Annotated in this window: 55 protein-coding genes and 2 pseudogenes (2 of these 57 only partly in view); 36 read left to right on the top strand and 21 right to left on the bottom strand. The window is 61.0% G+C overall.

The annotated features are described in order from the left end of the window. From GH665_RS34890 to GH665_RS34880, 3 genes are all read right to left on the bottom strand, one after another. Positions 1-41 carry the beginning of a hypothetical protein gene (locus tag GH665_RS34890; RefSeq protein ID WP_153141613.1) on the bottom strand. It extends 466 nt beyond the left edge of the window, so 41 of the gene's 507 nt are visible here — the first part of the coding sequence; it begins with the start codon at positions 39-41; the stop codon falls past the left edge of the window. A gap of 104 nt (positions 42-145) precedes the next feature. Then, positions 146-1,309: an NAD(P)/FAD-dependent oxidoreductase gene (locus GH665_RS34885; RefSeq protein WP_153141612.1), complete on the bottom strand. Its 1,164-nt coding sequence runs from the start codon at positions 1,307-1,309 to the stop codon at positions 146-148. Between the two features lie 170 nt (positions 1,310-1,479). After that, positions 1,480-2,472, bottom strand: a complete 993-nt coding sequence (locus GH665_RS34880; protein WP_246216465.1) for a LysR substrate-binding domain-containing protein — start codon at positions 2,470-2,472, stop codon at positions 1,480-1,482. Positions 2,473-2,573: 101 nt separating this feature from the next. Here GH665_RS34880 and metC point away from each other — a divergent pair, with 101 nt between their 5' ends. Genes metC through GH665_RS34860 form a run of 4 tightly spaced genes read left to right on the top strand, consistent with a single transcriptional unit; the run spans position 2,574 to position 6,036 of the window. Further along, a complete protein-coding gene (gene metC, locus GH665_RS34875; protein ID WP_153142455.1) occupies positions 2,574-3,737 on the top strand; it encodes a cystathionine beta-lyase in 1,164 nt (387 codons plus the stop codon). 39 nt (positions 3,738-3,776) lie between these two features. Beyond that, positions 3,777-4,616, top strand: a complete 840-nt coding sequence (locus GH665_RS34870; RefSeq protein ID WP_153141611.1) for an ABC transporter substrate-binding protein — start codon at positions 3,777-3,779, stop codon at positions 4,614-4,616. 2 nt (positions 4,617-4,618) lie between these two features. Further along, entirely contained in the window at positions 4,619-5,269 is a 651-nt protein-coding gene (locus GH665_RS34865) for an amino acid ABC transporter permease (RefSeq protein WP_153141610.1), read from the top strand. Continuing rightward, positions 5,266-6,036 (top strand): amino acid ABC transporter ATP-binding protein, encoded by a 771-nt coding sequence (locus GH665_RS34860; protein ID WP_153141609.1) that lies wholly within the window; start codon positions 5,266-5,268, stop codon positions 6,034-6,036. Before GH665_RS34865 ends, GH665_RS34860 begins: the two co-directional genes overlap by 4 nt. A gap of 86 nt (positions 6,037-6,122) precedes the next feature. Here the strand turns inward: GH665_RS34860 and GH665_RS34855 are convergent, their stop codons facing one another. Next, positions 6,123-7,094 carry a helix-turn-helix domain-containing protein gene (locus tag GH665_RS34855; protein WP_153141608.1) on the bottom strand — a complete coding sequence of 324 codons (972 nt, stop codon included), beginning with the start codon at positions 7,092-7,094 and terminating at the stop codon, positions 6,123-6,125. A gap of 93 nt (positions 7,095-7,187) precedes the next feature. Between GH665_RS34855 and GH665_RS34850 the strand changes: the two genes are divergently transcribed. Next, positions 7,188-8,432 carry a DUF1479 domain-containing protein gene (locus tag GH665_RS34850; protein ID WP_153141607.1) on the top strand — a complete coding sequence of 415 codons (1,245 nt, stop codon included), beginning with the start codon at positions 7,188-7,190 and terminating at the stop codon, positions 8,430-8,432. A 344-nt stretch (positions 8,433-8,776) separates the two neighbouring features. Beyond that, entirely contained in the window at positions 8,777-9,616 is an 840-nt protein-coding gene (locus tag GH665_RS34845) for an FkbM family methyltransferase (RefSeq protein WP_246216464.1), read from the top strand. Positions 9,617-9,656: 40 nt separating this feature from the next. Here the strand turns inward: GH665_RS34845 and GH665_RS34840 are convergent, their stop codons facing one another. Continuing rightward, on the bottom strand, positions 9,657-10,658 hold the full coding sequence (locus GH665_RS34840; RefSeq protein ID WP_153141606.1) for an AraC family transcriptional regulator: 1,002 nt from the start codon (positions 10,656-10,658) through the stop codon (positions 9,657-9,659). A gap of 246 nt (positions 10,659-10,904) precedes the next feature. Between GH665_RS34840 and GH665_RS34835 the strand changes: the two genes are divergently transcribed. The 9 genes from GH665_RS34835 (at position 10,905) to GH665_RS34795 (ending at position 19,642) form a co-directional block, all read left to right on the top strand. Then, positions 10,905-11,960 (top strand): beta-keto acid cleavage family enzyme, encoded by a 1,056-nt coding sequence (locus GH665_RS34835; protein WP_153141605.1) that lies wholly within the window; start codon positions 10,905-10,907, stop codon positions 11,958-11,960. A 153-nt stretch (positions 11,961-12,113) separates the two neighbouring features. Continuing rightward, positions 12,114-13,433 (top strand): MFS transporter, encoded by a 1,320-nt coding sequence (locus tag GH665_RS34830; protein WP_153141604.1) that lies wholly within the window; start codon positions 12,114-12,116, stop codon positions 13,431-13,433. A gap of 113 nt (positions 13,434-13,546) precedes the next feature. Continuing rightward, positions 13,547-14,527: a quinone oxidoreductase family protein gene (locus GH665_RS34825; RefSeq protein WP_153141603.1), complete on the top strand. Its 981-nt coding sequence runs from the start codon at positions 13,547-13,549 to the stop codon at positions 14,525-14,527. Positions 14,528-14,537: 10 nt separating this feature from the next. Then, complete coding sequence (locus tag GH665_RS34820) at positions 14,538-15,386, top strand: TauD/TfdA dioxygenase family protein (RefSeq protein ID WP_153141602.1); 849 nt, start codon at positions 14,538-14,540, stop codon at positions 15,384-15,386. A 19-nt stretch (positions 15,387-15,405) separates the two neighbouring features. Further along, positions 15,406-15,966: an RBBP9/YdeN family alpha/beta hydrolase gene (locus tag GH665_RS34815; RefSeq protein ID WP_153141601.1), complete on the top strand. Its 561-nt coding sequence runs from the start codon at positions 15,406-15,408 to the stop codon at positions 15,964-15,966. After that, on the top strand, positions 15,953-16,315 hold the full coding sequence (locus tag GH665_RS34810; RefSeq protein ID WP_153141600.1) for a Rieske (2Fe-2S) protein: 363 nt from the start codon (positions 15,953-15,955) through the stop codon (positions 16,313-16,315). Before GH665_RS34815 ends, GH665_RS34810 begins: the two co-directional genes overlap by 14 nt. Before the next feature lie 40 nt (positions 16,316-16,355). Further along, positions 16,356-17,984 carry a 3-(methylthio)propionyl-CoA ligase gene (locus GH665_RS34805; protein WP_153141599.1) on the top strand — a complete coding sequence of 543 codons (1,629 nt, stop codon included), beginning with the start codon at positions 16,356-16,358 and terminating at the stop codon, positions 17,982-17,984. Between the two features lie 92 nt (positions 17,985-18,076). Beyond that, on the top strand, positions 18,077-19,222 hold the full coding sequence (locus tag GH665_RS34800; protein ID WP_153141598.1) for a porin: 1,146 nt from the start codon (positions 18,077-18,079) through the stop codon (positions 19,220-19,222). A 30-nt stretch (positions 19,223-19,252) separates the two neighbouring features. Next, positions 19,253-19,642, top strand: coding sequence for a BON domain-containing protein (locus tag GH665_RS34795; protein WP_153141597.1), 390 nt, complete (start codon positions 19,253-19,255; stop codon positions 19,640-19,642). Between the two features lie 44 nt (positions 19,643-19,686). Here the strand turns inward: GH665_RS34795 and GH665_RS34790 are convergent, their stop codons facing one another. Then, complete coding sequence (locus GH665_RS34790) at positions 19,687-20,211, bottom strand: thioesterase family protein (RefSeq protein WP_153141596.1); 525 nt, start codon at positions 20,209-20,211, stop codon at positions 19,687-19,689. A gap of 362 nt (positions 20,212-20,573) precedes the next feature. On the opposite strand from GH665_RS34790, the gene GH665_RS34785 reads away from it, so the two are divergent. The 8 genes and pseudogenes from GH665_RS34785 to GH665_RS34750 all read left to right on the top strand — a co-directional run bounded on the left by GH665_RS34785 (position 20,574) and on the right by GH665_RS34750 (position 28,483). Beyond that, positions 20,574-21,293, top strand: a complete 720-nt coding sequence (locus tag GH665_RS34785; RefSeq protein WP_246216463.1) for an ABC transporter substrate-binding protein — start codon at positions 20,574-20,576, stop codon at positions 21,291-21,293. A 250-nt stretch (positions 21,294-21,543) separates the two neighbouring features. Then, the gene (locus tag GH665_RS34780; protein WP_153141595.1) at positions 21,544-21,819 is read left to right on the top strand and encodes a metal/formaldehyde-sensitive transcriptional repressor; all 276 of its coding nucleotides are present in this window, start codon (positions 21,544-21,546) and stop codon (positions 21,817-21,819) included. 8 nt (positions 21,820-21,827) lie between these two features. Further along, positions 21,828-23,108, top strand: a complete 1,281-nt coding sequence (gene dmeF, locus GH665_RS34775) for a CDF family Co(II)/Ni(II) efflux transporter DmeF (protein ID WP_153141594.1) — start codon at positions 21,828-21,830, stop codon at positions 23,106-23,108. A gap of 393 nt (positions 23,109-23,501) precedes the next feature. Next, the gene (locus GH665_RS34770; protein WP_153141593.1) at positions 23,502-24,299 is read left to right on the top strand and encodes an alpha/beta fold hydrolase; all 798 of its coding nucleotides are present in this window, start codon (positions 23,502-23,504) and stop codon (positions 24,297-24,299) included. A gap of 431 nt (positions 24,300-24,730) precedes the next feature. Next, entirely contained in the window at positions 24,731-25,918 is a 1,188-nt protein-coding gene (locus GH665_RS34765) for a hypothetical protein (protein WP_153141592.1), read from the top strand. Positions 25,919-26,098: 180 nt separating this feature from the next. Next, positions 26,099-27,778 (top strand): ABC-F family ATP-binding cassette domain-containing protein, encoded by a 1,680-nt coding sequence (locus GH665_RS34760; RefSeq protein ID WP_153141591.1) that lies wholly within the window; start codon positions 26,099-26,101, stop codon positions 27,776-27,778. A gap of 84 nt (positions 27,779-27,862) precedes the next feature. Beyond that, a pseudogene (locus GH665_RS34755) lies at positions 27,863-28,024 on the top strand (transposase domain-containing protein); the annotation flags it as partial. 165 nt (positions 28,025-28,189) lie between these two features. After that, complete coding sequence (locus tag GH665_RS34750; protein WP_153141590.1) at positions 28,190-28,483, top strand: hypothetical protein; 294 nt, start codon at positions 28,190-28,192, stop codon at positions 28,481-28,483. 89 nt (positions 28,484-28,572) lie between these two features. On the opposite strand, the gene GH665_RS34745 is transcribed toward GH665_RS34750, so the two are convergent. Both GH665_RS34745 and GH665_RS34740 read right to left on the bottom strand, forming a co-directional pair. After that, positions 28,573-29,262 carry a hypothetical protein gene (locus tag GH665_RS34745; protein ID WP_153141589.1) on the bottom strand — a complete coding sequence of 230 codons (690 nt, stop codon included), beginning with the start codon at positions 29,260-29,262 and terminating at the stop codon, positions 28,573-28,575. 291 nt (positions 29,263-29,553) lie between these two features. Then, positions 29,554-30,477 (bottom strand): LysR family transcriptional regulator, encoded by a 924-nt coding sequence (locus GH665_RS34740; protein ID WP_153141588.1) that lies wholly within the window; start codon positions 30,475-30,477, stop codon positions 29,554-29,556. Between the two features lie 126 nt (positions 30,478-30,603). Between GH665_RS34740 and GH665_RS34735 the strand changes: the two genes are divergently transcribed. Further along, complete coding sequence (locus GH665_RS34735) at positions 30,604-31,011, top strand: carboxymuconolactone decarboxylase family protein (protein WP_217361929.1); 408 nt, start codon at positions 30,604-30,606, stop codon at positions 31,009-31,011. 39 nt (positions 31,012-31,050) lie between these two features. Here the strand turns inward: GH665_RS34735 and GH665_RS34730 are convergent, their stop codons facing one another. After that, on the bottom strand, positions 31,051-31,962 hold the full coding sequence (locus GH665_RS34730; protein WP_153141587.1) for a LysR family transcriptional regulator: 912 nt from the start codon (positions 31,960-31,962) through the stop codon (positions 31,051-31,053). A 95-nt stretch (positions 31,963-32,057) separates the two neighbouring features. Between GH665_RS34730 and GH665_RS34725 the strand changes: the two genes are divergently transcribed. Then, positions 32,058-33,350, top strand: coding sequence for an MFS transporter (locus GH665_RS34725; protein ID WP_153141586.1), 1,293 nt, complete (start codon positions 32,058-32,060; stop codon positions 33,348-33,350). 30 nt (positions 33,351-33,380) lie between these two features. Here GH665_RS34725 and mug read toward each other — a convergent pair whose 3' ends face one another. Continuing rightward, on the bottom strand, positions 33,381-33,959 hold the full coding sequence (mug, locus tag GH665_RS34720; RefSeq protein WP_153142451.1) for a G/U mismatch-specific DNA glycosylase: 579 nt from the start codon (positions 33,957-33,959) through the stop codon (positions 33,381-33,383). A gap of 162 nt (positions 33,960-34,121) precedes the next feature. Between mug and GH665_RS34715 the strand changes: the two genes are divergently transcribed. Both GH665_RS34715 and GH665_RS34710 read left to right on the top strand, forming a co-directional pair. Beyond that, positions 34,122-35,048, top strand: coding sequence for a LysR family transcriptional regulator (locus GH665_RS34715; RefSeq protein WP_153141585.1), 927 nt, complete (start codon positions 34,122-34,124; stop codon positions 35,046-35,048). Between the two features lie 119 nt (positions 35,049-35,167). Beyond that, the gene (locus GH665_RS34710; protein WP_153141584.1) at positions 35,168-36,424 is read left to right on the top strand and encodes an MFS transporter; all 1,257 of its coding nucleotides are present in this window, start codon (positions 35,168-35,170) and stop codon (positions 36,422-36,424) included. 74 nt (positions 36,425-36,498) lie between these two features. Here the strand turns inward: GH665_RS34710 and GH665_RS34705 are convergent, their stop codons facing one another. The 3 genes from GH665_RS34705 to GH665_RS34695 form a co-directional block, all read right to left on the bottom strand. After that, positions 36,499-37,410, bottom strand: coding sequence for a LysR family transcriptional regulator (locus tag GH665_RS34705; protein ID WP_153141583.1), 912 nt, complete (start codon positions 37,408-37,410; stop codon positions 36,499-36,501). 191 nt (positions 37,411-37,601) lie between these two features. Next, entirely contained in the window at positions 37,602-37,838 is a 237-nt protein-coding gene (locus GH665_RS34700; RefSeq protein WP_153141582.1) for a tautomerase family protein, read from the bottom strand. Positions 37,839-37,912: 74 nt separating this feature from the next. Beyond that, positions 37,913-38,623, bottom strand: a complete 711-nt coding sequence (locus tag GH665_RS34695; RefSeq protein WP_153141581.1) for an SDR family NAD(P)-dependent oxidoreductase — start codon at positions 38,621-38,623, stop codon at positions 37,913-37,915. 339 nt (positions 38,624-38,962) lie between these two features. Between GH665_RS34695 and GH665_RS34690 the strand changes: the two genes are divergently transcribed. The 4 genes from GH665_RS34690 (at position 38,963) to GH665_RS34675 (ending at position 42,573) form a co-directional block, all read left to right on the top strand. Further along, on the top strand, positions 38,963-40,003 hold the full coding sequence (locus GH665_RS34690) for an isopenicillin N synthase family dioxygenase (RefSeq protein ID WP_153141580.1): 1,041 nt from the start codon (positions 38,963-38,965) through the stop codon (positions 40,001-40,003). An 85-nt stretch (positions 40,004-40,088) separates the two neighbouring features. Then, positions 40,089-40,925: a MetQ/NlpA family ABC transporter substrate-binding protein gene (locus tag GH665_RS34685; protein WP_153141579.1), complete on the top strand. Its 837-nt coding sequence runs from the start codon at positions 40,089-40,091 to the stop codon at positions 40,923-40,925. Further along, positions 40,922-41,908, top strand: coding sequence for a methionine ABC transporter ATP-binding protein (locus GH665_RS34680; RefSeq protein WP_153141578.1), 987 nt, complete (start codon positions 40,922-40,924; stop codon positions 41,906-41,908). Before GH665_RS34685 ends, GH665_RS34680 begins: the two co-directional genes overlap by 4 nt. Continuing rightward, positions 41,905-42,573 (top strand): methionine ABC transporter permease, encoded by a 669-nt coding sequence (locus GH665_RS34675; RefSeq protein ID WP_153141577.1) that lies wholly within the window; start codon positions 41,905-41,907, stop codon positions 42,571-42,573. The genes GH665_RS34680 and GH665_RS34675 overlap by 4 nt, the downstream gene beginning before the upstream one ends. A 153-nt stretch (positions 42,574-42,726) precedes the next feature. On the opposite strand, the gene GH665_RS34670 is transcribed toward GH665_RS34675, so the two are convergent. Continuing rightward, a complete protein-coding gene (locus GH665_RS34670) occupies positions 42,727-43,317 on the bottom strand; it encodes a TetR/AcrR family transcriptional regulator (RefSeq protein ID WP_153141576.1) in 591 nt (196 codons plus the stop codon). Positions 43,318-43,453: 136 nt separating this feature from the next. Then, positions 43,454-44,215, bottom strand: coding sequence for a CerR family C-terminal domain-containing protein (locus GH665_RS34665; protein WP_153141575.1), 762 nt, complete (start codon positions 44,213-44,215; stop codon positions 43,454-43,456). A 191-nt stretch (positions 44,216-44,406) separates the two neighbouring features. Between GH665_RS34665 and GH665_RS34660 the strand changes: the two genes are divergently transcribed. The 3 genes from GH665_RS34660 to GH665_RS34650 are packed head-to-tail and all read left to right on the top strand — an operon-like array spanning position 44,407 to position 48,624. Continuing rightward, entirely contained in the window at positions 44,407-45,549 is a 1,143-nt protein-coding gene (locus tag GH665_RS34660; RefSeq protein ID WP_153141574.1) for an HlyD family secretion protein, read from the top strand. Continuing rightward, complete coding sequence (locus GH665_RS34655; RefSeq protein WP_153141573.1) at positions 45,527-47,137, top strand: MDR family MFS transporter; 1,611 nt, start codon at positions 45,527-45,529, stop codon at positions 47,135-47,137. The genes GH665_RS34660 and GH665_RS34655 overlap by 23 nt, the downstream gene beginning before the upstream one ends. 17 nt (positions 47,138-47,154) lie before the next feature. After that, complete coding sequence (locus tag GH665_RS34650; RefSeq protein ID WP_153142450.1) at positions 47,155-48,624, top strand: efflux transporter outer membrane subunit; 1,470 nt, start codon at positions 47,155-47,157, stop codon at positions 48,622-48,624. A 21-nt stretch (positions 48,625-48,645) separates the two neighbouring features. Here GH665_RS34650 and GH665_RS34645 read toward each other — a convergent pair whose 3' ends face one another. The 4 genes from GH665_RS34645 to GH665_RS34630 all read right to left on the bottom strand — a co-directional run bounded on the left by GH665_RS34645 (position 48,646) and on the right by GH665_RS34630 (position 52,353). Beyond that, positions 48,646-50,370: a methyl-accepting chemotaxis protein gene (locus GH665_RS34645; protein WP_153142449.1), complete on the bottom strand. Its 1,725-nt coding sequence runs from the start codon at positions 50,368-50,370 to the stop codon at positions 48,646-48,648. Between the two features lie 328 nt (positions 50,371-50,698). Further along, the gene (bamE, locus tag GH665_RS34640) at positions 50,699-51,085 is read right to left on the bottom strand and encodes an outer membrane protein assembly factor BamE domain-containing protein (RefSeq protein ID WP_153141572.1); all 387 of its coding nucleotides are present in this window, start codon (positions 51,083-51,085) and stop codon (positions 50,699-50,701) included. Between the two features lie 139 nt (positions 51,086-51,224). Further along, on the bottom strand, positions 51,225-51,668 hold the full coding sequence (locus GH665_RS34635) for a DUF1269 domain-containing protein (protein WP_246216462.1): 444 nt from the start codon (positions 51,666-51,668) through the stop codon (positions 51,225-51,227). Between the two features lie 166 nt (positions 51,669-51,834). Further along, entirely contained in the window at positions 51,835-52,353 is a 519-nt protein-coding gene (locus GH665_RS34630; protein ID WP_153141570.1) for a YhbY family RNA-binding protein, read from the bottom strand. Between the two features lie 793 nt (positions 52,354-53,146). Between GH665_RS34630 and GH665_RS34625 the strand changes: the two are divergent. Then, a pseudogene (locus GH665_RS34625) lies at positions 53,147-54,187 on the top strand (S16 family serine protease); the annotation flags it as partial. 39 nt (positions 54,188-54,226) lie between these two features. Here GH665_RS34625 and GH665_RS34620 read toward each other — a convergent pair. Both GH665_RS34620 and GH665_RS34615 read right to left on the bottom strand, forming a co-directional pair. Continuing rightward, on the bottom strand, positions 54,227-54,781 hold the full coding sequence (locus tag GH665_RS34620) for a phosphoglycerate mutase family protein (protein ID WP_153141569.1): 555 nt from the start codon (positions 54,779-54,781) through the stop codon (positions 54,227-54,229). A gap of 70 nt (positions 54,782-54,851) precedes the next feature. Then, positions 54,852-55,823, bottom strand: coding sequence for a Dyp-type peroxidase (locus GH665_RS34615; protein ID WP_217361928.1), 972 nt, complete (start codon positions 55,821-55,823; stop codon positions 54,852-54,854). A 36-nt stretch (positions 55,824-55,859) separates the two neighbouring features. Here GH665_RS34615 and GH665_RS34610 point away from each other — a divergent pair, with 36 nt between their 5' ends. Beyond that, positions 55,860-56,707: the 5' portion of a hypothetical protein gene (locus GH665_RS34610; protein ID WP_343038780.1), read on the top strand. 157 nt of this gene lie beyond the right edge of the window; only the first 848 of its 1,005 coding nucleotides appear in the window; its start codon is at positions 55,860-55,862; its stop codon lies beyond the right edge, outside the window.

Here is a 56,707-nt window from a genome sequence, read left to right as displayed (position 1 = left end):
AGGAGCAGGAGAAGACTCCGGATACGAATGCTTTTAGACATAGTTTCAATGCTCTCGAAACGGGTAGGGTAGTGCGCGATGCCGTGGTGGAAATGCTCCGGGCGCAGAACGGCTCGACATACGAACGAGCCGACGTGAGTGGAAGCTAGGAGTAAAAACGTAGCGGGCGGAATTCCTGCAACTGGGTAGTCTCAACGCCGTCGAGAACCTCAATCGACAGCAATTGCCCTATCGCCGGTGCAGATGTCATACCGCTGTGCATGGCTGCAACGTGTACGTTCTTGTACTTCCGGCCGCGCCCCATGATCGGATACTCATCCCGCGGCATGACTCGATATCCCAGCGTCATGTAGTCGAGCTCAATGCCTCGAGTGCTCGGGAGGACCTTCGTTACGTATTCCAGCAGTTTGGCTCCGAGTTCCGGCGTCGGCACGAGCGACCCGGTGTCGCCAAAATTCGAACCGGTTACGATTCGACCGTCCGGGTTCTGCTTGATATCGGCGCCTGAGGGCATCAGTACGTGATTGACCAGTGGCGGCATAGGTTTGCTATGAGCCAGAATTCCCTTCGATGTCCGCAATGGCACGGGGATCTCCGCTTGTGCACCCAGACGGGTGCAGTCGTTACCGGCTGCGATCACGATATGGTCCGCCGGGAAATCGCCCCGATCCGTTGTCACGCCAGTCGCTTTTTCATTCTTGAAGTTCAGGTTGGACACGTTTGCTTTCACCAACTTGACGCCTGCTTTTACGCCGGCCTCAACCAAGGCGAGCGTGGCCGCGACGGGATCCAGCGTGCCGTCAATCGTCGAATGCCAACCGGCGCCAAAATCTCCGGTGACCACGCCGGGCACCAGCTTCAACAGATCGTCGTGAGTAATGTTCTCAATGGGATAGCCCCACGGTTGATGAACGGCGGTCGTGTAGTTAAGGTTATCGATCCGCTTCTGATCGAGCTCGCACCAGGCGATGCCGCCACCCCATTGGATTTGCAGCGACGGGCCGATCTCCAGTTGCAAGCGGCGCCACCCGAGGATTCCTTCGTAGTTCAGCGCGTAGTAAGAGAACGGTGTTTTGTTGTTGGCGTTGATCCACGCGAATGAATTACGCGTTGTGCCGGACGCCGGCGCATCTTTCTCCAGAAGCGTCACGTCGGCGCCGCGCTTTGCGAGGTGGTAAGCAATCGATGCGCCCATGACGCCGCTGCCAATGACGATAACCTTGTCATCGGTTCGGGCGGCCATGCTTATCGTAGGCAGTGCGCCTACGAGAGGGGCTGCGAGAAACGGGAAAAATTCTCGGCGGTTCATATGTCATCTCCTCTTCGCTTTTTAAATGAGAGCTGTGCTGACGGCCCTTCAAACATTGCGTGCCTCACACGCAATAAAGCTTAAGGTTTCTATGACGCGAACCCAGTCTGTCCAAAATTAACTCTATAACTGCAGGTTATCTCCTGCCCTGCTGAAAGGGATCAATCGTACTACCGGCTTCTGGCGGTACGCCCACCAGTCGGGCTGCGGCCGCGCTTGCGCGCGGCGGTTTCGTCTTTCTCATGCGCCGCCACGCCTAGCGCGGGCTTGAGCGCTTTCTGGTCACGCTCGAGTTGCATTCTCATGTGCCGCATGAACTGCCGCGCGGTTTCCGTGAGTGGCGTGCCGGGGCGAAACACCAGTAGGCCGGTGAACATGACCTCGACGTCGATCGGCTTCACGACGAGACCTCGCTCCGCGAAGTCCAGCGTCACGATCGGATGAGCGATGCCTATGCCCACGCCCGCGAGTGCCAGTTCGCATACCGTGTGCGAATACGGTGTCTCGACGACCGGCTTGAGGCGGATTTCGCGTGCCGTGAGTTGCGTGTCGAGGCGTAGCCTCGTGCTGTCTTCGGGATTCAGCGCGATGAAGGGAAATTCAGGCAGGTCGGCGACAGCGATGAAAGGACGTGCGGCCAAAGGATGATGCCGGTTCATCACGGCGACCCCCGGCATACGCACGAATTCCGAGTGTTCGAGGCCGGCCATCGACATCTCGTCGGACATCAGGCCGAAATCCACCTGGCCTGCCGAGACCTTCTCATGCACTTCGCGCGAGCTCATGACCTGTAGCGATATTTGCACGTTTCTCGACGGCGCATCGAACGCCGCGATGACGCGAGGCAGAAAGCCTGTGCCTAGTGCCGGCAGACAGGCGATTGCCAGTCGCCCCAGGCCGTAAGACCGCAAACTGCGGATTCGATGTTCGATGACCTCGAATCCGCGGAAATACTGGTCCACCTCTCGCATCAGGGCGACGGCTTCCTGGGTTGGAACGAGCCGGCTGCGCACGCGCTCGAACAACCTGAAGTCCGCCATGGTTTCCAGACGCCTGATGGCCTGGCTCACAGCCGGTTGCGAAATGCCGAGCAGGGCCGCCGCTTTGCTCGTGCTTCCCGCGTTCATGACCGCCCTGAATACCTCGATATCGCGGATTCTCATAACCTGAACTTATTGACCTAATTATTTCCGATGTTGATGGAATCTCGGGCGAAAGTAAACTGCGCTCATCGATTCACCACCAGGCAATCACAGAGAGCATGATGACAAGCCCTACCCAGAAAGCGCCGCAGCCATTCCGCAGCCTCTCGCCCGCCGTCATGCGGGCATCCACGGTCGTATTCGATTCTCTAGCCGAATTTACGCGCCGCAAGGAGCGGCAACCGGACGGTTATAGCTATGGCATCACGGGGACGCCGACGGCTCGCCAACTGGAGCATCGCATCGCCGAACTCGAAGGGGGCGCGCATTGCGTGGTGACGCCTTCCGGTCAGTCCGCGTTGATGACGACTGTCATGAGCTTCGTGCGCGGCGGCGATCACCTGCTCGTGTCCGCTGCCTGCTACGGCGCGCTAAAGACGTTTGCATGTAACTGGCTTGCGCATTTCAACGTCGAAGTCGAACTGTATTCGCCGGCGATCGGAGCCGGGATCGAGAAGTGCATCAAGGCTAATACCCGCATGATCTGCCTGGAGTCGCCAGGCACGGTGACGATGGAGATGCCCGACATCCCGGCAATTGTCGAAGTCGCGAAACGTCATGGCGTGATGACGATGATGGACAACACATGGGGAAGTCCGCTCGCGTTTAAACCGCTCGAACACGGTGTGGACTTCAGCATCGAAGCCGCGACGAAATTCTTCGGCGGCCATTCGGATCTGCTGGTGGGTTGCATCAGCGTGAACGACGCGGCTTACTACGCGGCTGTGCGCGAGACGCAGAGCATTCTCGGTCAGCAGACGAGCCCGGACGACTGCTTCCTGGTGATGCGTGGTCTGGAAACGCTGAAGGTTAGGTTTGCCGCCCAGAGTGCCGCGACGCTGCAGATCGCGAGCGAACTCGAACATCACCCGGAAGTGAGCAAGGTGCTGTTCCCGGCGCTCCAGTCCGACCCCGGCTACGCGATCTGGAAGCGGGACTTTTCGAGCAGCGGCTGTCTGTTTTCCCTGATTCTGCAGCCCGCGCCGGAAGCCGCGTTCAACGCATTCTTCGACGCACTCCAGCATTTCGCCATCGGTGCGAGCTGGGGGGGCGTGCATAGCCTCGCTGCCTACTATCCGGCACCGTTGCAGGCCGAGCGCGCGTTCCCGCTTACCGACCAGCCCATCGTGCGCCTCTCGATCGGCCTGGAAGATCCGGCGATGCTACTTGCAGACCTGAATGCCGCTCTCGACGCGTTCAAACGAATGCGGGCAGTCGCTACGTAATATTTTTCCATTCAACTTACCCGGATTAGTGAGGATGACATGAGAACAATCAATGGATGGAGACGCGCTATCACGCTAGTGAGTTTCGTGGCGCTTTGCGTGGCATTCAGTTCGCCCGTTACGGTGCACGCAGCAGACTTGCTCGCGCAGGCGCGAGCAAACGGCACACTGCGTGTGGCCAATACCCAGAGCAGTCCTCCGTGGAGCATGCTGGACGAAAACAATAAACCGGTTGGCTATGACGTCGCGATTGCAAAAGAAGTCGGCAAGCGCATTGGCGTGCCGAACGTCGTGTTTATCGCCGATTCATTCAAGAACTTCGTGGAAGGGTTGAAGACCGGCAAGTACGACCTCGTGATGAACGATCTCACACCGACGCCTGAACGCGAGCAGCAGGTTGATTTTGGCGATCCGTACGGCGTGGAGGATTTCCGCATTTTCGTACCTGCCGGCAACACGGATATCAAGGGCAAGGATTCGCTCAAGGGCAAGCGGGTTGGCGTGGCCACTGGCTCCAGCAACGAATCGTGGGCCCGGGCGCACTTGAAGGACTCCGATATCCGTTCATACGACAACGGGGGACTCATCTTCAACGATCTCGGCAGCGGGCGTATCGACGCGGTGATTATTTCTCACTTCGGTGGCATGAAGTACGCTAACGTCAACCACTTGCCCGTTAAGGAAGTGGGTGAGCCGCTGATCTATCAGCTATCGGCACCGGCTATGGTGAAAGGCCAACCGGCTCTGCGCGCGGCGGTCAACAAGGCGATCGCGGACATGATGGCCGACGGGACGATTCAGGCCATTGCGAAGAAATGGGTTGGGCGCGACTACGATATGGCCGGCATGATTGCTAAAGCCAAGGCGCAAAAGGAATAGCCATGATCGAACTTTTCATCCGCTCGCTGCCGCTGTTGAAGAGCGCGGTGCTGATGACACTCTTCCTCGGCTTATCGTCGTTCGTGCTGGGTTCGACACTGGGGTTGCTCGTCGCGCTGGCCCGTATCTCGAGCATCGGCGTATTGCGCGCGTTGGCGTTCGCATATGTATCGATCTTTCGTGGTACGCCGCTACTTGTGCAGATACTGCTCATCTATTTCGGATTGCCCCGTTACGGTGTGACACTTGATCCGGTTCCTGCCGCGCTGCTCGCACTGACGTTGTTCTCGGCCGCGTATCTGAGCGAGAACTTCCGTTCCGGTATCAACGCAGTGGACAAGGGCCAGTGGGAAGCCGCGATGTCGCTGGGCATGGGTTACTGGAAAGCCATGTCACGGGTGATCCTTCCCCAGGGGCTGCGTATCGCGATTCCACCCGTCGGCAGCCGCATGATTGCGCTGATCAAGGACACGTCGCTCGCCTCGACCATCACGGTGGTGGAGTTGACCCGCGTGGCCGATCAGGTGGGCGCATCTACCTTTCGCTACATGGAGATGTTCCTGATGGTCGGTATCATCTACTGGGGCATCAATCAGATTCTCACGATAGTCCAGACGGTCCTCGAGAATCGCTTGTCGAGGCGTTATATATGAACACGGATATCAGGACGATTGAAGTCCGGGGACTGTCGAAGACTTTCGGCAATAACCCGGTGTTGCGTGGCGTCGATTTCAGCGTATCGAAAGGCGAAGTTGTCGTTGTGATGGGGCCGTCGGGGTCGGGTAAGACCACGCTGCTGCGCTCACTGAATTTCCTCGAGATGCCCGATGCCGGCACAGTAACTGTGTGCGATATCGATGTCGAATGCACCGGTTTATCGAAACCGTCGCGTGACCAGTTGAAGAAGATTCGCGCGATCCGTCAGCGCACGGCGATGGTGTTCCAGTCGTTCAATCTCTTTCCGCACAGGACAGCACTGGAAAACGTGATGGAAGGTCCGGTCAGCGTCAAGGGTGTCGCTCGTGCGCAAGCATCTGAGCGTGCAATGCACCTGCTGACGCAGGTTGGGCTCGCCGCGAAAGCCAACGAGTATCCCGGACGGCTGTCCGGCGGTCAGAAGCAGCGCGTGGCGATCGCACGGGCGCTTGCGATGGATCCGGAAGTCATATTCTTCGACGAGCCCACATCCGCTCTCGATCCAGCGCTGCGAGAAGATGTGCTGACCGTCATGCGCGACGTTGCAAAGCAGGGTATGACCATGCTGATTGTCACGCATGAAGTGCGGTTCGCGCGAGATGTTGCGGATCGGGTGGTCTTCATGGACGGCGGCGTGGTTGCTGAAGACACGACACCGGATGTATTCTTTGGTGAGGGCGGCAGTCCGCGCGTGAGGCAGTTCCTCCATCTGATCGAGACCTGAGCATGAGTACGCCGGGGTAATTCGTCCTGGCGTACTGCCGGTCCGCCAGCGCTGCGAATTCCAGGAGCACGCAGCACGCAGCACGGTTAGCCGGTCTCTCCGTCGTCTCGCTGACCCGCTAATGTCCGATGCCTTTGAAGCGATGGCGGCCGCTCTTTCAGGTGAGCGTCTACTACCTGATCCGCCGCGCCTGCAGATGTGAACAGCCGTCGATATTCAGCCGGCGTGGTTTGCTTGGCGGCCCTGAACTGCCGATTGAAATTGGCGATGTTCGCGAAGCCCGAACGGGTCGCGATGACGGCGACCGGCAGAGCGGTATCAGACAGCATCCGGCATGCATGCCCGATGCGAACCCGGGCGATATAACGGCCAACGCTTTCACCGATATGCTGAACGAAGTAACGCGTGAGTGTGCGTTCCGACAGGCTCGCAGCCGCGCAGAGTTCCGAGAGTCGCAGCGGTTCGGCAAAGCGCGCATCAATCATCGAAAGAACCCGATTGATCCGTTCGGGTTCGTGGCCGGACGGCCCCGTGGCAGGATGATTGAAAGCACTGGGCGAGGCGAGCGGTTGGCCCGGTGCGTCGGCGAGCATGCACAACATATCGAGGGCGGCGCTCAGGCGCTCGCGTGCCTCGTTCGAGAGCAATTGCGTCAGACGCTCGCGCATCGATTCGCCAGCAGGCGGCTCGAACGCCAACCCACACGCGGCCCTGCGTAGCAGCTTGCGCAGCGGTTCGTATTCGGGGCAGCAATCCGCCATACGCCGCGCCCAATCGCCGTCGAACCAGATAACGATGGCGACCTGCGGCGAAGATGGGTCGATCGAACGATTCGACGCCCAGGTGTGGGGAAGATCCGGCGGCACGAGGACGAGATCCTCAGCTTCATATTCGTTGACCGAGTCGCCGATGTAGCGCTTGCCATGGCTGTTCATTGTCAGCGTGAGCTCGTACTCGGGATGGTGATGCCACTCGAACGGAATACGCGGAAGCCGCCGATGGTAAACCCGGAGCGAACAGTTCTGGCCGAACTCGACGTGTTCATAGGCTGGTTTCATGGCCGGAAACGCAAATTAATTGCCTGAATAGTATCACCAGGGAATGCGTTCACATCATATCCTCGCCCATATCAAATCGATAGGGAGACAGTCATGGCGTTGAAAATCGAGGACCTGCCGAGCGCGATCCGGCAAGCGAAAAGAACGTTGCGCGCAGCGTTGCCGAACTACCGGGAGGTCTTCGCCGAAGTCGAAGAATCGATCGGCGCCGAGGCGCAGCGAATCGCCGCGCAACGCGATCGAGGTGAGGATGTCATTCCCGAGATTCAGTTTTCCGACATCACCGAACAACGCGTCACCGCGGACCAGGTTGCGCTCGTCAAGGCGCGCGGTGCATGCGTGATCCGGAAGGTATTCCCTCGTGCACTGGTGCAGGGCTGGGACGAGGATATTGCCCACTATGTCGATCGCAATAACCTCGACAAGCACCTGGAAAACCGCGCCGAAGACAAGTACTTTGGACAACTGGCGTCCAGCAAGCCGCAGATCTATGGCGTGTACTGGTCGAAGCCGCAAGTGCTGGCCCGTCAGTCGGCTGCATTGACCGAGGCACGTGTATTCCTGAACCGGTTGTGGCGCAATGAGAGCGAGGGCCGCGTGCACTTCGATCCGGAGCGCGTGCCGGCCTATGCCGATCGACTGCGCCGGAGGCCGCCGGGTTCCGCGTCGCTCGGCCTGTCGGCGCATTGCGATGGCGGCTCAGTCGAGCGCTGGATCGAAAGCAATTTCCGCCAGGTGTATCGCCATGTGTTCGCGGGCAACTGGCGAGACTACGACCCGTTCGACGCGGCGTTCCGACCTGACGTGGAAGAGATCGCGTCGCCGGCCGTATGTTCGATGTTTCGCACGTTCCAGGGCTGGACAGCCTTGACGCCGCAAGGTCCGGGCGACGGCACGCTACAACTCGTACCGATTGCCAATTCGATGGCGTACATCCTGCTGCGCGCGCTTCAGGACGATGTTGCCGAGGACGACCTATGCGGTGCGATGCCTGGGCGGGCGCTGTCGATCAAGCCGGAATTTCATGCGCCGTTGTTCGAGGCGCTGTCGTCGATTCCCAAAATGGAAGCGGGCGACACGGTGTTCTGGCACAGCGACGTTATCCACGCGGTCGAAGACGAACATAAGGGCACGGGTTACAGCAATGTGATGTACATCGCCTCGGCGCCCGCATGCGCCAAGAACGACGCTTATCTGAAGCGTCAATTGCCGAGCTTTCTCAAAGGTGAAAGCCCGCCTGATTTCCCGGCCGATCATTTCGAAGTGGATTTCACCGGACGCGCGACGGTTGACGATCTGACACCGCTTGGCAACGCGCAACTCGGGTTTGACCTGTAGATCGGAAAAGACGCCTCACTCGCATCGAAACGAGCACGCATGCGTGCTCGTCCTGGCCGATTGGGAGTGTTTGATTCCTCAGAGGGAATCTCGTCAATTTACAAGGATGTACGCTCTTTGCGGACTACTCGCTGTCACGCTTTCTGGCTGCTATTCTGTTGAGCATCATTGTCGGAGCCCACGCCACGAACCGCCTTTTTCTCCATTGAAGAACCCGGATCGCCTTGATCCTTGCAGCCCGTATATGGACCGGCAGCAATAGTATTTCCACAAGTCTCGCTACACGTGGCCGCAGATGCAACAGGATTCCGACCGCACTCAACGCGCGAACAGGAGGAGTTGTCATGTCCATGCTTCAACGAGTTGTTCGATTGCCAAAGAAGTCCTTCGATCTGGTCAAGAATGCCACCGTGATTGACAAGCGAAAGCTCTATGCGACTTGGGAGCATATTCAACTGACAAAACTACTGGCCTACCTCGATGTCGATTGCGTTTTCGATATCGGGGCCAGCCAGGGCGAATACGCCGAGATGCTGAGAAAGAAAGCGGCTTATAAAGGCTACATTTTTTCGTTCGAACCCAATCCGCACGATGCCCGTATTGCTCGGGAACGTGCCGAAGGTGACGACAAGTGGATCGTGATTGAGCTAGCCATTTCGGAGTCGGACGGCGAGGCACAGTTCAATGTGATGCGAGCAAGTCAGTTCAGCTCGCTGAGCGCACCGAAGAATGACGATGTCGAGCTGTTTCGCCATGTGAATTCGGTCGCGGAGACCATTACGGTGAAGACAGAGCGCCTGGAAACCACGCTACGGCGCTTGCGTGCCGAGTACGGATTCGAACGGCCATTTTTGAAAATGGATACGCAAGGTTTTGATGTCAAGATCGTGCAGGCCTCAGCGGGCATCATGCGAGATTTCGTTGGGATGCAAAGCGAGCTGGCGATCGCGAAGCTTTACGAGACCTCGGTCGACTTTCGCGAGGCCATCACGGAATACGAACGTTGCGGATTTTCGCTTAGTGCTTTCGTTCCGAACAATTCGGGACACTTTCCCTGTCTTCTGGAGATCGATTGCGTGATGATTCGCTCCGATCTCGCGCCAAGTTGGCTCGCTCTCGGTAACGCACCCGAAAGTTCGACCTTCCCTGTGTTCGATCCGAACCACGTATGGTGGACGTCCTGAAAGGGCACGTTCGCATTGCGAGGTGTTTCGCGCAACGCGATCATTTCAAATGACTGTTGCGCCAGTCACGCGGCGTCACGCCAAAGCGTGAATTAAACCAGTTCGTGAAGGAACCCTGCTGCGAATAGCCTAGCAGTGCGGAAACCCGTCCGATGGGATAGCGTGGGTTGCTCATGTAGCGCACGGCGAGTTCGCCTCTTACTTCCTCGACCAGACGCGAGAAGCTGGTGTGCGCCAGTTCAAGTTGGCGTTGCATGGTGCGAACGCTCAGACGTAAATGGCGGGCAACCCGTTCGACGGTGGCCTGCTCGATGGGCAGCAATAAGTAGATCGCCTTGCGTACTTCCAGCGCGGTCGAATCGACACCCGTCACGTTGAGTGAATCCGCGAGGCTCTCGGCATATCGCACCAGTTCCGGGTCAGCGGCGGGATTCGGGTAGTCGAGATCGGCGGCCGCACACACGAAGCCATTGAAATCGCTACCGAACTCCAACGGACAGCCGAAGAACCGGCGATGAAACGTCAGGTCTTTCGGTCCCTGATGAACAAAATGGACCGCGCGTGGCTTCCAGTGATCGCCAAGCAGGGCACTGGAGTGGCGCCAGAGAACACCGACCGCGAGTTCGATCGCCTGATTCGTTGGGATACCCGGTTCGACGACCAGTTCTTCGCGGATGGTGACCGTTTCGCCCACGTCCTCGACGTACACAGCCAGCGCTTCGTTCAACAGATGCCGGTACTCGGCCGTGGCCAGCAATACCTCGCGCAGCGTGCGCTTGTGCGCGAGCAGGACATTGACCACCCCGGTACCGAACTTCTGCCGGGTCTCGGCCATCTGCAGCGCGAAAGTCGGGCATGACGCCTTTTCGGCCGTCAGTTCCAGTAGTCGGCACGCGGCGGCTGCCGGAATGCGATCGTCCGGATTCGCAAGCGCCGCGGTATCGATGCCGACCTGCTGTGCAAGCTCGACCGGGTTCAGTCCGGCCCGCCGCGTCACATCGAAATAGCCGCTCATGGCCACCGAACGCAACATCGTTTCCATTGCTGTGTCTCCGCGCCCATCTCGCAGGCGGCGCCGTTGTGTCTGGTCATGAAATGCCTGCCGCGCGCCCATACTGGTGTTAACACGCAGTGGCATGAAATCCTAAAAGGATGGCGCCCAATCACAAAAGTGTAACGCAGGATTGCCGTATCGTGCGATCTCAACGGTTCATCATGTTCCGACCAGTTTTGATGCGGCCAGCCGTGTCGCGAGCGTCGGAACGCCGTCCCCTTATTGGAGAACACGATGCAATTCCTCGACGATTCGCTGCACCCCGAGAACCAGGACAAGGTTGTCATCACGACCGCTCCCTACGGCCCGGAATGGATGCCCGAAGATTTTCCGGAAGACATCCCGGTGACGATGGAGGAGCAGATCCAGAAGGCCGTCGATTGCTACAACGCCGGCGCGACCGTCCTGCACCTGCACGTGCGTGAACTGGATGGAAAGGGCTCCAAGCGCCTGTCGAAATTCAACGAACTCATCGCGGGCGTGCGCGCGGCCGTGCCGGACATGATCATCCAGGTCGGCGGTTCGATCTCGTTCGCGCCGGAAGACGACGGCCAGGCTGCGAAGTGGCTGTCCGACGATACGCGTCACATGCTGGCCGATCTCGATCCGAGGCCGGATCAGGTGACGGTGGCGATCAACACCACGCAGATGAACATCATGGAGTTGCTCTATCCGGCGTACCTGGAAGGCACCTCCTTGTCCAACCCCGCGCTCATGGCCGCTTATAGCGAAATGACGGTTCCGGCCGGTCCGGCATGGGTCGAGGAGCACTTGCGCCGCCTGCAGGCCTCGGGCATCCAGCCGCACTTCCAGCTCACGGGCATCCATGCGCTCGAGACACTCGATCGTCTCGTGCGCAAAGGCGCCTACAAGGGGCCGCTCAATCTGACGTGGATCGGGATCGGCGGGGGCTTCGACGGCCCGAACCCGTTCAACTTTTTCAACTTCGTGCACCGCGCGCCGGACGGCTGTACGCTCACGGCCGAGTCGCTGCTCAAGAACGTATTGCCGTTCAACATGATGGCGTTGTCCATGGGCCTGCATCCTCGCTGCGGCATCGAAGACACGATCATCGACCAGCACGGCAACCGGATGACTTCGGTGCAGCAGATCGAGCAGTGCGTGCGCGTGGCGCGCGAACTGGGCCGCGAGATTGCTTCCGGCAAGGAGGCGCGCGACATCTACCGCATCGGTGCGCAGTACGAAACGGTCGGCGAGACGCTCGCGGCCAACGGCATGGCGCCGAATCGCGAAGTTGGCGTGAAGAACCTGCCGTTGCGCGCGGCGTGAGAGGTTGGAATGTCGCTGACGCTTTGCGGATGTCGAGTTTCAAAGTAGGGCTCCCCGGTATGCCGGGGAGGGTTGCACGGTATCCATAAAGACCGCCTTTGCCCAACTGGTCAAAGGCGGTCGCCAACGAGCTGGACACGAAGGAGACGACTCATGTTCACGCATGCCGAGCCCACGACGGCCGATGTTTCGACGACGCAAAAAGACGTGCGCGCGTATGCGTGGGTGGTATTTGCCCTGACGGTCGGGTTGCTGCTTTCTGACTACATGTCGCGGCAGGTGTTGAATGCGGTGTTTCCGATGCTCAAGGCCACATGGAACCTTTCCGACACCCGGCTCGGTTCGCTGAGCAGTGTGGTGGCACTGATGGTCGGCGTGCTCACCTTTCCGCTGTCGGTGCTTGCCGACCGCTGGGGCCGCGTGAAGAGCATCGTCCTGATGGCGGCAATGTGGAGTCTCGCGACGCTCGGCTGCGCGCTCGCGACGAACTATGGCGAGATGCTGCTCGCGCGTGCCTTCGTCGGTATCGGTGAAGCCGCCTATGGCAGCGTCGGCATCGCCGTCGTCCTCAGCATCTTTCCGGCGCGGCTGCGCTCCACGCTCACGGCCGCGTTCATGGCTGGCGGGGCGTTTGGTTCAGTGCTGGGCATGGCGCTAGGCGGTGCAGTCGCCGCTCACCTGGGCTGGCGCGCGGCGTTCGGCGCAATGGCGGCCCTGGGGATCGTGCTGCTGGTTCTCTACCGGTTTGCCGTCACCGAAAAACAGCTGGCGCGGCTGCAGCCCGCAAGTGTGAGCCGGCAAGCGCAGGGCCACGGTGTATGCGTGAGCTTCCGCGCGCTGATGAAAGGACTCTTTTCGACGAAGTCGGTCGTGTGCGCCTATGTCGGCAGCGGCATCCATCTGCTGGTCCCGGCAGCCGTATGGGCGTGGATGCCCAGCTTCCTGAATCGCTACTACGGCATGTCCACCGGCAAGGCCGCCATGAGCGCGGCAATGTTCGTACTGGCAACCGCTTTCGGCATGGTGGTGTGCGGGATTCTGACCGACCGGCTCAGCAAGCATGGACGGGAAAGGAAGTGGAGCACGGCCATCGCCTTCTGTCTGATCTGTTTCGTGCTGCTCACGATCGGTTTCCAGATGCCGGCGGGTCCGGCACAGCTCGTCGTGATTGGCGCCGGCATGTTCTTCAGCGCAGGCGCGACCGGCCCCTCGGGTGCAATGGTGGCGAACCTCACCCCGCCGTCGATCCATGCGTCGGCATTTGCCACCCTGACGCTCGCGAACAACCTGCTGGGGCTGGCCCCCGCTGCCATCCTGACGGGTATCGTCGCTGACCGGGTTGGGCTGCTCGGCGCGCTGCAATTCGTGCCGTTTGCACCGCTCGTCGCCGCGGCCGCCTTCTTCATCGGCAAGCGGAATTATGGCGTCGACCTCGATCGCATGAGTGCCCTGCGTGAACAGGCCGGCTGCTGACCCAACCGTCACTCGCGACGTTTGGACCTGACAAGTGCGCCTGAGAGCGGGACGGGCAGGCCCGTCACCGGTCAAATAAATTCGCAGTTCAAGTAAAGGATAGGAGAATCGATATGGCAAAAGCAGTGCGTTTCCATGAAACCGGCGGTCCCGAAGTATTGCGCTATGAAAACGTTGAAGTGGGCAATCCCGGTCCCGGACAGGTTCGCTTGCGCCACGAGGCAGTGGGCCTGAATTTCGCCGACACCTACTTCCGCACCGGCCTGTACCCCGTGCCGCTGCCCGCAGGCATGGGTGTCGAGGCGGCAGGCGTGGTCGAGGCAATCGGCTCCGAGGTGACCAACGTCGCGGTCGGCGACCGCGTGACCTACACCGGCTTTCTCAACACACTCGGCGCCTACAGCACGGAACGCCTGGTCCCGGCGGCGGCGCTCATCAAGCTGCCGGCTGCGATCTCCTGCGAAACGGCTGCCGGTATGACGATGCGAGGCCTGACCTCGTCATACCTGATGCGCCGCATTCATGATTTCAAGGCGGGCGACACCATCCTGCTGCATGCGGCCGCCGGCGGTGTCGGCCTGATTGTGTCGCAATGGGCGAAGCTGCTGGGTCTCACCGTAATAGGCACGGTTTCGAACGAGGCCAAGGGCGAGGTGGCCCGTGCGCATGGCTGCGACCACATCGTCTACTACAGCCGGGAGGACGTTGCGAAGCGCGTGCGCGAACTGACCAACGGCGTCGGCGTGGATGTCGTGTTCGACAGTGTCGGCAAGGATACTTTCGAGTCATCGCTCGATTCGCTCCGGCGCCGTGGCCTGATGGTCTGCGTCGGCACAGCGTCCGGGCCGATCCCGCCGTTCAATCCACAGATTCTGGCAATGAAGGGCTCGCTCTACCTGACGCGCCCCGCGCTGGCGGACTATATCGCCGACCCCGCCGAGAAAGACGAACTCGCCGGTGAACTCTTCGGACATGTCGCCGGGGGCCGCATCAAGATCGAACTCAATCAGCGTTACGCGCTGGAGGACGCGGCGCAGGCCCACCGCGACCTTGAATCGCGCAAGACGACCGGCTCGTCCGTCTTCGTCATCTGAGGAGAACAGCATGCGAGTCGAACAATTGACGTGCGCGATCGGCGCCGAACTGGTGGGCGTGAATCTTGCCGATGCCATCGACGATGACGGCCTGTTTGCGGAAATCCGCGCGGCGCTGCTCAAACACCGGGTGTTGTTCCTGCGCGACCAGGACATCTCGCGCGCCGGGCACGTTGCGTTCGCGCGCCGTTTCGGCGAACTGGAGGACCATCCCGTCGCCGGTAGCGACCCGGAATATCCGGGCCTCGTGCGCATCTACAAGAATCCGGATCAGCCCAACGACCGGTATGAAAACGCGTGGCACTCCGATGCCACCTGGCGCGAGGCGCCGCAGTTCGGCGCTGTCCTGCGCTGTGTGGAGTGCCCGCCCGTCGGCGGCGACACGATGTGGGCAAACATGGTCCTCGCCTACGAGAACCTGCCGGACCACATCAAGGTCCAGATCGCGGACCTGCGTGCCCGCCACAGCATCGAGGCGAGCTTCGGGGCTGCAATGCCGATCGAAAAACGTCTCACTCTCAAGGCGCAATTTCCTGACGCGGAACATCCGGTTGTGCGCACGCACCCGGAGACCGATGAGCATGTGTTGTTCGTGAACGCCTTTACCACCCATTTCACCAACTACCACACGCCGGGGCGTGTGCGCTTCGGGCAGGATGCCAATCCGGGCGCGAGTGATCTGCTGCGTTATCTCGTCAGCCAGGCCTATATCCCCGAGTACCAGGTCCGCTGGCGCTGGAAACCCAACAGCATCGCGATCTGGGACAACCGCAGCACGCAGCACTATGCAGTGATGGACTACCCGCCGTGCCCCCGCAAGATGGAGCGCGCCGGAATTATCGGTGACAAGCCGTACTGATGGGCCAGGAGGCCGCTTCATGACTCTCGATACAACACCGACCATCCTGCTGGTGCCGGGCTTACGCGACCACGTCGCGGAGCATTGGCAAACGCTGCTGGAGCAAAAGTTGCCCAAAGCGGTCTCGGTGCCGCCGCTCGAGCACGACAAACTCAATTGCGCGGCACGCGTCGCGGCGCTCGATGCCGCACTCGCGAAAATCGATGGTCCCGTGATTCTGGTTGCGCACAGCGCTGGCGTGATGATCACGGTGCATTGGGCCCAACAGCATAGCCGCAAGATTCACGGTGCGCTGCTCGCCGCTCCGGCCGACCTCGAGACGCCGCTGCCGGCAGGCTATCCAGCCTTCGACGCGCTCGCTCAGAACGGTTGGCTGCCGATTCCACGCGAACCGCTGCCGTTTCCGAGCATCGTCGGTGCGAGCCGCAACGATCCGCTCGCGCAGTTCGAGCGTGCGGCGGCGATGGCGAACGACTGGGGCAGCCGGCTCGTCGACCTTGGCGAAGTCGGTCACCTGAATCCGGTCGCGGGGTTTGGTGAATGGCCGATGGCGGAGACGCTGATCCATGAACTCGTCTGATCAGATACCGGTTGGCACGGTCGATGAAATCGGACCCGGCCAGCGAAAACGGGCCTTCATCAATGGCCGTGGCATTGTCCTTTTTAACATCGACGGCACGATCCACGCGATTGACGACTCGTGTCCCCACCAGGGCGCTTCGGTCGCAAACGGTCATCTCGACGGGTGCGTGCTGAGCTGCCCGGCGCATGGTCTGCGCTTCGACCTTCGCACCGGTTGCATGCCGGGCGCCAGTGGCTTGAGCCTGACGACATTCCCAGTCCGGGCCATTGACGGAAGGTTGTTCGTGAGTCTCGAGGATCCAGTCGCCAGTCCCGCGCCGGCACCGGCGTGCAATGCGGCGTCGTGATCCGTGCCGCGGGAACACACCGCCATTCAGGGGAACAAGGATGCAAGGTTTGATGATGCAGCAACCGCTGCTGATCGCTTCGCTGCTCACGCATGCCGAACGCCATCACGGCGGCCAGGAAATCGTGTCGCGACGGGTCGAGGGTGACATCCACCGGTATCGGTACCGGGATCTTGCGCAACGCGCGCGCCGCATGGCCAATGCGCTCGCAAGCCTCGGTATCCAGCCGGGCGAGCGGGTAGGCACGCTGGCGTGGAATGGCTACCGGCATATGGAGCTGTACTTCGCCGTGTCCGGGGCCGGGTCCGTATTGCATACGCTCAACCCGCGTCTGCATGTCGATCAGCTCGCGTACATCATCGAGCATGCGCAAGATCGCGTCGTGTTCTTTGACCTGACGTTTCTGCCGCTGATCGAGAGCGTCGCGCCGCGCGTCAAAAGCCCGAAAATCTTCGTCGCCATGACAGATCGCGCGCACATGCCTCAAGACCTTGATCTGGCCACGACGCTGTTGTGCTACGAGGACCTCGTCGACGGTCACAGCGATGCTTTCGACTGGCCGCTGCTGGACGAAAATAGCGCGTCATCGCTGTGCTACACGTCCGGGACGACCGGCAATCCGAAGGGGGTGTTATACAGCCACCGCTCGACCTTGCTGCACACCTACGCGGCGGCGCTGCCGGATTCGCTGAACTGTTCGGCGCGCGATGTGATCTTCCCGGTCGTGCCGATGTTCCATGTGAACGCGTGGGGATTGCCTTATATCGCCTGCATGGTGGGGGCGAAGCTGGTGTTTCCGGGGCCGGCGCTGGATGGCAAGTCGCTTCATGAACTGATCGAGGACGAACAGGTCACGCTGTCGGCCGGTGTGCCGACCGTCTGGCAAGGACTGCTTGCGCATGTCGACGCAATTGCGGGTTCGTTTTCGTCGATGCAGCGCACGATTATCGGCGGGGCTCCCTGCCCGACGGCAATGACGACAGTGTTCCAGGAGCGTCATCGCGTCGACGTCGTGCACGCGTGGGGCATGACGGAATTGAGCCCGGTTGGCACCGTCTGCAGTTTCAAGGCGCATCAGGTGTCTCTGCCCGTGGAAGAGCGCTACGCGCTTCAGGCGAAGCAGGGGCGCCCGGTGTTCGGCATCGACATGAAGATCGTCGACCTGGACGGCAAGGCATTGCCGTGGGACGGCGCCGCAACTGGCGACCTTCTCGTGCGCGGTCATTGGGTCACGCGGGAATATTTCGGCGGTGACGACACGCCGCCGCTGCGCGACGGCTGGTTCCCGACCGGCGACGTGGCCAGGATCGATCCCGACGGTTTCATGCAGATTACCGATCGCAGCAAGGACGTCATCAAATCCGGCGGCGAATGGATCAGCTCGACCGACATCGAAAACGTCGCGTACCTGCACCCGGAAGTCGCGACAGCGGTATGCATCGCCGCGCGGCATCCGAAGTGGGACGAGCGGCCGCTGCTGCTGATTGTGAAGAAGCCAGGTAGCGCGCTCGCCGCCGAGGAACTGCTTACCTTCTTTGACGACCGGGTTGCCAGGTGGTGGAAGCCGGACGCCGTGGTGTTCGTCGACTCGGTTCCGCTCGGTGCAACGGGCAAGATACTCAAGAACCAGTTACGGGACCAGTTCGGCGATCACTACCTGTCGGCCTGAGACACCGGCATCGCAGCAACACAGTTTCATCAGAGCAGCAAGCTATAAGCCACCGGGTCCGCCCGGCGAGCATAAAACCTGGAGGAGACAAAATGAAATTGAAATCAAGCTGCTTGGTAGTGCTGATAGTTTTTTCGGCGTCAGCCCATGCCCAGTCATCCGTTACGCTCTACGGCGTGGTGGACAATGGACTCCTGTATCAAAGCACGTCGGCGGCGACATTCCTGCCGACCGCGCGTAACCAGGGGCATGTCTACCAACTGAAGGACGGTGGTATCTATTCCAGCTACTGGGGCCTGAAGGGAATCGAAGACATCGGCGGTGGCTACAAGATTACGTTCAAATTGCAAGGCTCGTTCAACACCACGAACGGCAAGTTCGGGCTCTCCGACACGCCGGGCACGACCGCGCTTTTCAACCAGTATGCGACGGTCGGCGCCACCGGGCCGTTTGGCACGTTCGACGCCGGCCGGCAGATCATCCCGATGATCTACGCGATGGCGGAAACCGATGTACGCGGCGCGCAGTATTTCGGCAGCATCCTGACTGCGTGGCTCGGCATCAACCAGGCGGCGGGCTGGGCCGGCACCAGCACGAATGCTCCAATCGGCGCGCTCTATGACAGCAACGCACTGGTCTACAGTTCGCCGAAATTCTATGGTGCCTCGCTTGCGCTGGAGTACGCGCCGGGTGGCGTCGCGGGACAGTTTCAGGGCGGCACGCGTGAGTCGGCCGTGCTCAAGTACTCGAATTACGGTCTGAACCTGTCCGCTGTGTACTACAACGGACATGACACCAATCCGTATCCGCTGACCTATCCGGCGGCTCCCGCTACGCCGGCGACAGGCCAGAGCAATAATCGTTTTTACTATTTTGGTGCGATGTATGCGATCAGCGGGTTTTCTGTATCCGCCTCGTACGGCATCGGCAAGAATCCGGCGAAGAGCAGCACCGCTGACTTCGAAATGGTATCGGGTGGCCTCGGCTACCAGTTCAATCCGCACTTCAAGATCACCTCTGGCTACTACTACCTGAAGGACCGGAACCATTCAGCGAATCATTCGAGCGAAGTATCAGTGGGTGCCGAATACAACCTGTCCCAAAGGACCAAGCTGTACGCGCAAGTCGGCTACGTCGACAACAAGGGGACGATGACCCAGACGATCATCTATGGGGCACCGGTTGCGCCGGGCGTCTCCACCACGGCGGCCATGATCGGCTTGCGCCATAACTTCTGATTCCGTCACCCTCATCAAGCGGAGCAATCCATGAAAACAATCATCAAGATACTTGGGCTGGCTGTCGTCACATTGTTTGTTTCAATGTCCATGACCACGCGGTGCCAGGCCGGTGATGCAGCCAGTAGCTCGTCCGGTGCGCAAGGTGCATCCGCGGCGGCGGGATCGGGGGCAGCGGCGCCCATGGGCAGGAAAGCAGATCGTGCGCTGCGCCGGAAGGTTTATGCTGCCATCGGGAAGTACAAGGAAATCGGCGCCGGAGACATCAGTGTCACCGCGAAAGACGGCGCGGTGACACTGAATGGCACGGTCACGGATACGGCTCAGATCGGCAAAGTGGAGGCGATCGCTCGGGGCGTTCCCGGCGTGACGTCAGTGACCAACAAGCTGACGGTGAAGAAGCCATTTGGTGGCATGTAATCTGCCGAGGTCAGGGGCGGGCTGGGCGAGGCCGGAAGCGAAGACTACGTCGACGCCATACCTCCTTCAGCCGCACTCCACCCCGCAACCCATCCAGGCAACTCTGGCGACGGCTGCGTAATCTCCGCCAACTGCAGCAACTCCGCCGTCGTTACGGTGCCGCCGCTTCGCTTCAGGAAGCGTGCTCGCACCACGGACAATGCGACTTGCACATCATCGCGCACGAACCCTTGTTCGATGAAGATATGCTTTTCATCCCAACCGATCACGCGAGTCTGGACGTTGTAACGGTTGCCAAGCTCGAGCGACCGGTGAAAACGCATCGTTTCCAGCGTGACGACCGGATACCAGCCACGTGTCTTCAATTGCCGCCATAGGCCACTACGCATCATCAGATCTACGCGAGCCAGATCCAGAATCGTGAAGTAACGGCCGTTGTTCATATGCAGCAACACATCGAGGTCATTTAGCCAGACACGAAAAGGCGTGACACACGTATCGAGCACGTGCAGCCGACTCCGGCGACGGCTGGTGAATAACAACAGCAGCAAACGAATTAGTAGACTCATGCGAAAACCCGAGGATAGGAACGCGCCGCGTGCGGCATGGAAACGTGAATGGTAGTCGCGCAGACAGGATCCGAGGCGAAGATCGCGGAGTCAATCTGTAGAACACTCCCTCGAAAAGAGGCGACATGCCGTAATGAATCACGACATAGGCATAGGGTGTCTGCGCATGCCTTTCGACAAATGCCAGGCTAATATCGCTCTGACGCGCTATTCAAGGGCAACCCATCATGATCAGACCTTCAATCGCAAAACACCACAGCGGCGTGTTCAGAACATTGGCCGCGCTACTGACGTCGAGTGCGGTCCTGTCCATGTCCGTTTCGACGCCTGCTGTCGCACAAACGAAGGAGCCGGACACATCGATGACGAAGGTGTTTGCGCCGGGCGGCACGCTGCGCGCATCGATCAATCTCGGCAATCCGGTTCTGGCGAGTCTTGATCCGGCGACAGGCGAACCGGTTGGCGTGTCGGTCGATCTCGCGACCGAATTCGCCAAACGGCTTGGCGTGCCGCTGCAACTGGTGGTGGTCAAGTCGGCGGGTGCTTCGGTTGAAAACGTCAATCAGGACAAAGCGGATATCGGTTTCTTCGCCGTCGATCCGAAGCGCGGACAGGAAATCGCTTTCACCAAGCCGTATGTGCTGATAGAAGGGTTTTATCTCGTGCGCGATACCTCGCCGATCACCCGCAACGAGGACGTCGATCGACCCGGCGTGACGGTCGCGGTCGGCAAGGGCAGCGCCTACGATCTGTTTCTGACACGCGAACTGCATCACGCGACAATCGTCCGGATTCCAACCTCACCGGCCGTTGTGCAGGGCTTTCTGGATCAGCATCTCGACGTGGCTGCGGGCGTCAAGCAACAGCTCGAAAAAGACGCCGCGTCAGCAGGCGGATTGCGGATACTGGATCAGCGCTTCATGGTGATCCGTCAGGCAATGGGCGTGCCAAAGGCCAGGGGCGATGAAGCGGCCGCGTATCTGTCGAGGTTCGTCGAGGACATGAAGTCATCGGGCTTCGTCGCGGCGTCGCTGGCGCGGCATCACATCGCGGGCGCGGCGGTCGCAGGTAACAACGAGTAGCCGCCACACGCTGGTGCCGTTGGCCTCACGGTGTGTTGTTCGGCTTTTGCCCGGTTTTCTCGGGTCGTGATAGTTCAGCGGCTGAAATGACGGGTGCAACGCCCGTCAGATAAGGATTCCTGCCACTGCTGTAGCGGTGCGGAATCAACCGCCGCCGAAATCTTTCAATGTACTTTCTGTTGCAGCGAATTTCGTATACCCCCCTACCCTATCTGTCTTATACTCCCCCACGGTATATCGGAGGCTATCCATGAGTCACACCATTCGTGAGAAACAGAAGCTGCTCAACCGCGTCCGGCGCATCAAGGGGCAGGTTGAAGCCATCGAGCGAGCGCTCGAGGACGAGCGGGGGTGCATCGACGTGCTGCAGCAGATCACCAGTTGCCGTGGCGCGATGAATGGCCTGCTGGCCGTGGTGCTCGAGGACCATATTCGCACGCATCTTGTCGACGCAGAAACTCACGAAGAACCGGCTGGCAGTGCGACCGACCAACTGATCGAAGTCGTTCACAGCTATTTCAAATAGAGTCGAAAATGAGTGATTTCAAAGACGCCGCGTTCGGCGCAGGACATGACCACATCTTTCTGGGTGCCGGTCATGAAAGGAATGAGCGCAAGACATGGGCTGTGATCGCGCTGTGCAGCGCGATGATGTTGATCGAAATTGTCGGTGGCAGCATGTTCGGTTCGCTTGCGCTTGTCGCCGACGGCTTGCATATGTCGACGCACGCTGGGGCGATGCTGATTGCGGCCCTGGCCTACACTTACGCGCGCAAACACGCCACCGATTCCCGTTTCGTGTTCGGCACCGGCAAGCTCGGCGACCTCGCAGGGTTCACGAGCGCCATCGTGCTCGCGATGATAGCGGTACTGATTGGCTACGAGGCGGTCTCGCGCTTTCTGTCGCCGGTGCCGATTCACTTCGGCGAAGCGATTCCCATCGCTGTGGTCGGCCTGCTGGTCAACCTGGCAAGCGTGTGGCTGCTAAGCGGCGGCGACCACGGGCACAGCCATGGTCATGGTCATGGCCACGGTCATGCTCACGACGCCCACGCTCACGCGGATGAGGAGCAGAAGATTTTCGCTGCGTCCGGCGTGTTCACCGTTTCTATCTTCGAAGACGGAGTGCCGCCCGTTTTCCGGATCACCCCCGCAACAAAGGGTTCATCATTCGACTCGTCGGTCGTGTCCGTTACGACGATGCGCGCTGATGGAACGCAGCAGGTATTCGCCTTGGCGGACCGTGGCGGCTATCTGGAATCGAAGGAAGAGATTCCTGAGCCGCACGCTTTCAAAGCGGTTGTACGGATGCCGGACGGCGAGCATGAGGTGCAATTCGAAGAACACGAGCACGGCCACGATGCGCATGACGCCGCGACCCGGGATCACAACATCCGCTCGGCTTACATCCACGTCATGGCTGACGCGGCGGTCTCCGTGCTGGCCATCGTCGGGCTTGTATTGGCGCGTGCGTTCGGATGGATGTGGATGGACCCGCTCGCGGGCGTCATCGGTGCGCTGGTGATTGCCAACTGGTCGTACGGCTTGATGCGCGACACGGGTGCAATCCTGCTCGACATGAGCCCCGACCGGCGTATGGCGGAGAACGTACGGCATGCTATTGAGGACCGCGGCGATAAGGTTGTCGACCTGCATGTGTGGCGAGTGGGACCGGGTCACATGAGCGCCGTGGTGTCGGTGGCGACAGGTGAGGCCCAGCGTGATTCACGGTTCTATCACGCAGTGCTCGAGCGTTTCAAGGGGTTGTCGCACGTCACCGTAGAGGTGCAGCCTTCACATGCGGCGACCTGCTGATACATGGCAGTGAAGTCGCCGTGCGCTGTGCGTCGACGTGTGCGCCTTCTGATCGCAGCCTGAGTCTGCCGATATTCGATTCAGTAAGGCTTGGGGCCGTCGTTTGGTAGTTCATTGGCAGCTTTAGAAGCGACGTGAATCAGCGTTCGCGCGACTATTACAATGGCGGCAGCCATCGGATCTAGATGTCGAGCGCGGACTGCCGGCGAACTTCCGGGTTCGTCCAGAAGCGGTCGTCCGACACCCGCTATCCAGTGACCGAAGTCCTCTCTGACGCCTGTTGACCCGCGCAGGGCCAATTGATACGATGGCACCAGTTTCAAGACGCCCTCCCGGTTCGCCGGGAGGGCGTTTCTTTTTGGTTTTCACACACCTAAAAAGGAACGCCTTGAAATGAAATCGCAAATTCACTTCTACCCCGCATCCGATATTCGCCTGGGATACACGCAGCTCGGGAACGGCTCGCATCACGTGCTGGTCATGCATGACTGGCTCGGAGACCACTCGAACTACGATGCGGTGATGGCATATCTCGATCCCGGCTCATTCACATACGTGTTCGTCGACTTGCGCGGTTATGGACGATCCATCGAGTTGACCGGCGCTTTCACGATCGAAGAGATTGCCGCCGACTGCTTTGCACTCGTCGATCAACTCGGTTGGGAGCGTTTTCACGTAATAGGCCATTCCATGACCGGGATGATCACGCAACGCATGGCTGCGGATGCGCCGCATCGCATCAAGGGCGCGGTTGCCGTGTGCCCGATCTCCGCGGCGGGAAACCCGTTGAACCCTGAAGCCCTTGCATTCTTCGCGAGCACTTGCGAAGACGACGAGTCGTTCCGACGGCTCGTCAAATACGTCACCGGGGGGCTTTCGGATGAGTGGGCGAGTTACAAGCTGCGGCAAAACCGGGAAAGGGTCGCGCCGGACTGTCGGCCGCGATACCTGGACATGATGGTCGGCGCAAACTTTGTCGAAGACATTCGAGGGCTCGATACGCCGTATCTGGTCATCGTAGGCGATAAAGATCCCGGACTCGATGCTGAGGCAATGAAGAAGACATTCCTTGCGTGGCATCGGAACGCCGAGTTGCAGGTCATGCCAAATTGCGGCCATTATCCGATGCAGGAATGTCCGCCGTACTTCGCGACTATCGTCGAGCGTTTCTTGAAGCGCGACGTCGATTGACGTGTTCAGGGTGCCTATCGGCTTAGCATCTTTGACCACATCGAGTTGAGGCAAGACCCATCGGCGGACGACCGGGTTTGAACCGGAATTGTCCGCTGATGGGCGACAAAGGAAATTCGCGGCGAGGTTGGGTAGGGTACTGACGCGCGGTGGCCGAACTGCCGGGTTCGGGCCAGAAGCGGACGGTCACAAGTTGGTAGAGGAAGTGGTTCAGTAGTGGCTAACCGCGACGGATTACGATAAATACTGTTTCTTCGCGGATAAAGTCGCTTCTCAACTAAACTAGGCTGGGCTTGAGGAGAGGCTTTCAGCGCGGGTGAAAGAAGACCGTACGCGTGGCGAGCATGTAATGGTCAACTCATGAATTAAATAACTACGGCGCGGTTCTCGACTGGTTGTGGCAGCGTTCTACTAAAATCACGAAAAGTAAAATGATTAAGAAAAACAAGACCAATGATCTTTGTATTGAATATCTTCGACGGAAATGGCGTGAAATTTTAATCACAAGATTTGAGTACTTTTTGAATGTCTCGCCTGAATCAGCTCAGCGCATGCATAGCATCATGGATGCCATGATTAAGACTATGGAAAATGTCTTTCTGGAATTTTCTGGGTTAAAGGATTCTCAATTTAACGGGCAGATCATGTCTGATGATGAAGGTGTTTATTCTCAGCGTCTGGCCGAACTGTTATTTTATTACCGCCTCAGACGCATGGGTTTTGGGAATTTTCGGAGCAAGGACGCCGGGCCGGACTTCGTTGCCAGTAAAAACGGTGAAACCTTTTGTTTTGAGATTGTTACACCAACGCCAAATCAAGCCGTCAGGGCGCTGATAGCCAGAGGTGGTTTGACGATTGAAGAAAGGAATTTCCTATTCAGGGAACGCTTGCTGTCCGTGACCTCGGTTCTTGGAGATAAACTAAAAAAATTGGCAGAGCACCAGCATGCGGGCCACGTGCCTGATGGTGCGCATTACATAATCGTAGTCAATGATTCGATGCTACTTCCCTACGACAAGGCATGGTACGGAGCATGGGCGGATCTATGTTTGGGTGACAGTACTCTTCCCATCATCGTGGATGCCACGCTTGGCTCCGGAGATGTCGACCTGGGGATCGTTACTGCCGAGGGTGATGTTGATGAGGCAACCGGCGAATTTAGGAAATTGATCATAAAGAGTAATTTCAGCATTTCAATTAATGGAGGGAGTCCGGTGATTCCAGAAGACGCTGCATTACGCGTCAACATCAGACAGGAAATTGCAACCAGAAATCGTAAGGACGCTATATTTGTTGATATCGCTGAATCGGCAGGTGCGGCGGGTTTCTATCAGATAACTTTAAGGGAGGATATTTTTTTCTATCATGTTTTCCCCACCCACACGAATATCATGCCCAAATCCGCATTGGTTACATCTGTGAAAAATAAGAATTTAATCAGGAAGGCCGTTCTTCATACTTCGTCCTATGCCAAAGATGAAGACCTGGTTCAACCATTGATGTCGCCTGCTCTCTTGATTGGCAGGCAACCCGATGAGTTCAATCACCAGGTCATTTACGATAATTTTTTCAAGCCGTATTTGACTGGCGGGGAATTTTATAGCCCTCCCGCTCCGTGAGAGTGACTTGACCCGCACGTCCGTCATTCCAGACGCACCTGAATCAAGTTGGTAGCTGACCTGGCCGAGCTACCTGGGGCGCCCCCACGCGCAAGCGGCTTTTCGCTCGTGCGGCCAGAAAAGAGACAGCCCCGCACGTCCGGTCGGCTATCATGCCTATCCTCTCCGAAGTAGCTCCTTATGATTTCCGTCCGTAATGTCACCCTGCGCCGCGGCGTCAATGTCGTACTCGATAGCGCGTCCGTCACCTTCACTCCCGGCGAAAAGATCGGTCTTGTCGGCCGTAATGGCGCCGGCAAGTCATCCTTCTTCGGCCTTCTCAACGGCACGCTGCACGAAGACAGCGGCGAGTTCTCGATTCCCGCTGCATGGAGGATGGGCCAGGTCGCGCAGGAGATGCCGGAGACCGAGCAGAGTGCGACCGACTTCGTAATCGAAGGTGACACCGTGCTGCTGGCCGCGCAGGCCGAAGTGGCCGCCGCTGAGGCCAGCGACGACGGCATGCGCATGGCGCACGCCTACATGGCCTTGCACGACGCCGGGGCACATGATGCCCCCGCACGTGCCCAGGCGCTGATCCAGGGCCTGGGCTTTAGCGCTGCGCAGCTCGACCAGCCTGTCAACAGTTTCTCCGGCGGCTGGCGTATGCGACTGCAACTGGCGCGCGCGCTCATGTGTCCGTCCGACTTGCTGTTGCTCGACGAACCGACCAATCACCTCGACCTCGACGCGTTGGTCTGGCTGGAAGCGTGGCTCAAGCGCTATCAGGGAACCATGGTGGTGATCAGCCACGATCGCGAATTCCTCGACGCGGTGACGCAGGTGACAGTGCACGTCGACAACGCCAAACTCGTGCGTTACGGCGGCAACTACAGCAAGTTCGAAGAAATGCGCGCCGAGCAACTGGTGTTGCAGCAGGCCGCGGTGGCGAGGCAGGCGGACAAGATCGCTCACCTGCAGAAATTCATCGACCGTTTCAAGGCCAAGGCCTCGAAGGCGAAGCAGGCGCAGAGCCGGGTCAAGGCGCTCGAACGCATGGAGAAGATCGCACCGGTGCTGGCCGATGCAGAGTTCACCTTCGAGTTCAAGGAGCCGCTCAACGTCCCGAACCCGCTGTTGTCGATGCTGGACGCGAGTTTCGGCTATCCGGCGCCGGACGACGCACCGCTGGGCACGCCGCCGACGCTCATCGTGCGGGGCATCAACCGATCCGTGCTGGCCGGCCAGCGCATCGGCATTCTTGGCGCCAACGGCCAGGGCAAGTCCACTCTGGTGAAGACGGTGGCGCATGAGCTGGCGCCGATTGCCGGCGAAATCAGCGAAGGCAAAGGCCTGAACATCGGCTACTTCGCACAGCAGGAACTCGATGTGCTGCGTCCTCTGGACACGCCGCTGGAACACATGATCCGCCTTGCCAGGGACACGCCGGCGCACCTGCGCGCGCCTGGCCAGAGCGGCACCGAACAATCGCTTCGAACCTTCCTCGGCACCTTCAACTTCAGTGGCGACATGGTCCATCAGGCGGTCGGCACGATGAGCGGGGGCGAAAAGGCGCGGCTCGTGTTGTGCATGATTGTGTGGCAGCGTCCCAACCTGCTGCTGCTCGACGAGCCGACCAACCACCTCGACCTGGCCACACGCGAAGCGCTAGGCATGGCACTCAACGAATTCGAAGGCACGGTGATGCTGGTCAGTCACGACCGGTCGCTGCTGCGCGCGGTATGTGACGAGTTCTGGCTCGTTACCAAAGGTGGCGTCGAGCCGTTCGACGGCGATCTGGACGATTACCAGCAGTTCCTGCGCGACGAAGCCCGTCGCATGCGCGAACAAGCTGCCGGGGAGCAGAAGGTCATCGCCTGAACTAACCCTTTGGCAGCTCCAGTCTGGAAGCTGCCAACCCTCGGCCGGAAAGACATCCGTATAAAAGGCCTCGGTCTGCTCTGACGTGCCGCCGCAATCGCCAGCCTCATTGGCATCGCAAAACTCAACGGCGTCAATCCTGAAGCCTATCTGCGCTTCGTGCTTACACGCATCGCCGACCCGATCAACCGAATCAACGAACCCACACCGTGGGTCGTTGGCGCTCAGCTCGGCACCGCAGTCTGAAGAATCGCAATCTCCAATCAGGACGCCGCTGGTGTCACGCTTGCGGCACACCGTAGGAAACGCTTGGGAAACGATTGCCTCGTAACCTGGCGGGAGGACGAAGCCGGGCTCGCCAGCAGGCTCTGACGGGGGCTCTCCGCGAACGAGTGACAAACGGGAGGTTTCATGTACACCAAGGGCAACGCCACCGTCATGAACAAATGGGTTCGGGCTTTTTTCGACGGCCCTGAGCATTCGGGCAAGAAGTCGGATAACAAGCGATACGACGAACCACCGGCCGAGTTCTTTACCGCCTTTGGCGACAAGATGAAAAAGTGGACCGACCATGGCAAACGGATTGGTGTTCCAAATAGCACGAAGACCGGGTACGTTTGGACGCCCGGCACGGACGAAAAGTACTTCAAGGACAACACCGAATCCGGCTTGCTGTACCGGAAAGGGTGGGGCTTCGCGACCTGATTACAAGCCGCAAACTCTCAACGATCGACAGGCTGCGGCCGGGTGCCCCCGGCCGCAGCCGCCGAGGGTGACAGATCGATATTTCCCGTTCAGCTGGTCGCGCCGATTATGCCTTTATGCAGGTAGTCCCGCGCGAACTGATTATCGCCGGCTTTTTTACTGGTAAATCTCAACACGAAAAACTCCCACTTGTCGCCGGAACGTTTGCCGAACGTGGTCGCGGATATCTTGGCTGGAGCCGAGCCGCCACCACCGTCGGACATGTAGTTCGACGGTGCGATGCTCATCGTTTTCGAACTTCCAAGTGTCGAGAAAGTGGTCGCGATCTGTTCGTCTTGCTGTCTGCGCTGTTCGTCGCGGCCGCCTTGGCCGGCGCTTGCCGCATTGGCATGCACGGCGAGGCACACGCCGTCCGCAGTGACGGAGCCGGCGCCGAACGTGCAGCCGTCCATTGCAGCGGTAAACATCCACTCGGCGCTCTTGTGCAGAACGCCGCCGCAAGTTTTATTTTGCATATAGGGCAAGTAGTACGCGCGCAGGGGGAATGGGGCTTTGTCACCAGCTCTGACTAGCGCGAAGACGTCGCCTGTCGTTGAATTCGCGTTAGGCACTTTTTTCACGGTGACGGGAATGACAGGCGCTGGCCTGATAACGAAAGCTTCCCCGCCGACATCTGGAAGCAGATATTCCTGGCGAAGCACGTTTATGTTCGGATAAACCACGTTATTCGAAAGAAAATCGTACGGATCACGCTGGAAGTCTTCCTGAGGGGTGCTCATAGTCGTAGTTTGTCCATGGAGAGTGCGTGAGGAAACCGGCCCAAAAGGCGTGACAACCGGCCAGACCGGGTCGATGAGGATTTCGCCCGTTTCCGTACGCGGGCACCTTCGACGAAATCATTTCGCAGGCGCGTTCCCGAGTCGTTTCCGTAATCTATTTGCCGCCTTCGTCCAGCTGTTCCTTGGCGGCGAGACTGCTGAATCCGGCCCGCATGTCGGTGACTGCCGCGGCCAGCCACACTCGGGTCCGGACGACCGAAGAAAAAGATCACTGTGCGCGCCCCGATCGATCTAAACCCCCGCGCTTCGCCGCTTCCTCGCCAACGGAGCACACCCGCCAAACCGCTCCACAATGAAGTCCACGAACGTGCGAATCTTCGGCGGCGGTTTGCGGTCCGCCGCCATCAGCACATGCATCGGCCGTGCGTGCGGCGTGTAGTCGGGCAACAGCGGCACCAGCCGGCCGGCGCGGAGGTCATCGTCAAGCAGGATCTCGGGCTGCATGATGATGCCGAGCCCGCTGAGCGCGGCCATTCGCAGTGCTTCGCCATTGTTCGCGGTGAGGCTAAGCGACACCGGCACAACGACCTCGCCTTCGGGTCCCTGCAGCCGCCAGTTGCGGCCCGCTACCGGATGCGCAAATCCGAGGCAACTATGTTGCGTGAGATCGTTAGGCGCCACTGGCACGCCATGCCGTTCGAGATAGCCCGGCGACGCACAGACCACCGATCGATACGGGCGCAACGCACGCGCGACCATAGACGAATTCGCGAGCTCGCCGATACGCACCGCCACGTCAAACCCTTCGTCAACGAAATCGATGCTCTGGTCGCTGACCACAAGATCGATCGCGACATCCGGATGCGCCGCACGATAGTCGACGCAGGCCGGAGCAAGCGCATGCACACCGAACGAAACGGGCGTGAGCACGCGCAGCCGGCCGCGCGCTTCCCCATGCAGTTCGGCGCCGATCGCCTCGGCGTCGGCTACGTCGGCGAGAATGCGGCGGCATCGCTCGTAATAGTGCTGCCCGAGTTCAGTGAGACTTTGCCGGCGCGTGGTGCGATTCAACAGGCGGCCGCCGAGCAGCGTTTCGAGCGCACGGATGTGATGCCCGACCATGGTCCCCGTCAGCCGGAACTCCTCCGCGGCGGCCGCGAAACTGCCTCGCTCCACGACCCGCACGAAGATCGCCATGCTTTCCAGTCTGTCCAATTGCGAAGTGTCCTTTGGTTATGTTCGAAGCGAACTCGTCTTTTTCCGCATCCTCCGCGCGGCAACAATCTCGACAGGGACGTGGAATTGTCCACGTACGACATCGCAGACCATTGAGGGAGATGCATGATGCTATCGCAACCGACACTTCGCGAACGCGGCGCCGCGCTGCTCGAACAACTTCACGGGTCCGGGTCCGCACAGGCGTTGAGGGCCGACATGGAAGGGCTGTGCCCGGACTTTGTCGAGATGTCGATCGAGTGGGCGCTGGGCGGCGTAATGGCACGCCCGGGGCTCGACCTGATCACCCGCGAACTCGTCGTCATCGCGTCGTGCGTGACGCTCGGCCATCCCGTCACCCAGTTGCGCGCGCATGTTCATGCCGCCTTGGCAGCAGGCGCGACTCGCGAGCAGATCATCGAATCCATTCTGCAGTTGATGTTCTATGCCGGTGGCGCGTCAGTGCGCAATGCGCTCGTGCATTGCCGGGATTTGCTGGCTGTTCAAACTGATTCCGTTAGCGCGGCCGGATAAACGGAAGCAGACCCGCTCGGACAGAGCGAGGCTGAGCGACTATGCGCTGCGCTCCAGATCGCTCTCCATTTTCTCCACAAGCGCGTCGCGCATCAACGCGACGGGCCGCACCAGGCGACCGGGCAGCATGCCGTGCACGAGCCACACGTTCAGCACGTTGTGGAAGTCCGTCACGTCGATGCGCTGCAGCGATTCACGGTAGGCGCTGCGCTCCAGCATTTCCGGCACGGCGAGCCCGATGCCCATGCCCCGGGCCACCAGCGAAAGTTGCAACTCGGACCCAAACGCCTCGACCGCGACGCTGAACTGCAAGCCGGCCGACGACATCGCCCGACTCAGCGCGGAACGCATCCCGCAGCCGTCCTGGTTCAACACCCATGGATGACGCGAAAGCTCGGCGAGTGTCGTCGGTTCGTCGGGCAAGCCGAACGAACGCGGCGCCACAACGATGGCCCGTTTGTCGCCGAGCCGCGTTGCCGTCATCGCTTCGGGTAGTGGAATGCCGATGGGTAACAACACGACGGCCGCATCCACGGCGCCACGCTCCACGTTCTGCAACAAGCCCGGCGACCAGCCGGCCGTCACGCGCAGCGTCAGCTTCGGAAAGGCACTGCGCAAACGGTCGACGGGCCGTTCGAGCGCGAGTTCGGATAGAAACGGCGGGACGCCGATTCTCAACTCTCCGGTCGATTCGCTGTCGGGCGACGCCACGGCCATCAGGTCGTCGACGGCGCGCAGCACCGTGCGCGCCAGACCGTAGACCTCATTGCCCGCCGCAGTCGGCTTGAGCGGTTTGCTCTGCCGGTCCAGCAACTCGGCGCCGAGCATCGTCTCCAGATTCTGAACGCGGCGCGTGAGTCCGGGCTGCGTGAGAAACAGCTTCTCTGCCGCCCGCACCATCGATCCGCTTTCGACCACTGCCACGAAAGCCTGCAAGTCACGTGTGTTCATGAATAACTCGCATAAAGATTATCGACATATTTCAATTGTCGCATAACGTCGCCATCCGTACGATAAGCCGGAGCTACCTCAACCGGAGTGGAACGATGAATCAACCCGCCGAGACGTCCGCGCGGCCCTTGCCTCCTTTGCCTGCCACGACCGTACCTTCGGCGCCGCCGGCGCCGGCTGCCGGCCTGACCGCGCCGCTCACGCTGTTTTTCGCGGCCGCGGTCGGTGTGATCATCGTGAACCTGTCGGCGGCGCAACCATTGACGGGGCCCGTCAGCCGCGCGCTGAACCTGCCGCCCGAACTCGCCGGACTGATCGCCATGCTGCCGCAGTTGGGCTACGCGGCTGGCTTGCTTCTGCTCGTGCCGTTGTGCGATCTGCTCGAGAACCGCAAGCTTATTTTTCGGACGCTGATGTGCTGTGCGGTGTTTCTCGGCATTGCGGCGCTCGCACGGTCGGGTTGGCTGTTTCTCCTGTCGGTGTCGCTGGCGGGCGCGACGTCGAGCGTGATTCAGATGCTCGTGCCGATGGCAGCGTCGATGGCGCCTGAACACGGACGCGGGCGGGCAATCGGCAACGTGATGAGCGGGCTGATGATCGGGATTCTGCTGTCACGCCCACTCGCCAGTGTGATCGCGGGATCGTTCGGCTGGCGCGCGTTCTTCGGCATCGAGGCGTGCGCCGACGCGCTGCTTGCCGTGGTCCTATATACGCAGTTGCCGACCCACCGGCCGCTCGCGACGGCCCGTTATCCGGCGTTGCTGCGCTCCCTGTGGACGCTGCTGCGCACCGAACCCATCCTGCAACGCCGCGCCACGCTGGCGGCGCTCGGGCTTGGCGCGTTCAGCGCGTTCTGGACCGCCATCGCTTTGCTGCTCGCGCAGCCGCCGTTCTCGCTCGGCATGCACGGCATCGCCGCGTTTGCACTGGCGGGTGCGAGCGGGGCGATCGTCACGCCGCTCGCCGGTTATCTCGGCGATCGCGGGGCGCAGCGCATCACACAACTGATCGCGCATCTGTTGATGATTGCGGCCGTGCTCGTCATGGGCGCAGCCGGTGCGGGCTGGGGCGGATTCCCGGTCACCACGCATCCCGGTCTCGCACTCGCGCTGCTGGTTGCCGGCGCGGCAGCGCTCGACGCGGGTCTGATCACCGATCAAACGCTCGGACGGCGCGCGATTAATCTCATCAACCCGGCGGCGCGCGGCCGATTGAATGCGCTCTTCGTGGGTATTTTCTTTATCGGCGGCGCGCTCGGTGCGTTGCTATCGGGGGCGGCCTGGGCGTGGGCCGGATGGAGTGGCGTTTGCAGCGTGGTACTGGGGTTCACGATTGCGGCGCTTCTGTTCGGATTCTTTGACCGGGCCAAAGCGTCGCTCCAGAACTGACCATCTTCAGTTTGATAAACGAAGCAGATCTCACTGACGCGGAATCTCGCCCAGACCTGCTTCAGCCGGCGCGAGGGCCAGACGGAGTTCCCTGTAAGCAGTCACCAGCGCGTCAAGGCTAAATGTCCGGTTCAGGCCGCTGGGATTGGGCAACACCCATACGCGGGCGCCGCCGAATAGTGCCGGTTGCGGGCCCCAGTCGATGTCGCGCGTGCCCGACATCGCGCTGAGCGCCATCTTGCCGAGGAAGGCAACGCAGTGCGGCGCATATCCTTCAATCTTCCGCTCGAATTCGATCGCGGCGGCTTTGAATTCCCCTTGTGACAGTTCGTCCGCTCGTGCGGTCGGACGCGACACCACGGTGGTCAGGCCACAGCCATACTGCAGGATTGTGCGATCGTCTTGAGGATCGATCTGTGCAGGCGTAAAACCGGCCAGATGAAGGGTCCGCCAGAACCGATTGCCTCTGCCGGCAAAGTGGTGGCCGGTCGACGCCGCGCGGAGGCCCGGATTGATGCCGCAAAACACCACTGATAAACCCGGCGCCAGGATATCAGGAAGACCTTGAAGTGAATCGGCGTGAGTCACGGATGGGGTAAGCCTTTTCATGGAGTGCATTCGAGCCGCGGAGTAAGAACAACGGGCCGCCTCAACGATACCGTCTTCCGATTGCATGCGGGGGAGCGTCTTTATACTCGACGCTCATGCTGCATAACCGTGCCGGCGGCGGTTTGGAAGTGCGGTTGACATTGACAGGCCTACGCTAAAGATATGGACCGGATCGACGCAATGAAGGTGTTCGTGGCCACGCTGGACGAAGGCAGCCTGGTTGGCGCCGGCCGCCGGCTCGGACGATCCCCGGCGGCGGTGAGCCGCGCCATCGCGTTCCTTGAGGAGCACACGGGAACGGCCTTGCTGCACCGGACCACGCGGACAATCAGGCTCAGTGCGGCGGGTGAACGTTATGCGTCGGCCTGCCGGCGCATCCTGACCGATCTCGAGGAAGCCGACTTGCTGGTAGCAGACGAGCGCTCGGCGCCACGAGGGCTGCTCACGGTGACCGCGCCCGTTGCCGCGGGTGAGGACGTGCTGCGTCCGATCCTCGACGATTTCATCGATCGCCATCCCGCGGTGCCGATACGCCTGCAACTGCTCGACCGTCCAGTCAGCCTGATCGACGAAGGAATCGACGTGGCGCTGCGTATCGCGCATCTGGCGGACTCGACGCTGATCGCGATACCCGTGGGCGAAGTCCGGCGCGTTGTCGCGGCTTCGCCGCAGTACCTGGCCACTCATCCTGACATTAACGAACCGGCTGATCTCGCGCATCATCAAATCGTCGCGATGACGCACTTCGGGCTGGACTCCTGGAGCTTTCCGGCCGCCGGCCGCTCGGCGATTCCCCAGGTCGTGCAGTTGACCCCGCGTTTTACAGTCAACACGATCCGGGCGGCGATTGCCTCGGCAGTCGCCGGCCACGGTGTCACCCGGATGTTTTCGTATCACATTGCCGAACAGGTCAGGAACGGCTCGTTGAAGATCGTGTTGCGCGATAGCGAGCATTCGCCTCTGCCCGTACACCTCCTGACGCCGCACGGACGCCTGTCGGTCCCCAAAGTGCGTGCTTTCGTTGATTTCGCGGCGCCGCGCCTGCGCCAGCATTTCGAGCAACTTCAACAGTTTACCGACACGGATTGAATCTCGCTGCGGAAGAATGTCTTCCGTATCGCGGCGATTCTCCCGTAATTCGATTCAATCTAGACTGACTCACGTTATTGGCAGGGTATCCAGCAGGTGCCCGTATTCGGGAGGCAGTTATGGAACAGGCGGTCGCTCATTCCCCATCCAACCCTTTCCAGGGGGCCTTGCGCGGCTATGCCGAGCGCAACGAGACTTACTGGCGGCGCAACCTTGCGGTCTGCGTGATCGGGTCGTTCACCACGCTAGTCAGTCTGAGCATGCTGTTGCCGTTCCTGCCGCTGTACGTGCGCCAGCTCGGCGTCGAATCCCAGTCGGCAGTTATCCAATGGTCCGGGGTTGCCTTCGGCGCGACGTTCCTGGGAACCGCGGTGACCGCGCCGCTCTGGGGGCGTCTTGCCGATCGTTACGGCCGCAAGCCGATGCTGATTCGCGCGGCGGTGGGCATGGCGATCGTGATGTCGCTGATCGGCATGGCGCATAACGTCTACGAACTGGTCGCGCTGCGTTTGATCGCGGGGCTTGTGGGCGGTTACGCTTCGGCTTCCACTGTCATGGTCGGCACGCAGGCGCCGCGCGAGCGGGCCGGCTGGGCGTTGGGGATTCTGTCCACTGGCGCGCTCGCGGGCAACCTGATTGGACCATTGATCGGCGGACTGCTGCCGGGCTGGATTGGAATCCGCGGTACGTTCTTCGCCGGCGGCGCGATGATCGCCGTCGCCGCCTTGCTCACCATCTTCGTCGTGAAGGAGGATTTTCATCCGGCCACCGACGCGAGGGGGCGGGGCATCAATACGACCAGCGCACCGGCTCGCCGCACGGACTACGTGGTCGTGGCAACGATCCTGGTGACGGCGATGATGGTCCTGCTCGCCAATATGTCGATCGAGCCGATCATTACCGTCTATATCGGCAGCCTGAATGTGCATGCGGATCATCTGGCGCGCATTGCCGGCGTGGTGATGGCGTGTTCCGCGTTGGGCAGCATCCTGACAGCAGCGCGGCTTGGTGCGCTCGCTGATCGCATCGGCAGCTGGAATGTCATCATCGGCTGCCTGGTGCTCACCGGTGTGGTGATGGTGCCGCAAGCGTTCGTGACCGAGTGGTGGCAACTCGCCGGCTTACGTGTGTTGATGGGGATGACGCTCGCGGGCTTGCTGCCTGCCATTGCCAAGCTTGCAAGACAGTCCGTCGACGAAAGCAGAACCGGCCAGATGCTCGGCTATCTGCAATCGGCCCAGTTCAGCGGCCAGGTGGTCGGCCCGGTGATCGGCGGCCAGATCGGGGTTCTGTTTGGACTGCACTCGGTGTTTTTCGTCACCGGCGCACTGCTGGTGATCTGTGCCGGTCTCGCTCAATGGGCGCGAATGCGTTAGCCGGCGCGAGCGCCGAATCGGACGATGTCAGTCACGCACAACGCGCGTCGCGTGTTCGCGGCGTGACTGACCCACTACGATCCCAGTCTTTCCATCAGGAAGTCGACAAAGCTCCGCACCCGCGACGACAGATGTCGGGCGTGCGGATAGATCAGAACGAAGGGTCGCGAACAACCGCCATAAGGGATGAGCAATTCGTTGAGCGTGCCTGCGGCGATGTCTTTGTCGACGATGAAACGGTAGGTCTGAAAAATGCCCGCTCCGTGGCGGGCCAGCGTTACTCCGGAAAGCACGTCGCCCGACGATCCATAACCGCCGTGCGTCGTCATCTCCGTCTCCTTGCGCTCCTGGTTGAACACCCACAGAAGATTGCGGCCGGTACTCGGCCGCGCGTACTGGATGCAGTCGTGATGGATCAGATCCTCCGGCGTCTCCAGTTTGCCGGCGCGGCGCAGGTAAGCCGGCGAGGCGACGACCACCAGTTCCGCATCCTCGATCTTTCGCGCGATCAGACCGGAGTCGCTCGGTGCACGTCCGCGGATGGCAAGGTCAAAGCCCTCTTCCGCAAAGTCGATATTGCGGTTGCTGAGGTGTGCTTCGACCGTGACGTCGGGATAGCGCGCACGAAAGTCCGCTAGCAGAGGAAGAACGCGATAGTGCCCATACGGTGTCGGCATGCTGATGCGCAACACGCCGCTCGGGGTGGTTTGCTGGCCGGTTGCTTCGCGTTCGGCATCGGTGAGCAGGTTCAACGCCTGGCGGCATTGTTCGAAGTACCGCCTTCCTGCATCCGTCAGCCGGATCTGCCGGGTGGTTCGCACAAACAGGCGCACATTCAGGCGTGTTTCGAGGCGGGAGACCGAGCGGCTGACGGCAGCCGGCGTGACGCTCGCCGCGGTTGCAGCAAGCGTAAAACTCTCGAGTTCGGCCGCAAGACAGAACAGTTCGATACTGCCCAGAAGGACATCTTCAAATTGACGCTGCATGGACTCTCGACGACCTTCGATAGCGCGCTTTTCTGCTCGGGCAGAACGGCGCCCGGTACGGCCGCAAAGTGAACGCAACGGGCGGCGCGATCGCCTTCGGTGCGAAACAAGGGACCGTACAGAATATCAGGATATAGCGCGAAGGTCATCGAGACAGGACGTGTCATGATCGGGCGGACACGTCCCGCTGTTCAGGAGGGTTTGAGGCGTTGCTGCTTGCGATAGAGTTCGACCGGCAATCCGCCCCAGCCCCAGTTCTCGATGTCCACTTCCTCGATGACGACAAAGGTCGCCTCGAGCGGTTTGTTTAGCACATCGAACAGCAACTGGCTGACGCCCGCGATGAGCTGGGCTTTTTCGTCGGCAGTGACGGAATCGTTGCCGGGCTTGGAGCCCTCGCGGGTAACCTGAAGCGTGACGATAGGCATGTCGCCCTCCGCAATCGTCGATTGACTTGAAGCGCGCCGGCCGGCGGCGCCCGGGAGTGATCAGCGATCGGCCATCAGTGGCCGGCGCTCTGGCCGCCGTCCACGTGCAGGATTTCACCGGTCACGAACGGCGCCGAATCCAGATACAGCACAGCGCCTGCAACATCGCTCATTTCACCCATACGGCCCATCGGGTGCAGTGCGCCAAGTGCCGCGTGGTTATCCCCCGCGTGCATCGGCGACTTGATGATGCCTGGCGAAACGGCGTTGGCGCGGATACCCTTTTTCGCGTATTCGATCGCGAGCGACTTGGTGGCGGTGTTCAGGCCACCCTTGGTGAGCGACGCCAGTACCGACGGTACACCCTCGATGGCCTGGTCGGTCAGACTGGTCGTGATGGTGACCACGTGACCGCTGGCTTGCTTTTCCATCTCCGCGACAGCCAGTTGCGTAATGTAGAAGAAACCCGAGACATTCACGCCGATGGCGGCCGCGTAGTCTTCCGCGGTGTAATGCGTGAAGGGTTTGGCAAGGAAGATGCCGGCGTTGTTGACCAGCGTATCGACGCGCCCGAAGCGGGCGACGGCTTCGGAAATCACGCGCTGAGCGGTAGCCGGATCGGCGATATCGCCCGCGATGGTGACGATATCAGGATCGTCCGAGGGCTTGACCGATCGTGCGGTTGCGACGATGCGGTAATCGAGTTTGCGGAATGCGCTGACCAGTTCAGCGCCAATGCCTTGTGATGCGCCAGTAATAACGACGACTTTTTGTGACGTGCTCATGGTTGAACTCCAGATTGGATGCTTGGGATCAGATGCTGATCGGGCCGGTGGCTCCGATAGGGATCAAATCTAGGCGCATTGGCGCTGATTTCGAATACCCGCCATGGACAAACAGTCGTGCGTGCCAGGAACAAATGTCTCCCGTTGATTCACGCATATCGAAAGCGTGATTTGTTGGTTTGCCGCATTCAGCGCCGCTGATAGCATCGATTCGCAGTTTCAGACCTTTTTTGAAACCGGCGAATCCGGCTAGCTGTGCGACGCGAAGTGAAGTGAAAGCACGTCCGTGGCATGCATGTGCCGCCGGATCGCCTGGCATCTCCGGCAAGGCACGACTTCATGACCGAGGCAAACAACATCATCGCGGCGGCATTGCCGATTCTCGATCTGGCGCAATTCGATCACGGCGACACCGAGGCGCGCGCCGTGTTTCTGGCGAATCTGCGCCAGGCCGCGCGCGATATCGGCTTTTTCTATTTGCGCGGCCACGGCGTCGACGCGCAGCTGATCGACTCGGTACAGACGCTGTCGCGGCGCTTCTTTCTGCTACCCGAAGCGGAAAAACGCGCGCTCGATATGGTGCGCTCCGCGCAGTTCCGCGGCTATACGCGAGCCGGCGGCGAACTGACGCGCGGCCAGCCCGATTGGCGCGAGCAGTTCGATATCGGTGCCGAGCGGCCGCCGATTACACAGGGTGACGGTGTGCCGGTATGGACTCGTCTGCAAGGGCCGAATCAATGGCCGGCTACGTTGCCCGAACTGAAGCCTGTGTTGCTGCGCTGGCAAGCCGAATTGACGCGCGTGGCGATCCGTTTGCTGGGCGCGTTCGCTGCGGCGCTCGAGCAACCTGAGGACGCATTCGAACCGGTCTACGGCGATACGCCGAACCAGCACATCAAGATCATTCGCTACCCGGGCCGCGAGTCGGCGAGAAGCGATCAGGGCGTTGGCGCGCACAAGGATTCGAGCTTCCTGAGCTTTCTGCTGCAGGACCGCCAGGCCGGCCTGCAAGTCGCCACCGACGACGGTCAGTGGATCGACGCCGCGCCGCTGCCGGGCACCTTCGTCGTGAATATCGGCGAACTGCTGGAGCTGGCCACCAATGGCTATTTGCGTGCCACCGTGCATCGGGTGGTGAGTCCGCCGGTCGGCAGCGAGCGTTTGTCGATCGCGTTCTTTCTCGGCGCGCGGCTCGATGCGACGGTGCCGCTGCTGAGTTTGCCGCCGGCCCTTGCAGCCCAGGCGCGTGGTCCGGCGAGCGATCCCGACAATCCGCTGTTTCACGATGTCGGCCCGAATTATCTGAAAGGGCGCTTGCGCTCGCATCCGGATGTCGCGCAGCGTCACTACCAGGATGTGCTCGGCGCACAGCCTGCCTGAGCCCAGTCCAATCGGTTCCTTGCAGTGTCTTTTACGCGCGGCCGCCGGCTGCGTGTCGTTCAACCTTTCTAGCGCCAGGACTTCCATGCTCCGTTCAGTGATGACCCGTCTCGTTCGTAGCGCGGCCTTTGCCGTGTTGGCCATCGCCTTTGCCGCCCATGTGAGCGCGGCCGATGCACCGCCGCTGCGGGTGGCCGCCGACGCGGTGCCGCATGCCGAAATCCTGGCCTACGTGCAGAAGATCGCACCCGATCTGAAGCTGAACGTGATCGAGGTGGCGAACGGCGTGAATCCGAACGAACTGCTCGCGCACGGCGACGTCGACGCGAACTATTTCCAGCACGTGCCGTATCTGCATTCGCAGGAGCAGGCGCTCGGCAAGAAGTTCGCGGTGGCCGCGACTGTGCATATCGAGCCGCTCGGCGTCTATTCGCATAAGCACAAGAGCTTCACCCAGGTGCCGGACGGCGGCTCGGTGGCGGTGCCGAACAACGTGACGAATCTGAGCCGCGCGCTCTTTCTGCTGCAGGCGCAAGGCCTGATCAAGCTGAAGCCGGGTATCTCCGGCAGCGAAGCGAGTCTCGCGACGCCGCGCGATATCGTTTCCAATCCGAAGCATCTGAAGATCATCGAGATCGAATCGCCGCAACTGCCGCGCTCGCTCGACGACGTCGATCTCGCGGTGATCAACGGCAACTACGCGCTGGAGGCGGGGCTCGTACCCGCCAAAGACGCGCTCGGCCTCGAAAAGGTGGAAGGCAATCCGTACGCGAACGTGGTTGTCACCACGCCGCAGCTGGCGAACGATCCGCGGATCAAGCGCCTCGCGGCCGTGCTCGACTCGCCGCAAGTCGCGAAATTTATCCTCGACCACTATCGTGGCTCGGTGATTCCGGTGCATCCGGCCGGGAGCGGCGCGTGATCCGCGTTGAGGATCTGCGCAAGGTCTATCGCTCGGGCAGCGGCGAGTTCACCGCGCTCGACGGCGTCTCGCTGGAGATCGCCGACGGCTCGATCTTCGGCATCGTCGGGCGCAGCGGCGCAGGCAAGAGCACGCTGATTCGCTGCCTGAATCTGCTGGAACGCCCCACCTCGGGACGCGTCTGGGTGGACGGCGCAGAACTGACGGCGCTCTCCGCTGCCGCGCTGCGGCAGCAGCGGCAACGCATCGGCATGATCTTTCAGCACTTCCATCTGCTGCATGCCCGCAATGTCGCCGACAACGTTGCGGTGCCGCTGGAGATCGTCGGCATGAAGCGCGCCGAACGTGCCCGGCGGGTCGCCGAACTGCTCGACCTGGTCGGGCTCGCCGATAAGGCGCATGCATTTCCTTCGCAGTTGTCCGGCGGCCAAAAGCAACGCGTCGGGATCGCGCGGGCACTGGCGGCGCAGCCGTCCTGCCTGCTGTGCGACGAAGCGACCAGCGCGCTCGATTCGGAAACCACCCAGCAGATTCTCGCGTTGCTGCGCGGTGTGAACGAGCGTCTCGGCGTGACGATCGTGCTGATTACGCACGAACTCGACGTCGTCAAGTCGATCTGCGATTCGGCAGCCCTGCTGGAAGCCGGCAGAGTGGTCGAGGCCGGGCCGCTGGCGGCTTTGCTGGGCAATCCCGCGTCGCGCCTCGGCAGGTCGTTGTTGCCCGCGTGTGCAGGGCTGTCGCAGGGGCATGACGCGGTTGCCGAGTTGACTTTCACCGATAGCGTCGAAGCTTCGCCCGTGCTCAGCACGCTGGCCCATCAGCATTCGATCGGCGTGACGCTGCTCGGCGGCGGCGTCGAAGCCATCGGCGGACAGCGTGTCGGCCGTTTGCGAGTCGGTTTTCAGGCGCCGGAAGGCGGTCTCGATTTCGGCGGCGTGCTGGCGTTTCTGAACGATCGCGGGGTGAGGGCGGAGCGCGTATGAATCTCGATGCATGGACCGACATCGTGCCGCTGGTGCTCAATGGCACCGCGCAAACGCTTTACATGGTCGCGCTGGCCGCGCTCGTTACTCTTGTGATCGGCTTGCCGCTCGGCGTGCTGCTGTTCGTCACGCGCAGCCACGGCGCGCTCGATGCGCCGCGCCTCGGGGCTGTGCTCGGTGCGATCGTCAACGTCGGCCGGTCGGTACCGTTCGTGGTGCTGCTGATCGCGCTGATTCCGCTGACACGGGCGATTGTCGGCACGACGCTGGGCAGTTCGGCAGCCGTGGTGCCGCTGTCGATCGGCGCGATCCCGTTCTTTGCACGCGTTGTGGAGGCGGCGCTCGACGAGATCGACCGTGGCCGAGTCGAGGCGGTGGTCGCAATGGGCGGCACCGCGCGCCACGTGATCCAGAAGGTGCTGCTGCCCGAAGCGTTTCCGTCGCTGCTGGCAGGGCTCACGCTGACCGTCGTGATGCTGATCGGTTTTTCGTCGATGGCGGGTGTGGTGGGCGGCGGCGGGCTCGGCGATCTGGCGATCCGCTACGGCTATCAACGTTTCAACAATCAGGTGATGGCCGCCACGGTGGTGGTGCTCGTCGTGCTGGTGCAGGCCGTGCAGATGACGGGCGACTGGCTGGTGCGCTCGCTGGCTCACCGGCGTTGACACGTTGGTGAGCCGGTTGCTTAAACGCTGGCTTGCCGCACGGGTAAACACATCTTCCAGACCGAACTTTTGTCTTGATATAAAAGGAGGTTTCTTACGACAACGCGAGCCTTGAGTCTACCTCCCGCGCGCGATCCAGGTGGGCGGCAACCCTTACGCCGCGCTCTGTTCAGACTTGGAAGAACCCTCGGACGTCCATCGATCTTCATCCAGCAGCAACTTGAAAAGCCGCTCCCGTTGCCGGTCTGAAACCGGGGATAGTCCGAGGAGTGTGGCGTACGCCAATCCTCGCGCCGCCATCAGCCGTACGAGCGCCATGTCGGGATCTTCGGCCTCGCTGCGTATCGCTTTTGTCCGCGCGACGTCGTCGTCGCGCACGTCGCTAAGCAGCGTGGGATCTTCCACGAGTGTGGCGAGAATCGCTCTCGCCACGGAGTGCGGCTGATTAATCGATTCCCGGGTTACGGCGATTTGACACGAAAGGGTGGGTTCACGAAGCGAGTCTCCCTTGGCGGCCAGGAAATCATTCGCGAACGACTTGAATTGATCCCGCTGATAAGCGAGTAGCGCCTTGAGGATATCGGCCTTGGTACGGAATTGATGGAGCAGGCCGCCTTTACTGATTCCGCTTTCGCGCGACAGCGCGTCGAAGGTAAGTCCACCCGGACCATCTCTCGTCAGGATGACGAATGCCGCCTTGATCGCGGTGTTTCGGGATCGCTCCGAGCGGCTAGGATTATCCATGTCTTCCTATGAGATGTGAGGGCCGTTGCGCGAACCGAAGTTCGGGCAACATCCACGCGACAAATCGCCGGATTCGTAAAATTCGCCCTTGCGTGACCTGACATTCTAGCAAGATCGTTATGCAGCCGTGACGGGATCACGGCTGCTTGCGCGGTTTTCCCTTACCCGTGCCTGGCGCGGCAGCGGCGCACCCCTCGTCACTTTCCCGGCTCCATTGTTCAAGCAGGATGCGCGTCTGGTCGCGGATGGTCGATTTGATCTGTTCCATCTTCTCTGCATCCATGCTTTTCCAGCCGAGCATCGACAGCGTGGAGCGTTGCGCGACGTGAAAAATAACCAGCTGCCCATGCAGGCTGAAGTTGCGGATCAGCGTGACCGGATCATCGGCGGCGCGCCCGGAAATTCGCGCCACGAGCGCGGCTGTTGCATTGGTGAGCGGCTGACGGATTCGGCTGGCCAGAATCTGCGTCGCGCTTTCGGGTTCCTGTCCGGCCTGCTCGCGCGCGAAGAAAAGCCGCCGGCCGCGATTGTCGCCTTTCGCGAAGACGCCGTCGGCCACCGCTCCCTGAATGCGGATGTAGGCCTCGATCAGCGCCGCGGTGCCGGCGTTTTCACGCAACGCTTCTTGCGCATCCGCGATGGCCGGGCCGAATGTCTTCCATGCATCGTCGGCGAGCGCTTCGACGCACGCGCGATACACCCCTTCCTTGTTCTCGAAGTAATACTGCAGCGCGGGTGCGTTGACACCGGCGCGGGCCGCGATATCGCGCGTCGACGCGCCCTCAAAACCGTGTTCACCGAACAGTTCGACCGCCGCCTCGATGATCCGCTGACGCGTTTCGTCGCCGCGCGCATAGCCGCCTTCCGGCGGACGGCGCAGCCTCTTTGCGGTGTTCATGCATTGCTCTCCGCGTTTCTTTTCACTACGCCCCAAAAGCATTCCCCTGGCGGGAGTGCCCCGAAGGAAGTCCTTGTGGGGAAGGGCGTCCGGACCAGATCCTCTGGGAGGATTTCTTCCGAAATATATCACTTGACACAATTGTACCAACTGGAATAATTTTGCCGGACAGAAATAATTGGACCAACAAGATGTCAACCACCGCAGGCTCTCCCTCCCGTCCGCTACCGGCTGAAGACACGCCGGTGTCAAATACCAGGCGTCCCAGCCGGCGAACGGTGCTGCTCGCGCTCGGCGTCGTCGCGCTGATTGTCGGGGCGGTCTGGTTCGCCCGCTGGTGGACGGTGGGGCGCTTTATCGAAACCACCGACGACGCCTATTTGCAGGCTGACAGCGTTACGGTCGCGCCCAAGATCGCCGGCTACGTCACCGAAGTTTACGTCGCGGACAACCAGGTCGTGAAGCCCGGCGACCCGCTGGTGCATCTCGACGCCCGCCAGTATCAGGTCGCGCTCGACCAGGCGCGGGCCACGATCGATGCGCGCAAGGCCGACATCGAACGCGCGCAGGCGGACATCAAGCAGCAGCAGTCCAATATCGCGCAGGCACAGGCGCAGCAGCAGGTGGCGCAAGTGAACGCCCACCATGCGAGCGACGAAGTGCGGCGCTACGCGCCGCTCGTCGCAACCGGCGCCGAAACGAGTGAACGGCTGGCGGAACTGACCAGCAGCCGTGATCAGGCAAACGCCACGCTCGCGGCGAACGCCGCGGCGGTTGCCGCCGCGCGCTCGCAAATCGGCTCGGCCACCGCGCAGCTCGCGCAGGCACGCGCACAACTTGAAGCTGCCGAGGCAAGCGCGCAGCAATCGCAACTCGATCTCGACAACACCGTGGTGCGCAGCGTGCTCGGCGGCAAGATCGGCGATCGCACCGTGCGGGTTGGTCAGTACGTGCAGCCCGGCACGCGGATGCTGACGGTCGTGCCGGTGCAGAGTACCTATCTGCTGGCCAATTTCAAGGAAACGCAGGTGGGCCGGATGCGTGTCGGCCAACCGGTGGAATTGCACGTCGACGCGTTGCCCGGTCATATGCTGCATGGCGTGATCGACAGTTTCTCGCCTGGCACAGGTTCGCAATTCGCGTTGCTGCCGCCGGAAAACGCCACCGGCAACTTCACGAAGATCGTGCAACGGGTGCCTGTGCGGATTCGCATCGACACGGGTGCGGAGACCCGTAGCGTGCTCTTGCCGGGACTCTCGGTAACCGTGGATGTCGACACGCGTTCCGCGCGCGATCGCGACGCGCGCATCGATGCCGAGAATCATCGTGGCTGAGCCGGGAACCGCCACGCCAGCCGCACCGCACGCTGAGGAGCGTGCCAGCGTCGGTGACTGGATCGCCGTCGCCGCAGGTGCGCTCGGCGCCTTGATGGCGACGCTCGACATTTCGATCACGAACTCCGCGCTGCCGCAGATTCAGGGCGAAATCGGCGCTACCGGCACCGAAGGCACCTGGATTTCAACCGGCTATCTGATGTCGGAAATCGTGATGATTCCGCTTGCGGCATGGCTCACGCGCGTGTTCGGCTTGCGCAATTTCCTGCTGGCGAATTCCGCGCTGTTCATCGCGTTTTCAATGATGTGCGGCTGGTCGCACACGTTACCCATGATGATCGCCGGCCGCATCGGCCAGGGCTTCACCGGCGGTGCGCTGATTCCAACGGCGCAGACCATCATCCGTACGCGCCTGCCGCTATCGCAGTTGCCGGTCGGCATGACCATGTTCGGCCTGATCGTGCTGCTCGGGCCGCTGCTCGGGCCGGTGGTCGGCGGCTGGCTCGCGGAGAACATCAGCTGGAGCTGGTGCTTCTTCATGAATCTGCCGATCTGTCTGGCGCTGATGACCCTGCTGATCGTCGGTCTGCCGTCGGACCGGCCGCACTGGGAGGCGTTTCTCAAGGCGGACTGGCTCGGCATCGTCGGCCTCGCGATCGGCCTGAGTTCGCTGACGGTCGTGCTCGAGGAAGGTCAGCGCGAGCGCTGGTTCGAATCCTCGATGATCGTCGCGCTCACCTGCTTGTCGGTCTTCGGCATGCTCCTGATCGCCGCTTCGCAAATGACCGCGAAGAAGCCGATCGTGCGCCTGAGCCTGATGCGCAACCCGAACTACGCGAGCGTGATTGTGATTGTGTCCGCGGTCGGCGCGGCGCTTTATGGCGTGTCCTATCTGGTGCCGCAATTTCTCGGCGTGGTGGCGGGCTACAACGCGGAACAGTCCGGCGCGATCATGCTGCTTTCCGGGCTGCCCGCGTTCATGATCATGCCGATCCTGCCGCGGTTGCTTGGCAAAGTCGATTTCCGCGTGCTGGTGATCACCGGGCTGGTGCTGTACGCGATCAGTTGCATGATCGACATTAGCCTGACGGCGCAGAGCGTCGGGCACGATTTCGTCTGGTCGCAACTGATACGCGGCACCGCCCAGATGCTCGCGATGATGCCGCTCAATCAGGCGTCGATGGCGGCCGTGTCGCGCGAAGATTCCGGCGACGCCGCCGGTCTATACAACATGGCGCGCAACCTCGGCGGGTCGATCGGCCTTGCGATCATCGGTACCGTGATCGACCGGCGCACTACGTTCCATACCGCGATGATCCGCGAGTCCGTCAGCGCCAATTCGCTGATCGGCCAGGAGAGTCTGGCGGGGAGCGCGGCGAACTGGTTCGCCCACACGGGGGACATGGCGTACTCGCAGATGCGCGCGCTTGGGCAACTCGGGGTGCAAATCCAGCAGCAGGCCATCGTGATGACCTATTCGGAAACCTTCTATCTGCTCGGCATCGCGCTGCTCGCCTGTATTCCGCTTGCGCTGCTTCTGAAAACGCCGCGCCGCAATGCGCCGCCGCCTTCGTCCGCCGGACACTAATGTCTTCTTATCCCGCCATGATGTTCATTCGCCCCTCGTGTTTCGCACTGGCCGCCGCCGCGCTTCTGTCCGCCTTGTCGGCTTGCACGGTCGGCCCGGATTATCACGGCGCGCCCGTGGTTGCACAGGACGCCCGCAACAGCGCGACCTTTGTGCGTACACCGGCCTCCGGCATGGCCGCGACGCCTGCACCGAATCAGTGGTGGCTCGCGTTCAACGACCCGCAGTTGAACGATCTGATTGCCGCCGCCTTTGCGCACAGTCCCGACGTGCATATCGCACAGGCGCGGCTGCGGGAATCGCGTTCGCAGTTGCAGGTGCAGCGTGCGAACGAGTTGCCGAAGGTGTCGGGCACGCTCGCCGCGGTGCGCATGCGCGAACCCGATCTGAGTTCGCTCAGTTCGGGGAGCTCCTCAGGCGGCAGTGGCTCGTCGACGGGGCGCGGTCCGCTGCAGCTCTACACCGCGGGATTTGACGCAACGTGGGAAATCGACCTGTTTGGCGGCACACGGCGCGCAATCGAAGCGGCGTCGGCGGATGCGCAAGCGGTCGACGCCGATCTTGCGGACACCCAGGTATCGCTCGCAGCCGAAGTTGCGCAGACCTACGTGGAACTGCGCGATCAGCAGACGCGGCTTGAACTCGCGCGGCGTCAGGCGGAAACCGAACAGAAGATGTTGACGCTCACGCAGCAGCGGCGCGAACGCGGCACGGCGGCGGACATCGATGTCGAACGCCTGACCACGCAGGTCGAGAATACGCGTGCGACGTTGATTCCACTCGATGCGCAGCTAACCGATTCGCTCGACCGCCTGGCCGTGCTGACCGGCCGTGAACCGGGCGCGCTGGACGCACAGCTTGCCGCCGCACGGCCGCTGCCGGTGTTGCCGGAGACGGTCGCCGTCGGCGATCCGTCGGTGATGCTGCAACAGCGCCCCGACATTCGTGCGGCGGAGCGGCGTCTTGCATCGAGCAATGCGCAGATCGGCGAACACATTGCCGACTTTTTCCCGAAAGTGACGTTGCTCGGCGATATCGGCTTCAGTGCGGGCGATCCGGGCCACCTCGTGCGCAAGAACAATTTCAGTTGGATCGGCGCTCCCTATTTGCAATGGAATGCACTCGATTTCGGGCGCACGCTGGGTAACGTGCACGCGGCCGAAGCATCGCGTGACGAAGCCGAGGCCCGTTATACGAAAGCGGTGCTCGGCGCGTTGCAGGACGCGAATTCATCGCTCTCGCGCTATGGGCATCAGCGCGAGCACGTCGTCACGTTGCAAAAGGTGGAGGCATCCGCAACTCACTCGGCCACGCTGATGCGGCAGCGCTATTCCGCGGGCGTCGCCACATTGATCGATCTGCTTGATACGCAGCGCACGGAATTCACCGCGCAGCAGAATGTTGTCGCGGGGCAGGCCGAGTTGCTGAAGGACTTTGTGTCGCTACAGAAAAGCCTCGGGTTAGGCTGGCAGGCGCAGCAAGGTTAGTGCGCCGCCGCCGTTTTTCGATCAGAAAGTTTCCCAGTCCGCTTTCGCCGTATCGGCTGCGAGTGCGGGGGGTCTGTCAGTCATGGTGGTTGGAGCAAGCTTGGGCCGGGTGGGTTCGACGCGACGCGTGGTAGCAATCGCGGAAGCAGGCAAGCGCGGTTTGCTCTGCGCAATCGCCGTGCGTGCCGGGGATTGCGCCGTGTCGGCGAGCCTGAACACGGAAACGGCGTCCTTCAGTCTGGTCGCCTGCTCTTCAAGCGACTGCGCGGCTGCTGCTGCCTCTTCGACCAGGGCCGCATTCTGCTGGGTCACTTCGTCCATCTGACCCACGGCCTGATTCACCTGCTCGATGCCACGGCTTTGCTCTTCAGAGGCCGCGGCAATCTCGCCGACGATGTCGGAAACCTGTTTGATGGCCTGCTTGACCTGCCCCATGGTGGCGCTGACTTCGGTGGCCTGTTTCGCGCCGTCCTGAATCATGGTCACGGACGAGCTGATCAACTCCTTGATTTCCTTGGCTGCGGCCGCCGAGCGCTGGGCCAGGCTTCGCACCTCGCTGGCCACCACGGCAAAACCGCGCCCCTGTTCGCCGGCCCGTGCGGCTTCAACGGCTGCGTTCAGCGCAAGGATGTTCGTCTGGAAAGCAATGCCTTCGATCACGCCGGTGATTTCGGAAATCTTGCTCGAACTGCTGCTGATCTGACCGATGGTCCCGACCATGACCTGAACCGAGTCGTTTCCTGAATCGGCCATGCCCGTTGCATTGGTCGCCAGTGCGTTCGCCTGGCGGGCATTGTCGGCGTTCTGCTTCACCGTTTCGGTCAACTGCGTCATGCTGGCCGCGGTTTCTTCAAGCGACGCCGCCTGTTCCTCGGTGCGGGCAGACAGATCCAGGTTGCCGCTGGCGATTTCGCGCGATGCGACCGTCACGGACTCGGTCGACGTTTTGATTCCGCGAACCGTATCGGCGAGCTTGCTGTCCATTCTCCCCAGTGCTTCGAGAAGCTGACCGAACTCGCCCCGCGAATCGACGAAGATCCGATTTTCAAGCTTGCCGTCTGCGATGTGGTTCGCCAGATCTACCGCCTTGTTGAGCGGCTGCGAGATCGCCCGCAGCAGGTAAGCGGACACGCCGGCAGCAATCACAATGCCGGCGACGAGCAGGGCGATGCTGATCCAGAAGGTGGTCCTGAACGTCGCGTCGCTGTCGACAACGAACTGCTGGGCCTGAGCCAGGTTCAGCGCCGCGTCTTCACTGAGCGCCGCTGCCAGGGTATCGCCGCTCATCCCTATTTTTTCGATCAAAGGAGCGGCTGCGTCGTAGCTGCCGGAACCGAGGGCAAGCATTGCCTGGTCGCTCGTTGCGAGCGTCTCCTGCAGGGCGCTCCTGGCCCTCTCCGCAATTTCGCGCTCCTTATTACTGGAAATACCGTTGGGATAATAGTGGTTCCACGCTTTGTTGATACGCTCTACGTCACGGTGAATTTTTTCAATCCCTTCGCTCGTTTTTCCCTGATCGCGATACACCTGAATTCGTCTCAACTGAAGGCGAATATCCGAGCTGGCCTGACGTACCTCCGACAAATCGGCAATCGGGACCGTATTGCCGGAGTATCCGTTGGCCACGTTCGCATTGAGGGAGGAGAGCTTCAGTGTTCCAAACAGGCCGATCGCAGCCATGAGTATCACGCACACACCAAACGCGAGAATGATTTTGAACCTGATTGTTTGTAAGAAATTATCCATCTCGCGCCAGTTGCAAAGTTGTGCAGGGATTGGGCTGGGTGAGGCCCAGAAGGGGAGTGCCGATATCGCTGGCAGCACATGCGTATACGGCAAGGCGCTTCGATTTCTTCAGTAAAACCGTATGCGGATGTCCTGAAGATGACGTAAGGATGCGTTTGGGGTGTAAATGAAAGGAAGTTGGGGATTGGATGTAAGGATCTGATGGAGCGAGCGCCATGTCCTGGCGTGCGCGTTCTCGCCGATAGCGTGAGTGCGCCTCGGTACTTCGGCGAGTGTGATCCTCAGTCCTTCAGGGCGGGGAACAGGTGAACTTCCCGCACCCGTGTACTTACGGTTGTCGGGGCGTCTGCGGAGCGAAGCCCGAGGAAACGGTATTCGAGGCATGCAGTATGCCGTCCGGTCCGAACTCGAAGCTGATCGTGGAGGTAGGCGCGGCATTGTTGCCGCCCACTGTTGGATTCATGTTCGATAGAAACATCGCCGAGAGCGGCCGTGCTTCGGTGGACGCATACACGAGGAACGTCGATCCATTTTGCAGCATGGTCGTTGACGATGGCGTGCCCAGTCTGGCAAGCACTTGCTGCTCCGTCGTCACTCCGGGTCTAAAGTCCGATACGTCTTCGGGTTTAATCTGCTGCGCCACGGTCGACGTGCAGCCGGCCAGAAAACACGCGTATACGATCGACAGACTCATCATGGTTCGCAAGCCGCTCATGCCACCTCTCCTTCATCGAGTACCTGGGTCATTTTCGTCAATCCGGAATGGATGCGATCATAACAGGCCGCGTGGACGGTTTTATGTCCGATGCGTCAATCCAGAACCCTATCAGGCCGGTGCACTGCGCTTGCCCGGCTCACGTACCAAGTGGCTTGCGGTAGACGATTCCGTGATGAGCGGCAACGACTTTGTCGAGCGCTTCAGGCGTCGCTTCGCGAACCTCGAGAATGATTGCAAAAGATCCCGGCGCGAAGTCGCCGCCGACGGAGTCGACGAATTCATGATCCAGTATGTCGACGAGTGCAACGCCGGCTAAGCCGGTACTCGCCCCGATCGTGAAACCGAGCAGGGCGCCGGACGGTCCACCGAGCATGCCAATCAGGCCGCCCGTTATGGCACCGATTACAACGCCCCAGAATGGCTGTGTCTTCGTGCCGAGCAGGCTTACTTTTCCGGCCAGGTCTTTTTGAACCATCACGCCGCTCCCGATCTTGAAGTTCGCGTCTTCTCCCTCGAGGGTCCGGAAATCCGCGGCAGCTTTTTCCGCATCGGTCACGTTGCTGAAAACCGCGACGATCAATTGTTGGGTCATCGTAAAGTACCTCTCATGAAAAAATTCATGCGTTACAGGTTGCCTTTCGGATGAAGTGCACTGGCGTCACGCATGAATACTGCTCCAAAGGAAGTACCGGTGCAATGCGCACGAGACCGCGTTGCAAATGCTTCGCGGGCCATCGGCGTGTGGATTACTTATGGCCCTGACTCTGGCGCTTCGCGCTCGTCTGGCGTTTCTTCGCACGTTTGACGTTGCCGCCCGCGGTCACGCGCTCGTTACCGCGGACCACCAGTTTCCGACGCTTCGAACGACGTATCGCCGGTGCATTGGGCGAGCGTTTGACGACCTTGACGACGCGCGGCGCAGCACCTTTCCTCGCCATGCCGGTATCCGTGCGGACGCCATGCACGCCATGCATGGCATCGGACTCGCTCGCTTCAGGTTTCCAGATCACGAGCAGCTTGCCGATATGCTGGATTGGGGCGGCATCGAGACTGTCGCAAATCTGCTCGCAGATTGCATCGCGTGCGCCGTGGTCGTCGTCCGACACGCGGATCTTGATCAGATTGTGCGCTGCGAGGTGGTCGTCGATTTCGGCGAGCACAGCATCAGTCAGCCCTTCGGCGCCGATCAGGACGACAGGCTTGAGCGCCTGCGCCTGGGTGCGCAGCGCGGCGCGCTCGGCGGGAGTCAGAGAAAAGGCGGGCATCGGGACGATGAAACGAGTATGGCCACACCAGAGAGAGCTAGCTGTTTGACATTCTCGCCGCGATTAGCCGCTCGCATCAATAGGCGTTGAGAGCGATAGTAACTATCGGGCGAATTGATAAGCACATCGACATTTCGGTCTCTATCGCACACGTTCATCCTGACTATAATCAACTGGTCCAACATCGACTTCTGGACCCGCTGGCCTGAGGCGCGCGGACGGCGTAGCTGTCATCTCCGAATTCACGTCTGATCACCAACCTCCACTCTCTTGAGGACATGTCATGTCTACGTTGATCGCGATTACCTACCAGGACCTGGCGGTTGCAGAAGACGCATTGAAGGAGTTGCTGAAGCTGGTCGAGGCACTGTCCAAAGCCCAAACCACAACGAATGGATAGCATGGCTCGGACACGCAGCGGGTGCTGTCACGTGCGGTGTTACCGGCCCGGGCGCGCGACGCGCAATCCCGGCACGGCGCCTCGCGTTCGCTGCATTCGTCTGTGCTGACTTGACACGCGTGCGAGCTTGGCCTTTGATAAATGGACAGCCAGCGTTGGGCTGACAGAACAGGCAGGGAGCCAGCCGTGACCTTCACCCGCCATACCATGATGTGGGAAACCGCCGTCGACGCACTCGAGCGCGCCGAGCGCATGCATCGCCAGTTCTTCCGTTTAGCGGGGCAGCATGCGCGGGCGCCGGTATGGGAGCCGCCCATCGAGGTGTTCGAGCAGGACGGCCGGCTGGCGATCGTGGTCGCATTACCGGGCGTGCCGCCCGATAGCTTGAGCCTGGACCTCGAAGGCGCGATGCTCGAGGTTCTGGACCCCGAGCAGAACGCCACCTTCCGGGACAACTACCTGGGTGTGCCGTTCGACCTCTCCGCTGTCGTGTTCGTTGCCACGGCCAATCAGCTCGAAGGTATTCCCGGGCCGTTGAGGGACCGCCTCGAGATTCTCGATTTACCCGGCTATACCGAGGCTGAGAAGTTTCAGATCGCCCGGCGCTTCCTGGTTCCACGCGAGTTGGAGGCGTGCGGGCTGACCACCGCACAATGCGAACTGAGCGACGAGGCGTTGCGCGCCATCATCCGCGACTACACGCGCGAAGCAGGCGTGCGCAGCCTGGAGCGGCAGATCGGCTCGGTATTCCGCTCTGTTGCATTGCGCGTTGCCGAAGGACCCGGCCACGCATGAACGGATCGAGCCCGATCGTTTGTCGTCGATATTGGGGCATCACCGCTTTGAGCGCGAGATGGCGATGCGCACCAGTTTGCCCGGCGTGGTGACCGGCCTGGCATGGACACCCGTTGGCGGCGAACTGCTTTTCATCGAAGCCAGCAGCACGCCCGGCGGGGGCCGGCTGGTGCTGACCGGCCAGTTGGGCGACGTGATGAAGGAAAGTGCCCAGGCCGCGCTGACCCTGGTCAAGTCGCAATGCGAGGCGCTGCATATCGACTGTACGGGCTTCGACAAGCGCGACATTCATGTCCACGTGCCGGCCGGCGCGGTCCCGAAAGACGGCCCCAGTGCCGGGGTGGCCATATTCAGTGCGATCGCATCGCTGTTGATGGGCCGAGCCGTGCGCAGCGACTGCGCGGTGACGGGCGAGATCAGTCTGCGTGGTGTCGTTCTGCCGGTGGGCGGTATCAAGGAAAAGGTGCTGGCCGCGTTGCGCGCCGGTATCGGTACGGTACTGCTGCCCGCGCGTAATGCCCGGATCTCGAGGACATCCCCGTCGATGCACGAAGCCAGTTGCGCTTTGTGCTGCTGGAAACCGTGAGCGATGCACTGAGCGAGTTAATCGGGAGCAAACCTTCGGGTATCGCGGACTGACGAGCCACCACGGCTACGTATTCGCTCATACCGGCAGGGCTACCTGATCGGCTCGGCGCGATCGCCCGCGAGCAGCAATTGTGGACGTTGCGAGAATGACCATCGGCCCTCGGCGCGATCGAGTATCCAAACCATGTCGAAGCGCTCATCCGGCCATGCAGCAGGAACCGTGGGCGCGCCGGGCACGTGTCCGATTAGCGGCGGCAGTACTTTGTGTTCCCACGCGATCAGCACGATGCCGCGTTGAGTCAGTACGTCCGTCATGAGCGCTGCCCCGTCTTCCTTCAGGTACGCCGTGATGTAGTTCACCTGCGATGTTTGCCGCAGCAGCGCAACGAGAGGCGTGACGGTCTGCATCGAGCGCTTGCTCTTGCTGGCAGGACCGTTTCCCGCGGCGAATACGGTGGCCGGCGTGAGACGCTCGGAACGCGCCTCGTCGATCGGACAGAAGAATCGCGCCAACGCACCGGCACGCTGCCAGCCGCGAACCGCGAGGCTTTCTTCGTCGGCCTTGCCGTCCGCTTCGATCCCGAGACCCGCGCTGGCGTCGGGCTTCTCCGCATGCCGGATAAACATGATTCGATCAGGTGCCATGTTGCCTCCGTGACGTTGTTGGCGCGCGTTCTCTCAGTACAACAAATAGTCTCTGGACGTGCACACCCCGTCAATCGGCCAGGTCGCTCAGAAACTTGCGGGCCGGTGCGAAGAACGTCACGCCGGCGACGGCCTTCGAGAAGTCCAGGATCCGGTCGTGCAGCGGCGGAGGGTTGCCGATGAACATCCGTTCCAGCATCTTCTCGATCACCCAGAGATGACGTGAATAGCCGATAAAGTAGGTGCCGTACTCGCCGCGGCCGGGGACCGCGAACGGCATGTTGTCGCGCAGGATGTCGTGCTCGCCCTCGGCGTCTTCGATCGTGCAAAGTGTCTTGTGCGACTTCTGGCCTTCTGTTGCGTCCGGCAACTCGACGTTGTCGAACTTGGTGCGCCCGATGATCGCCTCCTGAGCCTCCACGGTCTGCGCGCGCCAGGCTGACAGGTCGTGCAGATACTTCTGGATCACGACATAGCTGCCGCCGGTGTAGGCCGGATCTTCGTCGCCCACGATCGTCGCGGCGGGCAGGCTGAGACCGTCGGGATTCGCGGTGCCGTCGATAAACTCGAGCAGGTCGCGTCCGTCGAAGTAGCGAAAGCCGGCTACGTCGTCGACAGCGGTGACGGAGTCGCCGAAGGCCTCGAGCAGAATCTTCTCGAACTCGATGATCAGGTCCGTGGAGTCGGCACGGATGTGGTACAGCAGATCGCCCGCTGTCGCCACCGCCGTGTGCGTGGCGCCCCGCACTTCCCGGAACGGCCCGAGCTCGCTGGGCGCGGGCTTCCCGGTGAGGGCCCCCCACACGCGATGCGAGATCCCGACGTTGCAGGTGAACACTGCCTGATTGGCCCGGATCCTGACGTTCTTGACGAGGTCGTCGATGCTGGCCACCACGGAGCGGACGGTGGCGATCGACGCGGCATCGTCCTTGACGACGAGGACCAGGAACGCGGCGGCCGCCGACAGGGGCGCATCGATGTACTGCGGCTCGGTATCGAGTGCGTGCTGGGCGGCAGAGATCTGCGAAGATATCGGGCTCACGGGTGACTCCTGTGGCTAGATGGGTGGGAGCGTTACATGGCGTATTGCCTGGCAAGCAAAACGCCTTTGTATGCTTACACGAATCGTGGCACGATGGTTTCCTGGCCTGATGTGATTCTGGGCGATCCGCAGCGATACGGGTATATCGCTCATGCGTCGAAACTTGCCATGCAACGCAGGCGTTTTGTATTGGCTGCACTGAGTGCAGCAGGTGTGGCGCTTCGCGCGCAGTCGGCTCCCGCAGACCGCTTCGATATCGTTTACCCACATTACCAGCCCGACGATCGGGCGCGTGCGGCGTTCCCACTGGCCGTGCTCGACCTCGCCATGAAAGCGGCCGGCGTCGAGTACGTGGCGCGGCAGGCCGATGTCCTGATGGAACGGGGGCGTGCGTTGGCGGAACTGGCAGGCCATGGCAATGCCATCAATCTGCTTTGGACCAGCATGGACGTAGAAGCGGAACGCGGCTTGCCCGTGGTACGGATTCCGATCAATCGCGGCCTGATCGGGTACAGGGTATTCATCATACGAAAAGATCGCCAGGTGGATTTCGACAGGGTGCAGAGCTTGTCGGATCTGAGAACTTTGACGGGTGGTCAGGGGCTTGGCTGGGTCGATACGGAAATCATGAGAGCCGCGCGCTTAAACATAGAGACGGTTCCCTATGAGACGGTGTTCGACATGATTCAGGGTGGCCGGCTCGACTACTTTCCGCGCGGCCTCGTTGAAGCCTTCGCGGAACTGGACGAGCCGCGGCACCGGGAGCGGAACCTGGTTGTCGAGAAGCGCCTGCTTCTGAAATACCGGTCGGACCTTATCTTCTATGTCTCCGCGGAGCATGAAAGCCTGGCCCGGACCATCAATAGAGGGCTGGTGAAGGCCTA

Source organism: Paraburkholderia agricolaris, from assembly GCF_009455635.1.
Lineage (GTDB): Bacteria > Pseudomonadota > Gammaproteobacteria > Burkholderiales > Burkholderiaceae > Paraburkholderia > Paraburkholderia agricolaris.
The sequence above is the reverse complement of the archived record's forward strand: the minus strand, read 5'-3'. Positions and strand labels throughout refer to the sequence as shown.

Coding starts and splice junctions, on each gene's coding strand:
- GH665_RS34885 (WP_153141612.1), bottom strand. CDS start 1,309: ATGAACCGCCGAGAATTTTTCCCGTTTCTCGCAGCCCCTCTCGTAGGC.
- GH665_RS34880 (WP_246216465.1), bottom strand. CDS start 2,472: ATGAGAATCCGCGATATCGAGGTATTCAGGGCGGTCATGAACGCGGGA.
- metC (WP_153142455.1), top strand. CDS start 2,574: ATGACAAGCCCTACCCAGAAAGCGCCGCAGCCATTCCGCAGCCTCTCG.
- GH665_RS34870 (WP_153141611.1), top strand. CDS start 3,777: ATGAGAACAATCAATGGATGGAGACGCGCTATCACGCTAGTGAGTTTC.
- GH665_RS34865 (WP_153141610.1), top strand. CDS start 4,619: ATGATCGAACTTTTCATCCGCTCGCTGCCGCTGTTGAAGAGCGCGGTG.
- GH665_RS34860 (WP_153141609.1), top strand. CDS start 5,266: ATGAACACGGATATCAGGACGATTGAAGTCCGGGGACTGTCGAAGACT.
- GH665_RS34855 (WP_153141608.1), bottom strand. CDS start 7,094: ATGAAACCAGCCTATGAACACGTCGAGTTCGGCCAGAACTGTTCGCTC.
- GH665_RS34850 (WP_153141607.1), top strand. CDS start 7,188: ATGGCGTTGAAAATCGAGGACCTGCCGAGCGCGATCCGGCAAGCGAAA.
- GH665_RS34845 (WP_246216464.1), top strand. CDS start 8,777: ATGTCCATGCTTCAACGAGTTGTTCGATTGCCAAAGAAGTCCTTCGAT.
- GH665_RS34840 (WP_153141606.1), bottom strand. CDS start 10,658: ATGGAAACGATGTTGCGTTCGGTGGCCATGAGCGGCTATTTCGATGTG.
- GH665_RS34835 (WP_153141605.1), top strand. CDS start 10,905: ATGCAATTCCTCGACGATTCGCTGCACCCCGAGAACCAGGACAAGGTT.
- GH665_RS34830 (WP_153141604.1), top strand. CDS start 12,114: ATGTTCACGCATGCCGAGCCCACGACGGCCGATGTTTCGACGACGCAA.
- GH665_RS34825 (WP_153141603.1), top strand. CDS start 13,547: ATGGCAAAAGCAGTGCGTTTCCATGAAACCGGCGGTCCCGAAGTATTG.
- GH665_RS34820 (WP_153141602.1), top strand. CDS start 14,538: ATGCGAGTCGAACAATTGACGTGCGCGATCGGCGCCGAACTGGTGGGC.
- GH665_RS34815 (WP_153141601.1), top strand. CDS start 15,406: ATGACTCTCGATACAACACCGACCATCCTGCTGGTGCCGGGCTTACGC.
- GH665_RS34810 (WP_153141600.1), top strand. CDS start 15,953: ATGAACTCGTCTGATCAGATACCGGTTGGCACGGTCGATGAAATCGGA.
- GH665_RS34805 (WP_153141599.1), top strand. CDS start 16,356: ATGCAAGGTTTGATGATGCAGCAACCGCTGCTGATCGCTTCGCTGCTC.
- GH665_RS34800 (WP_153141598.1), top strand. CDS start 18,077: ATGAAATTGAAATCAAGCTGCTTGGTAGTGCTGATAGTTTTTTCGGCG.
- GH665_RS34795 (WP_153141597.1), top strand. CDS start 19,253: ATGAAAACAATCATCAAGATACTTGGGCTGGCTGTCGTCACATTGTTT.
- GH665_RS34790 (WP_153141596.1), bottom strand. CDS start 20,211: ATGAGTCTACTAATTCGTTTGCTGCTGTTGTTATTCACCAGCCGTCGC.
- GH665_RS34785 (WP_246216463.1), top strand. CDS start 20,574: ATGACGAAGGTGTTTGCGCCGGGCGGCACGCTGCGCGCATCGATCAAT.
- GH665_RS34780 (WP_153141595.1), top strand. CDS start 21,544: ATGAGTCACACCATTCGTGAGAAACAGAAGCTGCTCAACCGCGTCCGG.
- dmeF (WP_153141594.1), top strand. CDS start 21,828: ATGAGTGATTTCAAAGACGCCGCGTTCGGCGCAGGACATGACCACATC.
- GH665_RS34770 (WP_153141593.1), top strand. CDS start 23,502: ATGAAATCGCAAATTCACTTCTACCCCGCATCCGATATTCGCCTGGGA.
- GH665_RS34765 (WP_153141592.1), top strand. CDS start 24,731: ATGATTAAGAAAAACAAGACCAATGATCTTTGTATTGAATATCTTCGA.
- GH665_RS34760 (WP_153141591.1), top strand. CDS start 26,099: ATGATTTCCGTCCGTAATGTCACCCTGCGCCGCGGCGTCAATGTCGTA.
- GH665_RS34750 (WP_153141590.1), top strand. CDS start 28,190: ATGTACACCAAGGGCAACGCCACCGTCATGAACAAATGGGTTCGGGCT.
- GH665_RS34745 (WP_153141589.1), bottom strand. CDS start 29,262: ATGAGCACCCCTCAGGAAGACTTCCAGCGTGATCCGTACGATTTTCTT.
- GH665_RS34735 (WP_217361929.1), top strand. CDS start 30,604: ATGATGCTATCGCAACCGACACTTCGCGAACGCGGCGCCGCGCTGCTC.
- GH665_RS34730 (WP_153141587.1), bottom strand. CDS start 31,962: ATGAACACACGTGACTTGCAGGCTTTCGTGGCAGTGGTCGAAAGCGGA.
- GH665_RS34725 (WP_153141586.1), top strand. CDS start 32,058: ATGAATCAACCCGCCGAGACGTCCGCGCGGCCCTTGCCTCCTTTGCCT.
- mug (WP_153142451.1), bottom strand. CDS start 33,959: ATGAAAAGGCTTACCCCATCCGTGACTCACGCCGATTCACTTCAAGGT.
- GH665_RS34715 (WP_153141585.1), top strand. CDS start 34,122: ATGGACCGGATCGACGCAATGAAGGTGTTCGTGGCCACGCTGGACGAA.
- GH665_RS34710 (WP_153141584.1), top strand. CDS start 35,168: ATGGAACAGGCGGTCGCTCATTCCCCATCCAACCCTTTCCAGGGGGCC.
- GH665_RS34705 (WP_153141583.1), bottom strand. CDS start 37,410: ATGCAGCGTCAATTTGAAGATGTCCTTCTGGGCAGTATCGAACTGTTC.
- GH665_RS34700 (WP_153141582.1), bottom strand. CDS start 37,838: ATGCCTATCGTCACGCTTCAGGTTACCCGCGAGGGCTCCAAGCCCGGC.
- GH665_RS34695 (WP_153141581.1), bottom strand. CDS start 38,623: ATGAGCACGTCACAAAAAGTCGTCGTTATTACTGGCGCATCACAAGGC.
- GH665_RS34690 (WP_153141580.1), top strand. CDS start 38,963: ATGACCGAGGCAAACAACATCATCGCGGCGGCATTGCCGATTCTCGAT.
- GH665_RS34685 (WP_153141579.1), top strand. CDS start 40,089: ATGCTCCGTTCAGTGATGACCCGTCTCGTTCGTAGCGCGGCCTTTGCC.
- GH665_RS34675 (WP_153141577.1), top strand. CDS start 41,905: ATGAATCTCGATGCATGGACCGACATCGTGCCGCTGGTGCTCAATGGC.
- GH665_RS34670 (WP_153141576.1), bottom strand. CDS start 43,317: ATGGATAATCCTAGCCGCTCGGAGCGATCCCGAAACACCGCGATCAAG.
- GH665_RS34665 (WP_153141575.1), bottom strand. CDS start 44,215: ATGAACACCGCAAAGAGGCTGCGCCGTCCGCCGGAAGGCGGCTATGCG.
- GH665_RS34660 (WP_153141574.1), top strand. CDS start 44,407: ATGTCAACCACCGCAGGCTCTCCCTCCCGTCCGCTACCGGCTGAAGAC.
- GH665_RS34655 (WP_153141573.1), top strand. CDS start 45,527: ATGCCGAGAATCATCGTGGCTGAGCCGGGAACCGCCACGCCAGCCGCA.
- GH665_RS34650 (WP_153142450.1), top strand. CDS start 47,155: ATGATGTTCATTCGCCCCTCGTGTTTCGCACTGGCCGCCGCCGCGCTT.
- GH665_RS34645 (WP_153142449.1), bottom strand. CDS start 50,370: ATGGATAATTTCTTACAAACAATCAGGTTCAAAATCATTCTCGCGTTT.
- bamE (WP_153141572.1), bottom strand. CDS start 51,085: ATGAGCGGCTTGCGAACCATGATGAGTCTGTCGATCGTATACGCGTGT.
- GH665_RS34630 (WP_153141570.1), bottom strand. CDS start 52,353: ATGCCCGCCTTTTCTCTGACTCCCGCCGAGCGCGCCGCGCTGCGCACC.
- GH665_RS34620 (WP_153141569.1), bottom strand. CDS start 54,781: ATGGCACCTGATCGAATCATGTTTATCCGGCATGCGGAGAAGCCCGAC.